51 protein-coding genes (1 of these 51 cut by a window edge) are annotated in these 56,983 nt (G+C 67.9%); 22 read left to right on the plus strand and 29 right to left on the minus strand.

The features are described from left to right. Positions 1-107 precede the first annotated feature (107 nt). Positions 108-377 carry a hypothetical protein gene (locus ACFVWG_RS30285; RefSeq protein ID WP_391546847.1) on the plus strand — a complete coding sequence of 90 codons (270 nt, stop codon included), beginning with the start codon at positions 108-110 and terminating at the stop codon, positions 375-377. 1 nt (position 378) lies between these two features. Here ACFVWG_RS30285 and ACFVWG_RS30290 read toward each other — a convergent pair whose 3' ends face one another. Next, the gene (locus tag ACFVWG_RS30290; protein ID WP_391546848.1) at positions 379-1,479 is read right to left on the minus strand and encodes a S1 family peptidase; all 1,101 of its coding nucleotides are present in this window, start codon (positions 1,477-1,479) and stop codon (positions 379-381) included. 99 nt (positions 1,480-1,578) lie between these two features. Further along, positions 1,579-2,607, minus strand: coding sequence for a hypothetical protein (locus ACFVWG_RS30295; protein ID WP_391546849.1), 1,029 nt, complete (start codon positions 2,605-2,607; stop codon positions 1,579-1,581). Between the two features lie 378 nt (positions 2,608-2,985). Here ACFVWG_RS30295 and ACFVWG_RS30300 point away from each other — a divergent pair, with 378 nt between their 5' ends. The 4 genes from ACFVWG_RS30300 to ACFVWG_RS30315 all read left to right on the plus strand — a co-directional run bounded on the left by ACFVWG_RS30300 (position 2,986) and on the right by ACFVWG_RS30315 (position 5,727). Then, positions 2,986-3,708 (plus strand): DUF2993 domain-containing protein, encoded by a 723-nt coding sequence (locus ACFVWG_RS30300; RefSeq protein ID WP_391546850.1) that lies wholly within the window; start codon positions 2,986-2,988, stop codon positions 3,706-3,708. Positions 3,709-3,840: 132 nt separating this feature from the next. Beyond that, the gene (locus ACFVWG_RS30305; RefSeq protein WP_391546851.1) at positions 3,841-4,542 is read left to right on the plus strand and encodes a PadR family transcriptional regulator; all 702 of its coding nucleotides are present in this window, start codon (positions 3,841-3,843) and stop codon (positions 4,540-4,542) included. Further along, positions 4,539-5,048, plus strand: coding sequence for a DUF1707 domain-containing protein (locus tag ACFVWG_RS30310; protein WP_391546852.1), 510 nt, complete (start codon positions 4,539-4,541; stop codon positions 5,046-5,048). Before ACFVWG_RS30305 ends, ACFVWG_RS30310 begins: the two co-directional genes overlap by 4 nt. Before the next feature lie 61 nt (positions 5,049-5,109). Next, complete coding sequence (locus ACFVWG_RS30315; RefSeq protein ID WP_391546853.1) at positions 5,110-5,727, plus strand: dihydrofolate reductase family protein; 618 nt, start codon at positions 5,110-5,112, stop codon at positions 5,725-5,727. Here the strand turns inward: ACFVWG_RS30315 and ACFVWG_RS30320 are convergent, their stop codons facing one another. The 5 genes from ACFVWG_RS30320 to ACFVWG_RS30340 all read right to left on the minus strand — a co-directional run bounded on the left by ACFVWG_RS30320 (position 5,728) and on the right by ACFVWG_RS30340 (position 9,919). Next, positions 5,728-6,777: a biotin/lipoate A/B protein ligase family protein gene (locus ACFVWG_RS30320; RefSeq protein ID WP_391547067.1), complete on the minus strand. Its 1,050-nt coding sequence runs from the start codon at positions 6,775-6,777 to the stop codon at positions 5,728-5,730. It abuts the gene before it with no gap. Between the two features lie 47 nt (positions 6,778-6,824). Next, complete coding sequence (locus tag ACFVWG_RS30325) at positions 6,825-7,406, minus strand: adenylate kinase (RefSeq protein ID WP_391546854.1); 582 nt, start codon at positions 7,404-7,406, stop codon at positions 6,825-6,827. Between the two features lie 127 nt (positions 7,407-7,533). After that, positions 7,534-7,905, minus strand: a complete 372-nt coding sequence (locus ACFVWG_RS30330; RefSeq protein WP_391546855.1) for a YciI family protein — start codon at positions 7,903-7,905, stop codon at positions 7,534-7,536. A 9-nt stretch (positions 7,906-7,914) separates the two neighbouring features. Further along, positions 7,915-8,817, minus strand: coding sequence for a hypothetical protein (locus tag ACFVWG_RS30335; RefSeq protein ID WP_391546856.1), 903 nt, complete (start codon positions 8,815-8,817; stop codon positions 7,915-7,917). A 271-nt stretch (positions 8,818-9,088) separates the two neighbouring features. Next, positions 9,089-9,919: an SAM-dependent methyltransferase gene (locus ACFVWG_RS30340; protein WP_391546857.1), complete on the minus strand. Its 831-nt coding sequence runs from the start codon at positions 9,917-9,919 to the stop codon at positions 9,089-9,091. Between the two features lie 226 nt (positions 9,920-10,145). Here ACFVWG_RS30340 and ACFVWG_RS30345 point away from each other — a divergent pair, with 226 nt between their 5' ends. Both ACFVWG_RS30345 and ACFVWG_RS30350 read left to right on the plus strand, forming a co-directional pair. After that, positions 10,146-11,576, plus strand: coding sequence for a polysaccharide lyase 6 family protein (locus ACFVWG_RS30345; RefSeq protein ID WP_391546858.1), 1,431 nt, complete (start codon positions 10,146-10,148; stop codon positions 11,574-11,576). Between the two features lie 58 nt (positions 11,577-11,634). Continuing rightward, positions 11,635-12,159, plus strand: a complete 525-nt coding sequence (locus ACFVWG_RS30350; RefSeq protein ID WP_391546859.1) for a dihydrofolate reductase family protein — start codon at positions 11,635-11,637, stop codon at positions 12,157-12,159. Here ACFVWG_RS30350 and ACFVWG_RS30355 read toward each other — a convergent pair. After that, positions 12,136-12,441: a YciI family protein gene (locus ACFVWG_RS30355; protein WP_391546860.1), complete on the minus strand. Its 306-nt coding sequence runs from the start codon at positions 12,439-12,441 to the stop codon at positions 12,136-12,138. The genes ACFVWG_RS30350 and ACFVWG_RS30355 overlap by 24 nt on opposite strands. Positions 12,442-12,502: 61 nt before the next feature. Here ACFVWG_RS30355 and ACFVWG_RS30360 point away from each other — a divergent pair, with 61 nt between their 5' ends. After that, positions 12,503-13,027 carry a GNAT family N-acetyltransferase gene (locus ACFVWG_RS30360; protein ID WP_391546861.1) on the plus strand — a complete coding sequence of 175 codons (525 nt, stop codon included), beginning with the start codon at positions 12,503-12,505 and terminating at the stop codon, positions 13,025-13,027. On the opposite strand, the gene ACFVWG_RS30365 is transcribed toward ACFVWG_RS30360, so the two are convergent. After that, the gene (locus ACFVWG_RS30365) at positions 13,024-13,950 is read right to left on the minus strand and encodes an SDR family oxidoreductase (protein ID WP_391546862.1); all 927 of its coding nucleotides are present in this window, start codon (positions 13,948-13,950) and stop codon (positions 13,024-13,026) included. The two genes, ACFVWG_RS30360 and ACFVWG_RS30365, sit on opposite strands and share 4 nt — an antisense overlap. 100 nt (positions 13,951-14,050) lie before the next feature. Between ACFVWG_RS30365 and ACFVWG_RS30370 the strand changes: the two genes are divergently transcribed. Continuing rightward, positions 14,051-14,716 carry a TetR/AcrR family transcriptional regulator gene (locus ACFVWG_RS30370; protein ID WP_391546863.1) on the plus strand — a complete coding sequence of 222 codons (666 nt, stop codon included), beginning with the start codon at positions 14,051-14,053 and terminating at the stop codon, positions 14,714-14,716. A 1,095-nt stretch (positions 14,717-15,811) separates the two neighbouring features. Here ACFVWG_RS30370 and ACFVWG_RS30375 read toward each other — a convergent pair. The 11 genes from ACFVWG_RS30375 to ACFVWG_RS30425 all read right to left on the minus strand — a co-directional run bounded on the left by ACFVWG_RS30375 (position 15,812) and on the right by ACFVWG_RS30425 (position 30,199). Beyond that, positions 15,812-16,006: a hypothetical protein gene (locus ACFVWG_RS30375; protein WP_391546864.1), complete on the minus strand. Its 195-nt coding sequence runs from the start codon at positions 16,004-16,006 to the stop codon at positions 15,812-15,814. Between the two features lie 79 nt (positions 16,007-16,085). Then, positions 16,086-16,925: an HAD family acid phosphatase gene (locus tag ACFVWG_RS30380; RefSeq protein WP_391546865.1), complete on the minus strand. Its 840-nt coding sequence runs from the start codon at positions 16,923-16,925 to the stop codon at positions 16,086-16,088. Between the two features lie 63 nt (positions 16,926-16,988). Further along, the gene (locus ACFVWG_RS30385; protein ID WP_391546866.1) at positions 16,989-17,477 is read right to left on the minus strand and encodes a GNAT family N-acetyltransferase; all 489 of its coding nucleotides are present in this window, start codon (positions 17,475-17,477) and stop codon (positions 16,989-16,991) included. A 10-nt stretch (positions 17,478-17,487) separates the two neighbouring features. Beyond that, positions 17,488-21,093, minus strand: a complete 3,606-nt coding sequence (gene metH / locus ACFVWG_RS30390; protein ID WP_391546867.1) for a methionine synthase — start codon at positions 21,091-21,093, stop codon at positions 17,488-17,490. Between the two features lie 185 nt (positions 21,094-21,278). Next, positions 21,279-22,907, minus strand: a complete 1,629-nt coding sequence (locus ACFVWG_RS30395; protein WP_391546868.1) for a phospholipase C — start codon at positions 22,905-22,907, stop codon at positions 21,279-21,281. 23 nt (positions 22,908-22,930) lie between these two features. After that, on the minus strand, positions 22,931-24,136 hold the full coding sequence (gene efeB / locus ACFVWG_RS30400) for an iron uptake transporter deferrochelatase/peroxidase subunit (protein ID WP_391546869.1): 1,206 nt from the start codon (positions 24,134-24,136) through the stop codon (positions 22,931-22,933). Then, entirely contained in the window at positions 24,133-25,254 is a 1,122-nt protein-coding gene (locus ACFVWG_RS30405) for an EfeM/EfeO family lipoprotein (RefSeq protein WP_391546870.1), read from the minus strand. The genes efeB and ACFVWG_RS30405 overlap by 4 nt, the downstream gene beginning before the upstream one ends. A 160-nt stretch (positions 25,255-25,414) precedes the next feature. Then, positions 25,415-25,948, minus strand: coding sequence for a TetR family transcriptional regulator (locus ACFVWG_RS30410; RefSeq protein ID WP_391546871.1), 534 nt, complete (start codon positions 25,946-25,948; stop codon positions 25,415-25,417). Continuing rightward, a complete protein-coding gene (locus ACFVWG_RS30415; RefSeq protein WP_391546872.1) occupies positions 25,945-27,336 on the minus strand; it encodes an MFS transporter in 1,392 nt (463 codons plus the stop codon). Before ACFVWG_RS30415 ends, ACFVWG_RS30410 begins: the two co-directional genes overlap by 4 nt. A 576-nt stretch (positions 27,337-27,912) precedes the next feature. After that, a complete protein-coding gene (locus ACFVWG_RS30420; RefSeq protein WP_391546873.1) occupies positions 27,913-29,559 on the minus strand; it encodes a trypsin-like peptidase domain-containing protein in 1,647 nt (548 codons plus the stop codon). Between the two features lie 82 nt (positions 29,560-29,641). After that, positions 29,642-30,199 (minus strand): TetR family transcriptional regulator, encoded by a 558-nt coding sequence (locus tag ACFVWG_RS30425; protein WP_391546874.1) that lies wholly within the window; start codon positions 30,197-30,199, stop codon positions 29,642-29,644. 95 nt (positions 30,200-30,294) lie between these two features. On the opposite strand from ACFVWG_RS30425, the gene ACFVWG_RS30430 reads away from it, so the two are divergent. After that, positions 30,295-31,125, plus strand: a complete 831-nt coding sequence (locus tag ACFVWG_RS30430) for an oxidoreductase (protein WP_391546875.1) — start codon at positions 30,295-30,297, stop codon at positions 31,123-31,125. On the opposite strand, the gene ACFVWG_RS30435 is transcribed toward ACFVWG_RS30430, so the two are convergent. Next, positions 31,122-32,273 carry an epoxide hydrolase family protein gene (locus ACFVWG_RS30435; protein WP_391546876.1) on the minus strand — a complete coding sequence of 384 codons (1,152 nt, stop codon included), beginning with the start codon at positions 32,271-32,273 and terminating at the stop codon, positions 31,122-31,124. The genes ACFVWG_RS30430 and ACFVWG_RS30435 overlap by 4 nt on opposite strands. Positions 32,274-32,336: 63 nt before the next feature. Between ACFVWG_RS30435 and ACFVWG_RS30440 the strand changes: the two genes are divergently transcribed. Then, positions 32,337-33,260 (plus strand): helix-turn-helix transcriptional regulator, encoded by a 924-nt coding sequence (locus tag ACFVWG_RS30440; protein ID WP_391546877.1) that lies wholly within the window; start codon positions 32,337-32,339, stop codon positions 33,258-33,260. A gap of 12 nt (positions 33,261-33,272) precedes the next feature. Here the strand turns inward: ACFVWG_RS30440 and ACFVWG_RS30445 are convergent, their stop codons facing one another. Next, positions 33,273-33,779: a DUF3558 family protein gene (locus ACFVWG_RS30445; RefSeq protein ID WP_391546878.1), complete on the minus strand. Its 507-nt coding sequence runs from the start codon at positions 33,777-33,779 to the stop codon at positions 33,273-33,275. Positions 33,780-33,853: 74 nt separating this feature from the next. Between ACFVWG_RS30445 and ACFVWG_RS30450 the strand changes: the two genes are divergently transcribed. Beyond that, positions 33,854-34,687, plus strand: coding sequence for an alpha/beta fold hydrolase (locus ACFVWG_RS30450; protein ID WP_391546879.1), 834 nt, complete (start codon positions 33,854-33,856; stop codon positions 34,685-34,687). A 227-nt stretch (positions 34,688-34,914) separates the two neighbouring features. On the opposite strand, the gene ACFVWG_RS30455 is transcribed toward ACFVWG_RS30450, so the two are convergent. Further along, the gene (locus tag ACFVWG_RS30455) at positions 34,915-35,823 is read right to left on the minus strand and encodes a ribonuclease Z (protein ID WP_391546880.1); all 909 of its coding nucleotides are present in this window, start codon (positions 35,821-35,823) and stop codon (positions 34,915-34,917) included. After that, complete coding sequence (locus ACFVWG_RS30460) at positions 35,820-36,782, minus strand: pyridoxal-phosphate dependent enzyme (RefSeq protein WP_391546881.1); 963 nt, start codon at positions 36,780-36,782, stop codon at positions 35,820-35,822. The genes ACFVWG_RS30455 and ACFVWG_RS30460 overlap by 4 nt, the downstream gene beginning before the upstream one ends. A 55-nt stretch (positions 36,783-36,837) precedes the next feature. Between ACFVWG_RS30460 and ACFVWG_RS30465 the strand changes: the two genes are divergently transcribed. Further along, entirely contained in the window at positions 36,838-37,830 is a 993-nt protein-coding gene (locus ACFVWG_RS30465; protein WP_391546882.1) for a GDSL-type esterase/lipase family protein, read from the plus strand. 688 nt (positions 37,831-38,518) lie between these two features. Here ACFVWG_RS30465 and ACFVWG_RS30470 read toward each other — a convergent pair. Beyond that, a complete protein-coding gene (locus tag ACFVWG_RS30470; RefSeq protein WP_391547068.1) occupies positions 38,519-41,506 on the minus strand; it encodes a glycine--tRNA ligase in 2,988 nt (995 codons plus the stop codon). A 216-nt stretch (positions 41,507-41,722) separates the two neighbouring features. Between ACFVWG_RS30470 and ACFVWG_RS30475 the strand changes: the two genes are divergently transcribed. Both ACFVWG_RS30475 and ACFVWG_RS30480 read left to right on the plus strand, forming a co-directional pair. Beyond that, positions 41,723-42,634: a methyltransferase gene (locus ACFVWG_RS30475; RefSeq protein WP_391546883.1), complete on the plus strand. Its 912-nt coding sequence runs from the start codon at positions 41,723-41,725 to the stop codon at positions 42,632-42,634. Beyond that, complete coding sequence (locus ACFVWG_RS30480) at positions 42,631-43,422, plus strand: alpha/beta fold hydrolase (protein WP_391546884.1); 792 nt, start codon at positions 42,631-42,633, stop codon at positions 43,420-43,422. The genes ACFVWG_RS30475 and ACFVWG_RS30480 overlap by 4 nt, the downstream gene beginning before the upstream one ends. Here ACFVWG_RS30480 and ACFVWG_RS30485 read toward each other — a convergent pair. Continuing rightward, positions 43,378-43,737: a winged helix-turn-helix transcriptional regulator gene (locus tag ACFVWG_RS30485; RefSeq protein WP_391546885.1), complete on the minus strand. Its 360-nt coding sequence runs from the start codon at positions 43,735-43,737 to the stop codon at positions 43,378-43,380. The genes ACFVWG_RS30480 and ACFVWG_RS30485 overlap by 45 nt on opposite strands. A gap of 63 nt (positions 43,738-43,800) precedes the next feature. Here ACFVWG_RS30485 and ACFVWG_RS30490 point away from each other — a divergent pair, with 63 nt between their 5' ends. Together ACFVWG_RS30490 and ACFVWG_RS30495 are read left to right on the plus strand one after the other, a co-directional pair. Next, positions 43,801-44,745, plus strand: a complete 945-nt coding sequence (locus tag ACFVWG_RS30490; RefSeq protein ID WP_391546886.1) for an NADP-dependent oxidoreductase — start codon at positions 43,801-43,803, stop codon at positions 44,743-44,745. Between the two features lie 204 nt (positions 44,746-44,949). Further along, positions 44,950-45,576: a superoxide dismutase gene (locus ACFVWG_RS30495; protein WP_391546887.1), complete on the plus strand. Its 627-nt coding sequence runs from the start codon at positions 44,950-44,952 to the stop codon at positions 45,574-45,576. A 33-nt stretch (positions 45,577-45,609) separates the two neighbouring features. Here the strand turns inward: ACFVWG_RS30495 and ACFVWG_RS30500 are convergent, their stop codons facing one another. After that, complete coding sequence (locus ACFVWG_RS30500) at positions 45,610-46,404, minus strand: alpha/beta fold hydrolase (protein WP_391546888.1); 795 nt, start codon at positions 46,402-46,404, stop codon at positions 45,610-45,612. A gap of 286 nt (positions 46,405-46,690) precedes the next feature. Here ACFVWG_RS30500 and ACFVWG_RS30505 point away from each other — a divergent pair, with 286 nt between their 5' ends. Together ACFVWG_RS30505 and ACFVWG_RS30510 are read left to right on the plus strand one after the other, a co-directional pair. After that, the gene (locus ACFVWG_RS30505; RefSeq protein ID WP_391546889.1) at positions 46,691-48,988 is read left to right on the plus strand and encodes a M4 family metallopeptidase; all 2,298 of its coding nucleotides are present in this window, start codon (positions 46,691-46,693) and stop codon (positions 48,986-48,988) included. A gap of 149 nt (positions 48,989-49,137) precedes the next feature. Further along, positions 49,138-53,217 carry a GH116 family glycosyl hydrolase gene (locus ACFVWG_RS30510; protein ID WP_391546890.1) on the plus strand — a complete coding sequence of 1,360 codons (4,080 nt, stop codon included), beginning with the start codon at positions 49,138-49,140 and terminating at the stop codon, positions 53,215-53,217. Here the strand turns inward: ACFVWG_RS30510 and ACFVWG_RS30515 are convergent. Further along, positions 53,207-53,626 carry a DUF4440 domain-containing protein gene (locus tag ACFVWG_RS30515; protein WP_391546891.1) on the minus strand — a complete coding sequence of 140 codons (420 nt, stop codon included), beginning with the start codon at positions 53,624-53,626 and terminating at the stop codon, positions 53,207-53,209. The two genes, ACFVWG_RS30510 and ACFVWG_RS30515, sit on opposite strands and share 11 nt — an antisense overlap. A gap of 58 nt (positions 53,627-53,684) precedes the next feature. On the opposite strand from ACFVWG_RS30515, the gene ACFVWG_RS30520 reads away from it, so the two are divergent. The 3 genes from ACFVWG_RS30520 (at position 53,685) to snpA (ending at position 56,618) form a co-directional block, all read left to right on the plus strand. Then, entirely contained in the window at positions 53,685-54,107 is a 423-nt protein-coding gene (locus ACFVWG_RS30520; protein ID WP_391546892.1) for a phage holin family protein, read from the plus strand. Beyond that, the gene (locus ACFVWG_RS30525) at positions 54,104-54,481 is read left to right on the plus strand and encodes a DUF3618 domain-containing protein (protein WP_391546893.1); all 378 of its coding nucleotides are present in this window, start codon (positions 54,104-54,106) and stop codon (positions 54,479-54,481) included. The genes ACFVWG_RS30520 and ACFVWG_RS30525 overlap by 4 nt, the downstream gene beginning before the upstream one ends. A gap of 1,510 nt (positions 54,482-55,991) precedes the next feature. After that, positions 55,992-56,618 (plus strand): snapalysin, encoded by a 627-nt coding sequence (gene snpA / locus ACFVWG_RS30530; RefSeq protein ID WP_391546894.1) that lies wholly within the window; start codon positions 55,992-55,994, stop codon positions 56,616-56,618. A gap of 55 nt (positions 56,619-56,673) precedes the next feature. Here snpA and ACFVWG_RS30535 read toward each other — a convergent pair whose 3' ends face one another. Continuing rightward, positions 56,674-56,983, minus strand: partial view of an RNA polymerase sigma factor gene (locus ACFVWG_RS30535; RefSeq protein WP_391546895.1) — the 3' end only. 950 nt of this gene lie beyond the right edge of the window; only the last 310 of its 1,260 coding nucleotides appear in the window; the start codon falls outside the window, past its right edge — the gene reads right to left on this strand; the stop codon is at positions 56,674-56,676.

Below are 56,983 nucleotides of genomic sequence, written 5' to 3' on the forward strand. Positions count from 1 at the left end.
TTGACCTTCGACAAGCCAAGAATCCCGCGCCAGACAGGCACTTCCGTGCGTTACACGCCGAACCCAACCCCACCGACATGAAATCCCGAGGCTAGAGGCGAGGACTGATGACGATCCGATCATTGACCGAGTTCGGCGACGTCTGCCGTCGCTCGAACGCCGACCACGACCTCTCCCACCTGTACGCCGCTGTCGTGTCGGCACGGGTGGCCGAGCGGCTCGGGCGGGCGACGCGGCCGCCGGGTGGCGGCCTGCGCACCAACGGCGACCGCCTCACCACTGCACTTGTCGCGTACACCACCGCACTCGAGGGCTACGCCCTGCCGGTGCCGCCGGTGATCCGTGACGAACTCCGGCTCCGCCGCGCCCTGCCCTGACTCAGCGGACGGGCACCGGGTCCGAGAGGTATTCGGTGTGCCCGCCTTGGTTCTCGGCGAAGACCATGCAGCGGACGTCCTCACCGGACTGCGCCTTGGTCAGCGTGAAGGTCGCGGCCTTGGCACCGTCGATCTCGTAGTACCAGTCGTCGCTGCCGGTTTTGCGGTGCACCCAGTCGTACGCGATCGCCTTGCTGGGCTTGGGGTTCAGCCACCGCGGGACAGCGCAGGTCAGCGACTGGCCGACGGCCGGCGTGCCCTTGAGCGTCAACGGACCGCTCAGCCGCGGCGCCCACACCGGGTGCGGCTGCGCAGCGAAGTGCCGCAGCGCCGGGATGTTCGTGAACTCATTGATGGCGCCCTGAACGCATTCCTTGCCGACGATCTCGCCGCCGGAGCTGACCAGACCGGCGAGGACAAGTCGACCGTGCTCGCGCGCCACCACCGGACCACCGCTGTCACCCGGGCAGACGTTCATCCGCGGCGCCTGTGCACACAGGACCGATGGGTCACCGGCAGCGCCTGACTTGTCCTCCGCCGCACACACCGACGGGCTCTGCACCTTCAGGTCGCCCTTCAGCAAGGCTTCGCTGTACGTCGTTCCCGGCCCAGGCGGCGCGGTGATCCCATGCCCGAACACCGTTAACGCGGTCCCCGGCAGCAACGCCTCCCGAGCCAGCGGCAGCGGCCGAACCCCTCGTACCGGCCGTGCCAGCTCCACGATCGTCAGGTCGTTGACCGCGACCTCCGCCTGCGGATTGTTCGGGTCGACGGTCGAACTCATCATCCGGTAGCCAGGATGCGTCGAGAACGCCTTCGCCTGCACAACGCGAGTGCCGATGTGGAACTCGACATCTCCAGGCGCGGCGTAGTCCAGACAGTGCCCCGCGGTCAGCACGCGCGTCGGCGAAACCAATACGCCGCCACACCGGTACCGCTGCAGATAAGGCTCGCCCGGCTTGTCCACGACATTGGCGATCCCCACCATCCATGGTGCGTCCGCGCTGCGCGCCGGCGTACCGCCTGTCATTGCAGAGGCCGGGCCGGCAGCCAGCGATCCAGCCGCAAGGGCAAGGACGCCGACGATGGCTATCCGCTTCATCGTTCTCCCTGGTCCGCGTGATCAGAACACTTGCCAACCTAGGGATTCGGCAGGCGGTACACATCGGACGGAAGCAGTCTTTGCGCTAAGACCAAAGACTTAGGACGCGCGTGGTTTGGGGCCACTGGAGCGGAGGCTGCCGAGGCGGGAGAGGGCGTCGAACCAGAAGCGGGCTCCGGGCAACATTGCGAGTGCCATCAGCAACCAACCGACGAGAGTGAGCAGGATGTCGCTCGGACCGGAGAGGCCGTGGCGTTCGAACCAGTTGCAGGAGGCGTCCGGGAGGGTGCAGGTGGCTGTGACGCCCCAGCCGACGGGGAGGCCGGAGGCACGGACGTCGCGGATCTGCTGGCGGAGGTCGTCGAGGCACTCGGCGGGGGTTCCGGAGCAGTTCGAGTTGACGGTGGCCTGGGCGACGACAGCGCCGCGGAGGGCCTCGTCGGTGTAGAGCGAGCGGGTCAGTTCGACAACGTTCACGTTGAAGAGGACGACGACGATCGACGCGAGGGCGAGTGAGATCCAACGGACGTGGCGCTTGTACCAACCGGAGACGCGCGCCATGTGGTCGTCGTACCACTCCTCGATGCCGGCGCGAAGCTTCGTCAGGTCCTCCCCTGCCTCGGCGAGTAGACCGAGCAGCGGTTGCTTGAGCGGGTTCGCGGCTTCGAGCGCGTTGACCTTCGTCCGGACTTCATCGAGGGTCGTGGCGCCGGAGGAGTCCGGTACGAGCACCCCGATCAGCGCCCGCGCGAACGAACGGCTGGAGACGTACGACGGGAGGCTCCGCCGGTCCTTGACGCTCAGTTTGGCGTTGCCCGCGTTCGCCGGGGCCGCGCCCTTGTTGGCCGATCGGGAGACCATCGGCTGCTCGACGATCTGCGTCACCATCGGCTGCGCCGGTTCGCCTGGCTTGACGACGGGCTCCAGCGACGTACGCCGTACCAGGTCGGGCAGGCGCAACGCGAAGTCGCTCTTGCCGTCGACCAGCGACCGGATCCCCCGCAGCAGGTACTCGCCGCGCAGTCCGATGTAGCGCGCGACCGCCTCGGTCAGCACGGAGACCAGCGCGGAGAAGGCCGCGAAGGCGAAGACGAGTCCGATGACGGTCTGCAGAATCAAGCTGTCCATGAAGATCCTCACAGCAGGCGGAGGTCAATTGACGCACAGTGATCACCCCATCCACAACAGCCCAGACCCGGTACGACGCCGGCCCGGGTCTCGGCGCCGTACCGACGGACTGTGAGTAGGTTGACCGGCGGCCGGGCGCCAAGCGCAGCCACGCCTACCGACGGCCGGATCTGGCGCCCACTACCAGTCCGTCGGTACGCAGCACCCGCTCCCCGGGCGCCGGCCTCGACAGCACTGCGGCAGTTGTTGCCTTTGGCATCGAACCGGCCGCGACCGCGGGCGCCGTACGGGAGATGATCGAACCGAATCGGAACATCCGGCGTCAGACACCCTAAGCTGTGCGGGTTCGACGGGGACACCGAAGCCGGAAGGGCTGGGATGAGTTCGAGAAAACCACGTCGCTGGTTGCGGCGGCTGGTGGTCACACTGATCGTGCTCGCGGTGCTCGCGGTCGCGGCCGACCGCGCTGCCGCGTGGGCGGCGGAGAACCGGTTGGCGTCGATGGCCGAGCAGCAAGCGGCCCGCTACGACCTGACCGCCCAGGACACCTCCGTCAAGATCGGCGGGTTCGGCTTCCTGCCGCAGGTGGCGAAGGAGGAGTTCTCGACGGTCACGATGACGATGACGAAGCCGACCTTCTCCGAGGTACCGGGTGAGAACCTCGAGGTGAAGATGACCGGCGTCCACGTCCCACGGGGCGTGATCACCGGCGACGCCGGCGCGCAGGTCACCGTCGACAACACCGACATCCGGCTGAGCCTCGCACCGGCCGAGGTCGCCAAGCTGGCCGCGCGCGGCACCGGGCTGGGCGGGCTGAAGATGGAGGCCGTGGACGGCAAGCTGCGGGCCAAGCTGTCGCTGGGCGAGTTCGCCGTCGATGTCGCTGTCACCCCGACGGCGAAGAACGGGCGGGTCGCACTGGCCGTCGACCAGATCTCCGACAACATCCCGGCGGCGGCTCGCGAGCTCCTGAAGACCCGGCTGGCCCGGGGGATCTCACTGCCGAAGCTCCCGTACGACGCCACACTCAAGGAGGTCGCGGTCGAGGGCAGCTCCGTCGTGCTGATCGCGACGGCGGCGAACTTGAAGCTGACCACCTGAGTGCAAGACTTTTTACAGACCCGTCGCACCCTTAGGGGTTCGGCGGGTTTTTTCACTCCTCAGAGGGGTTGGGTACCGATCGTTCGCGATATATCGTCGAACTATCGCAAACACTGAGGAGTGGTGGTTCGGATGACGGGATCGGCATACGCGGCCGGCTGGCCCTGGGCCGGCGCGGAGCGCAACTGTGACGAATTCTTCGAGAATCTCAAGCGTGAACTACAGACCGCACTGAACGGCCGCCGCGGTCACCGTGGGCACCAGGGCCATCAGGGGTTCGGTGGCGGCGGACCGTGGGGCGGCATGTTCGGCGGCCCGCCGTTCGGGCCGCCGTGGGCCGGCCAGGGACCGCGGTTCCGCGGGCCGAAGGCGCGGCGTGGTGACGTCCGGGCCGCGATCCTCGCCGTACTGGCTGAGCAGCCGATGAACGGCTACCAGATCATCCAGGAGATCGCCGAGCGCAGCGGCGGCGCGTGGAAGCCGAGCCCCGGCTCGATCTACCCGACCCTGCAGCAGCTCGAGGACGAGGGCCTGGTGACGGCCGACGCCGAGACCGGCCGCCGGACGTTCACGCTCACCGACGAGGGCCGCACGTACGTCGCCGAGCACGCCGAGGAGGTCGCAGCGCCTTGGGAGGCGATGACCGCGCCGACGGAGTCCGACGACAACGGGTTGAAGCCGATGCTCGGTCAGGTCGCCACGGCGATGTGGCAGGTCATGTCGACCGGGACGCCGGAGCAGCAGGCCCAGGCCAAGGACGCGGTCGCCGAACTGCGGCGGAAGCTTTACGGCATCCTCGCTGACGACCAGCCTGCGGACGACGACCGCTCATGAGCACGCCCCAGTGGCAGGGCCCCGAGTGGTACGACGTGGTCGGGCGCAACCGACCGCTGCGATCGGTGCGGACCGGTCGCGAGGACCGGGACGAGCCGACCAACCGGGCCGCGCGCCGCAAGGTGCGGATCGGGGACTCGGAGCGCGACCGGGCGGTTGAGGCACTCGGCGAGCACTTCGTCGCCGGGCGCCTGACGCAGGACGAGTTCGAGGAACGCAGTGAGACGGCGACCAGAGCCCGGTACGTCGATGAGCTCGAGCCGCTGTTCGAAGACCTCCCGGTGTCCGGCGAACTGCAGGTGGCGCGCGGTCGGCATCCGCAGCAGTTCGTCCGGCCGTCGCCGTTGCTCCTGCTGATGCCGTTCCTGATGATCGGCCTGGTCGCTACCTCGGTCGCCCTGACCGCGCCCTGGCTGTTGTGGGGCGTGTTCTGGGTAGCGATCTTCAGCGGCATGCACCGCCGCCGGCACCACCACCGACGTCCGGGCGGAACTTTTCCCGCGTGATGTCAAAGTGCTCGTGACTGCTCCGACCGAGGGGTGAAAACACCCTCGGAAGGAGCAGGTCATGAGCAAGGTGCGCGTTGCGAACTTCACGGTCAGCCTCGACGGATTCGGGTCCGGCGTGAACCAGCGGCTGGACGCGCCGTTCGGGGACCGCGCGGGCAATCTCCATGAGTGGATGGAGATCGCGATGGCGGACCGCGAGAACGGCGTGGCCAACCCGGCGGTCGACCAGCTCGATCGCTACAAGGACGGCGTCGGCGCCACGATCATGGGCCGGAACATGTTCAGCCCGCTGCGCGGCGAGTGGGCCGACGAGTCCTGGCGCGGTTACTGGGGTGACAACCCGCCGTACCACCACGCCACCTTCGTCCTCACCCACCACAAGCGCCCCGACCTGGTCATGGACGGCGGTACGACGTTCCACTTCACCGGCGAGCCGATTGAGGTGGTGCTCGAGCGGGCGCGTGAGGCGGCCGACGGCCAGGACATCGTGATCGCGGGTGGCGCGTCGACGATCCGGCAGTATCTGCGGGCCGGGCTGATCGACGAGATCGACCTGTTCATCGCGCCCGTCATCACCGGCGCTGGTGAGCGGTTCGTCGATCCAGCCCTGCAGGAGTTCACCGTCGAGTCGGTGACCGCCGTACCGAAGGGCACATTGTTCAAGCTGCGCCGCTGATTACGGGACTCGCTTGAGCCATTCGTCGGTGCCGAACTTCGTTGCCACCAACTCCTCGGCACGCGCTACGGTCTCGGCATCGATGGTGCCGCCGGCCAGACCGTAGCGATTGTTGAAGGACGCGGCCATCCGGTCGATCACGTCGCGGCGGTCGAGGCCGGTCTGACTGCGGAGCGGGTCGACGCGCTTGTTGGCACTCGTCGTGCCCTTGTCGGACAGCTTCTCGCGGCCGATCCGCAGTACCTGCAGCATCTTCGTCGCATCCATGTCGTACGCCATCGTCACGTGATGCAGTACGGCGCCGCCCGCGAATCGCTTCTGGGCGGCGCCCGCGATCTTGCCCGCGGGCGAGGTGATGTCGTTGATCGGCTGGTACGTCGCGGCGATGCCGAGGTCGTTGAGCGCGCCGATCACCCAGTCGTCGAGGAAGGCATAGGACTCGACGAACGAGAGCCCGGACACCAGGGATTCGGGGACGTAGAGCGAGTAGGTGATGGTGTTCCCCGGTTCGACGAACATCGCGCCGCCGCCGGAGATCCGCCGTACCACTGTCACGTCGTTCTTGGCCGCGCCCTCGAGATCGACCTCGTTGGCGAGCGACTGGAAGCTGCCGATGATCACCGCGTTGCGGTCCCACTCCCACACGCGCAGCGTCGGCGGCCGCTCCCCCGAGCCCACCTGCTCGGTCAGCACCTCGTCCAGCGCCATCTGCAGTGCGGGCTCCCGCGGTACGTCGTGCACGAACTGCCACGCGTGGTCGTGCCACCCGGTCGCGCCGGTCAGCGCACGCCGTACGGCGACTGCTACCGCCTCTGGCGAGAATCCGACCATCTCCACGCCGTCGCCCAGCACGCCTCGCACGCGAGCCGCGACCTGAGCCGCGGGCGTCACCACTGGCAGCCCGGCCAGAGCTCCGTTGATCCGCTCCAGCGCGTCATCGGGCTCCAGGAAGAAGTCCCCACTCACCTGCGCGCTCCGGACGTGGTCCCCCACCACCTCCAGGTCGGCGACAACCAACTTCCCACCCGGCACCTTGTACTCACCATGCATATCCGTCACAACTCACCCGCGGCGGAAGTTGTTCCAGCAGGGGCAGGTCAGCTGGCAGGGGTGAACGTGTAGGTGATCTCCAGGATCCGCTCCCGGACCTGCTCGATGTCGCCGTTGCCGTCGATCTCGTGCACGAGCCCGCGCCCGCCGTACAGGGTGACGAGCGGGATGGTCTGCTCGGCGTACACCTCGAGTCGGGTCCGGATGACGTCCTCGGAGTCGTCGGACCGGCCCTGGATCTGCGCCCGGCGCAGCAGCCGCTGCACGAGCGACTCCCGGTCGACGCGGAGCACGATGACCGCAGTCAGGTCGCGACCCTGCGCAGCAAGCAGATCGTCGAGTACGGCGGCCTGGTCGAGAGTCCGCGGATACCCGTCGAGCAGGAAGCCGGAGCGGGCGTCCTCCTCGGCCAACCGCTCGCGGATCATCGCATTGGTCACCTCGTCCGGGACGTAGGCCCCGGAGTCGACGTACTGCTGCACGGTCCGGCCGAGCTCGCTCCCGGCCGCCAGATGCGCGCGGAAGATATCGCCGGTGGAGATCGCCGGAACGGCGACCTGCTCGGCCAGCATCCCGGCGTGGGTGCCCTTGCCGGCACCGGGCGGGCCCATCAAGACGACAGTCGTCACTGTGCCGCCTCCTGACTCTCGGTAAGTTGGACCACTTTAGGGGAGTCAGGCGCGTTGCGGTACGGCGTACGTCACGTCCGCCCGGGTGCCGGAACGGGAATAAGCGGCACGCCCTCGGTTCACTGGCTCACATTGTTGACCTGAGCTCGATCGTGTCCCCCGGGCTCGCGAACAGCTCGGCGATGGCCTCGGCGCGCTCCTGGGAAGCGACATCGAGCAGGAAGAACCCGGCCAGGTGCTCCTTCGCCTCGGCGTACGGGCCGTCGGTGGTGACCCGGCGACCGCCCTCCAGCCGGTAGATCCTGGCGTCCGCCGCCGGGCCGAGCGCCTGCCCGGAGATCAGTTCGCCCGATGCGGACAGCTCGGTCAGCCGCTCCTCGAACTCCTTGTTCATCGCCTCCCGCTCGGCGACCGGGGTCGCCCGGCCCTCCTCGGTGAAGTCGAAGGTCGGGTGGCCCCACGGTTGCGGGTTGGAGTGGATCAGGATCAGGTACTTCACGGCATCCTCCTAGGTTGCTTTGCCCGCGACGTCGGAGTCGCCGATCAGCCCTCGACATTCTGGGCGAAGTATTTTCGCGAGCCCGGGTACCTCGGCCGCGCGGCGCGCCACCCCGGCCAGCAGATCGGCCACCTGAACCCGTGGATCCTGCCGCGAATCGACCTGCCGGAGCCCGGCCAACGGCGGCGGAGCCGGTACGACGGCCGCCGCGAGGTACCGGGCCAGCCGGGCGACGCGGTGACGGGTCAAAGCACTCTGCTCGTCGTGGACGATCGCGACCGATCGCTCCCCCGCACTCCAGTACAACGCCGTCTCGGCGAGCGCCGGGACCAACGGCTCCAGCGGCGGCGGGATCGCCGGATCGTCCTCGATCAGCCGGAGCAGCGTCTCCTCGACCCGGCTCCGCGGCAACTCGATCGGCAACTCGCTCGGTAACAAGGCGAAGAACCGGTCGATGGCGTCGTGATCGAGCATCCGCAACCGCTTCGTCCGGGCCAGCACCAGGAACGAGTCGAGGAGCTCGGTCCGCGACCGCAGTACCTCGACACTCGCTCCGCCCTCCAGCCTCTTTAGTTGGGCCCGACCGAGCCGGGTCCCATCGCCGTACGAGGGCTCGCCGGTGAACAGCTCGAGCACCCGGGTCGCGACGTACAGCCTCTTGTCGATCACATGCACGTGCGCCCGCCCGTCGAGCGCGGCCAGGAACCGCCCGAGCGCCGGCCGCTGCTCGGGTCGCAACAAACGGTTCGACTTGTACTCGCTGGTGGTCCGCGAGCCGACGCTCGTCATCACCTCCGCCGCCTCCGCGACGCTGAGGTCAACGGACGCATGCGTGATGACCGGCGCGGCCGGGTCGAGCAGATTACTCCCGGAGAACCCGGATTCGTCACAAGCGATCTCAAGCTCAGGCATCCGACAGGCTCCAAGGCTGAATGGCTGCACACCGACAGGGCCCGTCGCACCCGACAGGCGTGATCACGCGGAAACCGCAGATCAGGAGGCGGCAGCACCCTCAGCAGACATGTCCCCCATCATCAACCGCCACGCCCCACCAACACCACCCAATTCCAACGTCCGAACGATCGGAGGGCCCGTCTCCGGTTCTTCGGACGTTACGAGGGGCACAGCGCTAACGTCCGAACGATCGGAGGGCCCGTCTCCGGTTCTTCGGACGTTAGGTGGGTCAGGGTTTGCGGGCCAGGGCGCCGATGATGAGGCGGGCGGCGCCGGTGGGGCTGAGGGTGGTCTGTTCGCCGGCGGGCCACCAGTGGGCCAGGTCGGTGATGCCGGGGTCGAGGATCTCGAGGCCGGTCAGGGCCTCGGTGATCTCCTCGGTGGTGCGGAAGCGCAGGCGCGGGAAGTACTCGCGGAACTTGCCCTCGATCGAAGTGGCGAAGCTGGCCAGCCGGCTGCCGTCGTTGGGGTTCATCGGGTGCGTGATCGCCACGAAGGAACCGGACGGCAGCGGGGCGAGGTAGGCGTTGAGGAGCTGCTGCAGCTGGTCGTTGTCGGCGAGCGTGTGCAGGACCAGCCCGAAGATCAGCCCGACCGGTTTCTCGAAGTCGAGGGCGTCGACCACGGTCGGGTGCTCGAGCACCATCGCCGGGTCGAGGATGTCGACGGCGGCGAAGAACGCGCTGCGGTCGTCGGCCAGCAGGGCCTGACCGTGCGAGATCGCGGTCACGTCGTTGTCGGTGTAGACCGTCCGGGCCTGCGGATTCGCGGCCAGTACGACGTCGTGCAGGTTGCGCTCCGACGGCAGTCCCGAGCCCAGATCGAGGAACTGGCCGACCTTGGCCTCGGTCATCCGGCCGATCGCGGTCGCGATCCAGCGCCGGTTCTCCGTGGCCAGCTGCGGAATCTCCGGCGCCACCTTGAGCAGCTCGGCGAAGACGTGCCGGTCGATCTCGAAGTTGTTCTTGCCGCCGAGCATCAGGTCGTAGATGCGCGCGTCGGACGGGCGGTGCAGATCGAGCTCAGGCCCGATCCGGCGCGCGACGTTACCCTCCGGCATCGCCCCGACCACCTCACTCCACATCCGAAAAGCAAGCTTTCGCAGAGGCTACCGCGCACCCGGTCCGCACTCCCCAACGGGGCGCGTTGCGGAACTCCGCCCCCGAATCTTCCGCCCGGCGGGAGATTCGGGCAACCCCGACGGTAAGCGCTTGCCAGCACCCGGAGAGCGACCGCAGACTGAGCGCCACCTTCCGGTCCACCGCCCCGATTCCCCGGAGAACCTCATGCCACCACTCGGCCGCCGCACCTTCCTGACCGCCGCCCTCGCGACCTCAGCCACGCTCGCCGGCACCAGCTCGGCCCGCGCCAGTACCCGGGCCATCCAGGTCCGGACCGTCGACGAACTCCGCCGTGCCGTCGCGGCCGCCCAGCCCGGCGACGAGATCGTGCTCGCCAACGGCACCTACAACGTCACCGGCAGCCAAGGCATCCCCATCTCGGGCCGCCACGGTACGGCGTCCGCCCCGATCACCGTGCGGGCCGCGACGACCGGCGGCGCGACGCTGACCGGGGATCGCGGGTTCGTGCTGGCCGACTCGACGTACGTCGTACTGAGCGGCTTCAAGCTGCGGCAGCGGACCACCTTCGACATCCCGACGACCTGCAAGAACATCCGGATCAGCCGCAACGACATCCAGGTCGCCGACCTCGAAGGCGTGAGCTACGTGCTCGCCCGCGGCGACAACACGGTGATCGAGCGCAACCACTTCCACCACAAGTCGACGCTCGGCGTCTTCCTCGCCGTCGAGGGCCCCGGCTCGGCCGGGATGGCCCGTGGCGTCCAGATCGTCCGGAACTACTTCTCCGACCACACCTTCGGCGGCGACAACGGCGGCGAACCGATCCGGCTCGGGCTCAGCGGCCGCTCGCTGAGCGACGCCGGCGCGATCGTCGAGGAGAACCTGTTCGAGCGCGCGAACGGCGACCCGGAGGCGATCTCGGTCAAGTCGACGGGGAACTTCATCCGGTACAACACCGTGCGCTCCAGCCTCGGCGGCATCGTCCTGCGGCACGGCAACAAGTCCCGGGTCGAAGGCAACTTCCTCCTTGCCGGGAGCAACGGAATCCGGATCTACGGCAACGATCATCTGATCGTGAACAACTATGCCGAGCGGATCAGCGGCTCCGGCATCGTGCTCGGCAGTGGCAGCGTCCGCGACCACAAACCAGAGGACTCGGCGGAGAGCCGCAAGGGCAACGACGCACCGGACCGCGTGACGATCGCGCTCAACACCGTGCTCTCCTCCGGTACGGCGATCAGCGGCGAATCGCAGCGCACCCTGCCCCCGCTGGGCTGCACGATCGCCGACAACCTGCTCGTCGGCGACTCCGGCCAACTGGTCTCGATGCCCTTCCAGCAAGGCATCACCTGGTCGGGGAACCTGCTCTGGGGCGCGGCCGGCAACGGCAACATCCCCTCCTCCGGCTTCACCCGCAAGGACCCCAAGCTCGATGCCGGGTCCGACGGCGTACGGCGTCTTGGTGCTGGAAGCCCGGCCATCGACGCCGCGAGCCGTACCTACCCGACGGTGCCCCAGGACCTCGACGGTCACGCCCGCTCCGGTCGCGCTGATGTCGGCGCGGACGAATACAGCACCGCCACTCCGGTACGTCGTCCGCTGCTGCCGGCCGACGTCGGCCCCGCCTCGCGATGAGTTTCCTCCCGCTCACTCGTCTTAACTGATCCAAGCAACGAGTGAGCGGGAGATCGCGATGGCAAAACTGCTGTATTCGGTGACGATGTCGGCCGACGGCTTCATCACCGGACCGAACGGCGACATGCAATGGATGCGGCCCTACCTCTCAGCGATCCCAGAGGTCGATGAGCTGATCCCTCAGATCGGGTCGATCCTGGTCGGCCGCCGTTCGCACGACGGCGACGATCCGCACAAGGGCGACGAGGGCGAGGGCAAGGCGTTCGGCGGCGGCTGGGACGGACCGCACTTCGTGGTCACCCACCGCCCGCCGCAGCTGCCCGAGCCAGGCGTGACGTACGTCGATCAGTTGCCTAAGGCAATCGCCGCAGCGAAGGAGGCGGCCGGGGACAGGTACGTGAACATCATCGGCGCCGACATCGCCCGGCAATGCCTCGCGGCCGGTGAGGTCGACGAGGTGCTGCTGATCGTCGCGCCGGTCTTCCTCGGCGACGGCACCCGAGTGTTCGAGGAGCCCGGCGGCCGGACGATCCGGCTCCGACCACACCCGGGCAGCAACCTACGGTTCGACGTACTGCGATAAGGCTCCGCGCATCACCGCGCGGATCTCGACGTACCGGCCGTCGGTGCACGCGTCCGGTAGCAGCCGAGCCAACTCGACGGCACGATCCTGGTTCTCGACGTCGATCAGGTAGTACGCGTCGATGCGCCCGGGACCGGCCCGATCGGGCACAGTCACGGTGAGCTGTTGGTGCGCCAGCAGCTCACCGCCGATCAGTTCGCCGGCCTCGCGGGCGGTCTGCTCGAAGGTGGATCTGCGCAGGTCGGCGCAGGTTTCACCGTGCAGGATCAACAGGAATCTCATCAGCACGCTCCTCTCATTAATTCAGACGGAGCCGCCGGTCGTGGTTTGACATGATGACGGAATGTTCGTGCAGACCGAGCGGCTGACCCTGCGCCGCTTCACTCCCGCCGACGCGACCGCGTTCACGGCGTACCGATCGGATCCGGACGTGGCCCGCTATCAGGGATGGGAGGTGCCGATCCCCGACCCGCTCGCCACGGTGACCAGATATGGCGAGGGAGACCCGGATGCGCCCGGCTGGTTCCAGTACGCCGCCGACCTGGACGGCGTGCTGATCGGGGACCTCGGGGTCAACCTGCACGAGAACCTGATGCAGGTCGACCTCGGCTTCACCCTCGCTCCGGCGTACCAGGGCAAGGGCTACGCGACCGAGGCGGTGCGGGGTCTGCTCGATCACCTGTTCACCGTGAAGAACCTGCACAAAGTGTCGGCCGAGTGCGATGCCCGCAACACGCCCTCCGCGCGACTACTCGAACGCGTCGGCTTCCAGCGCGAGGGCCTGCGCCGATCGCACAGCTGGATCAAGGGCGAGTGGACCGACGACCTCCTGTACGGCGTCCTGCGCAGCGACTACGTACGCGCTTAAGCCACCACTGACGCGAGGGCCACACCGGTGAGGTCCTCAGCGGCGGACCACAAGCGCGCGGCATCGGACTCGTTGCGGGCTCGCTTGGGCTGGCTGGTGAGTTTGGTGGGGCCGACCAGGCCGAAGATGCCGGAGGGACCGTAGTAGGCGCCGTGCTGGGCCTCGGAACTGGTGGCGGCGTAGAGGAGAGGTTCGGTGCCTTCGGCAACCTCCTGGGAGGGGAGGATGCGGCTGAGGAGGCGGTTGACCAGGGGCTGCGAGACGGGGCCCTCCAAGGAGGCGCCGGCCGTCAGCAGGTTGGTGTTGGTGAAGCCGGGATGGGCGGCGACGCTACGGAGGTTCCAGCCGCGGTCGGTGGCCAGTTTCGCGAGGTGGTTGCTGAGCATCAGGTCGGCCAGCTTGGACTGGGCGTATGCCCGCTCGGCGCTGTAGCTCCGCTCCCAGTTGAGGTCGTCGAAGTTGATCCGGCCGAAGTTCGCCGTACCGCTGCTCATCGTGACGACGCGCGATGCGGGAGCGGCCAGCAGAAGCGGCAGCAACCGCACGGTCAGCGCGAACGGGCCGAGGAAGTTGGAGCCGAACTGCAGCTCGAAACCGTCGGCAGTCGCGATGCGGGTCGGTGGGTGCATCACGCCGGCGTTGTTGATCAGGAGATCCAGGTGCGGTTCGTCGGCGGCCAGGCCCTCGGCGAACTCCTGGACCGAGGCCAGGTCGGCCAGGTCGAGGCGGCGGATCTCGAGCTGCGCGCCGGGCACCTCGGCCAGGATCTCGGCGCGGGCGGCTTCGCCCTTGGCGACGGTGCGGACCGCCATCACGACGCGGGCACCGGCCGCGGCCAGGCGCTTGGTGGCTTCCTTGCCGGTACCGCTGTTGGCACCGGTGACGACGGCGAGCTTGCCGGTCTGGTCGGGAACGACGTACATGAGGGGCCTCCGCGATAAAAGACTGCCGGTCTGTTACGTTCCCGACATTATCAGACCGCTGGTTCGATAACAACAGACCGACGGTCTGTAGACTGTGAGCGTGACCACCTTCCTGCGCGCCCGCAACGAGGAGCAGCGCGCGGTCCGGCGTCAGGCGATCCTGGCCACGGCCGCGGAGATGCTGACCGAGATGCCGGTCAACGACGTCAGCCTGAACGAGCTGAGCCGCCGCGTCGGCCTGGCCAAGTCGAACGTGCTCAAGTACTTCGAGTCCCGCGAGGCTGTCCTGCTGGAGCTGTCCGGGAGCGAACTGGCGGCCTGGGTGGACGATCTGGCCGCCGGGGTCGCGAAGATGCCGGCGGACGCGCCGCTGGCCGAGCGCGCCGGGCTACTGGTGGACGTGATGGTCAGCAGCTTCAGTGCCCGGCCGGTGCTCTGCGACCTGATCAGTACGCAGGCGTCGGTGCTGGAGCGCAACATCTCGGCCGAGACGGCGCTCGCCTTCAAGCGCGGGGCGGGGGTCGGTTACGAGCGGATGATCGAGGCCGTCATGATCGCGCTGCCGGAGATCGGCCGCGAGGGCGCGATGCGCTTCATTCCCCCGGCCAGCCTGCTGGCCGGAGCGATCTGGACCCACGCCCATCCCACCCCGGCCCTGCTCGCCGCGTTCGACGCGGACCCCGCCCTCGCGCCGCTACGGATGGAGTTCGAACCGGCCCTGCGCGACCAGCTCACCACCCTCCTCACCGGCGTCCTCCCCCGCTAACGTCCGAAAGCCCGGAGACGGGCCCTCCGGTCTTTCGGACGTTGTGAATCCGCCGTGGCTAACGTCCGAAAACCCGGAGACGGGCCCTCCGGACCTTCGGACGTTGTGAATCCGCCGTGGCTAACGTCCGAAGAACCGGAGACGGGCCCTCCGATCCTTCGGACGTTGGAGATTTCAGGTTTCTCCTGCTCGATGTGTGGGTGACGCCGGCACTGCCGGGGGTGCGGCCGCTCCGGCGTCTGAGTTGGATCCGCCGGTTGCGTACACACCGACTGTTACTACGCCTGCCAGCCGCCCCTTTTCAGCGCCTCCGTCACGCTGCAGCACGCCCGCTCCGTCCGCGTACCAACAGTCGGTCTGTACAGCCCGACCGCCGAAGCGCCCTATTTTCGCCGCACCCCAAGCCCGTCCACCCCAAGCAACTGCGAACCCGCCGGCGTCGTCCCCGGACCGCAACCACGACCCGCCAGCCAGCCACACGCGAGGCAGCAACGGTTACCCGCGGGGCTTCTTTTCCGACCGCAACCACAGCCCGTCAGCCCTAGGCAACGAAGAGCGCGGTCACCGACCGCACCATCCCCCTCAGCCACCGCATCGCCCAGCCACCCCGTCTTTTGATCGGCCGCAACCAGCCTCACCCACAACGCGACGTACCCGGCCGAGTCGCCCACCTGGCCCGCCGCGCCACCTCGACCGCCTCCGGCGGTCGACTGAAAGCTTCGCGCGCGCCCAGCAGACGGCTGAGAGGGATGGCGCGGTCGGCGATCGAGGTGCACGTTGCCTGGGACTGACGGGCTGTGGCTGAGGTACGTGACGCCCGGAGCTTAGGCTATCGGCGAGTTTTTCGGGTCCAGGCGACGAAAAACTCACCCATAACGCGGCCGACCGCCCTAGGCGAGGCACCTTGTGCACCCCTCAACCCACGCAACGCCCGCCGAAATGGCTGAACCGTGCTCAAGGTCCGACGGCGGGATCACCTTGTGCACCCCTCAACCACGCAACGCCCGCCGAAGTGGCTGGGCCGTGCTCAAGGTCGGATGTCGGGATCACTCAATGAGGGGAGAACCAGCAACTTGCGCGGAGATCCCCTCAATTTCACGGGGCGAAGACCGGAGTGAGGTCGACGAAGATCCGGTAGTCGGTGATCAGGCCGGCGTCGTCGATGTCCCAGATGCTGATGGCGGGCACCGTGACGTCCTTGCCATCGAGGCCGGTGTACGTCACATCGGTCTCGGCGATCGTGGTCGCCTCGATGGTCCCGATCCTGCAAGGCAACGACACCCGCTCCATCCGTGCAGAGTCATCTGAAGTCGATCTTCGCCAAGGTCGGTGTTCGCAGCCGCCGCGAACTGGTCGGGCGGATCAGTACTCAGGGCAGGTAGTAGTTCGGGTTCGGCAGCTTGAAGGTGCGATCGGCGTACCCGCCCTTGAGGTCGGAGTACTGGTCGCCGAAGTTCGCGACGATGTCGTAGCCGAGCGACTCGATGTGCGCGCGAGTGGCCGACTTGTAGTGGATCGTCGTACAGGCACCGTTCGGGTCGGCGGCACACGCCGTCTTCAGGTACGCCGGGTAGTCCGCGAGCGCGGGCTTGGTGAACAGGCCGTCCTCGCCGTTCGGCAGGCTGGTCGGCTTCGGGTAGCCGGCGTCGACGCCGATCCCGTCAGCCGTCAGGTTGCCGAGCGTCGCCTGCTCCTGCGCGGCGCCCCGACCGGTCAGGAAGAAGATCGCGTAGCCCTCGCGCTCAGCCGTCTTCGCCAGATCCACCATGCCCGGTACGGCGGGGAATTTCTGCCCCAGCACGAAGTCCGCGTTGGTGGTCGGGTTGTACGCCCAGTTGCTCGCGATCTCGTAGTTCCACGTGGCCAGCGAGGTGTCGTCGACGTCGAGCAGGATCGCCTTGGTCTGGCGCGAGTGGTGCGGCGCCGCGAGCGCGCGCTTCCCGGCCTGGGCAACCGAGGTCGCCTCGCGCGCATAGTTGCTGTTGGCATCGAATGTGCCGGTGCCGAGCGGATCACCGTAGTAGTTCCGCAGTTGCTGCCGCAGGACGTCGATGTTGGTGACATCGCGTTCCTTGTGCGGCGTCGATGTCTGAATGGCCGGCTGCTTCGTCGCCACCCCTGCCGAGTAGGCGACCCCACCGACCACCGACGTCAGCGCGAGCGCCGCGATACCGGTGACAACCGACCGCCGCGAGATGCGGATACCCATGATGACCTCTCCCAGAACGAGTGTTGCTTGCTCCAGCAACCTAAACCCGTCGGAGCCGAGAAGTCAGCTGACAGATGTCACTGCTTTGACGTATCGGTGACACGGCACCGGCAGAGTGCCACGCTCGACTGACGCTGGGTAGTCGAAGCGCCCTGTGTCGGCCCAGCCGCAGCGTTCGTAGAAGCGGCGGGCCCGGGCGTTGCCAGTGACGACAGCCAGCCAGGCTTCGTCGTGACCGTTGGCTGCCACCTGCCGCTCAGCCTCGGACAGCAGTACGCCGGCCACTCCAGACCCGCGGTGGTCTCGTGACACGTAGACCTGCTCGACCTCGTCGTCGACGACCATCACGAACCCCGCGATGTCGTCGTCCACGACCGCGACGGTGGCATCGTCGATGCGGTCCGCGGCGCGGGTCCAGAAGGACTCCTTGGTGCGGATGGCGACGAGGTCCTCGGGAACATGGCCGTGGTGACCGTCGGCCCAGCCGAGGTGCCAGATCGACGCGATGGCATCGGAGTCGGCAACAACGGCTGGGCGCACGATCACAGTCATGCCGGTCAGACTAAGCCGGTTCGTAGGCCAAGTTCGGGCGGAGCCAGCGCTCGATCTCCTCCACCGTTTCCCCGCGGCGGGCGGCGTAGTCGGTGATCTGGTCCTTGCCCAGGCGGCCGACGCTGAAGTAGCGCGCAGCCGGGTTCTGGAAGATCAGACCGGAGACGGCGGCCGCCGGCGTCATCGCGAACGACTCGGTCAGGGCCAGGCCGAGCTTGTCCGCCTCGAGCAGGTCGAACAGCTCCTGCTTCTCGCTGTGGTCCGGGCTGGCCGGGTAGCCGAGGGCCGGCCGGATCCCGCGGAACCGCTCCGCGTGCAGATCTTCCAGCAACGGCTCGGCATCCGGCTCGAACCAGGCCTTCCGCGCGTCCAGGTGGATCCACTCGGCGAACGCCTCGGCGAGCCGGTCGGCCAGTGCCTTCACCATGATCGCGCGGTAGTCGTCGTTCTTCGCCTCGTACACCGCGGCGAGCTTCTCGGCACCGTGGATCGCCACCCCGAAGCCACCGAGGTAGTCGTCCGCAGGCGCCACATAGTCAGCCAGGCACCGGTTGTGCCGTCCGGCCGGCTTCTCGGTCTGCTGCCGCAGCATCGGGAACGAGATGTCCGTCCCGTCCAGCAGGATGTCGTCGCCCTCGCTGTGCGCCGGCCAGAAACCGTAGGCGCCTTCGGCCTGGAAGGAGCCGTCGGCAATGATCTCGTCGAGCAGCGTCTGCGCGTCGTCGAAGAGCTCGCGCGCCACCGGCTGCTCCAGGATCGCCGGGTACTTCCCCTTCAATTCCCAAGCCAGGAAGAGGAACTGCCAGTCGACCATCGCGCGCAGCGTCTCGATGCTCGGCGACACCCGGCGCAATCCGGTGAACGTCGGTACCGGCGGCGTACCGTGCTCAACCGGCTCGAAGTTCGCCCGCGCCTGCTCGACCGTCAGCAGTGGTGCGCGCTGCTTGTTGGCGTGCTGCTCGCGCAGCCGCTCCTGGTCGGCAGCGTTGCTGATGGCAAGCGCTTCGGCCCGGTCGTCGTCCAGCAGATCCGACACCACGCCGACGACGCGGGACGCATCCAACACATGCACGGTGGTTTTCTCGTACGCCGGTGCGATGCGAACCGCAGTGTGTTGCTTCGACGTGGTCGCGCCACCGATCAACAGCGGCAGCTTGAGCCCGCGGCGCTGCATCTCACTCGCGACCGCAACCATCTCGTCCAGCGACGGCGTGATCAGACCAGACAGCCCGACCGCATCGGCGCCCTCGGCAATAGCCGTGTCGAGGATCTTTGCCGCCGGCACCATCACGCCGAGGTCGATCACCTCGTAGTTGTTGCAGCCCAGCACCACGCCGACGATGTTCTTGCCGATGTCGTGGACGTCGCCCTTGACCGTCGCCAGCACGACCTTGCCCTGGCCGCGGACGGCCTCGGCGCGGCCCTCCTGCCGGGCGAGCTCCTTCTCGGCTTCCATGTAGGGCTCGAGGTAGGCGACCGAGCGCTTCATCACGCGCGCGCTCTTCACCACCTGCGGAAGGAACATCTTGCCGGCGCCGAACAGGTCGCCGACCACCTTCATGCCGTCCATCAGCGGGCCCTCGATCACCTCGAGCGGCCGCGGCAGCTTCTGCCGGCACTCCTCGGTGTCGGCCTCGATGAAGTCGACGATCCCGTGCACGAGCGCGTGCGACAGCCGTGACTCGACCGTGCCCTCACGCCAGGTCAGGTCGACCTCGCGCTTGGTGCCCTTGCCCTTCACGTTCTCGGCGAACGAGACCAGCCGGTCGGTGGCGTCCTCGCGGCGGTTGAAGATGACGTCCTCGACCAGCTCCAGTAGGTCCTTCGGGATGTTCTCGTAGACCGCCAGCTGACCGGCGTTCACGATGCCCATGTCCAGACCGACCTTGCCCGCGTGGTACAGGAACGACGAGTGCATCGCTTCGCGGACGATGTCGTTGCCCCGGAACGAGAACGACAGGTTCGAGATGCCGCCACTGATGTGGACGCCGGGACAGCGTTCCTTGATCAGCGGCAAGGCCTCGATGAAGTTCAGCGCATAGCCGTTGTGCTCCGACATGCCGGTCGCGACGGCCAGCACGTTCGGGTCGAAGATGATGTCCTCGGCCGGGAAACCGATCCCGGTCAGCAGGTCGTAGGCACGGCCGCAGATCGACACCTTGCGCTCGACGGTGTCGGCCTGGCCCTGCTCGTCGAACGCCATCACGACGGCCCCGGCGCCGTACGACATGATCTTCGCGGCCCGCTCGAGAAACTCTTCCTCGCCTTCCTTCAGGCTGATCGAGTTCACGACGCCCTTGCCCTGCACGCATTTCAGGCCGGCCTCGAGCACGGTCCACTTCGAGCTGTCGATCATGATCGGGATCCGGGCCACCTCGGGCTCGGTCGCGATCAGGTTCAGGAACGTGGTCATCGCCTGCTCGGAATCCAGCAGGTCGGCGTCCATGTTGACGTCCAGCAGGTTCGCGCCACCGCGCACCTGCTCCAGCGCCACGTCGACCGCGGCCTGGTGGTTGTCGCCCTCGATCAGCCGGCGGAACCGCGCCGAGCCGGTCACGTTGGTCCGCTCACCGATCATCACGAAGCCGGTGTCCGCGCTGATCTTGAACGGCTCCAGCCCGGAGAACCGAGTGGTGTGATCAGTCGGTACGACGGGACGCGGCGGCAGGCCCTTGACCGCGGTCGCGATCCGGTTGATGTGGGCGGGCGTCGTACCGCAGCAACCGCCGACGATGTTGACCAGGCCCGACTCGGCGAACTCCTGCAACAGCCCAGCGGTCTGGTCCGGGGTCTCGTCGTACCCACCGAAGGCATTCGGGAGACCCGCGTTCGGGTGGGCGGCGACGAAGGTGTCGGAGAAGCGGGCCAGGTCGGCCACGTGCGGACGGGCCTCGGCCGCGCCCAGCGCGCAGTTGACGCCCACGACCAGCGGCTTGGCGTGCTCGATCGAACTCCAGAACGCCTCGACGGTCTGACCGGACAGCGTCCGGCCGCTCAGGTCGACGATGGTCACCGAGATCCACAGCGGCAGATGCGGCGCGACCTCGTGCGCGGCGGCGATCGCGGCCTTGCAGTTCAAGGTGTCGAAGATGGTCTCGATCAGCAGCAGGTCGACGCCGCCCTCGTCGAGCGCGGCGATCTGCTCGGCGTACGTCGCCTTGACCTGCTCGAACGTCACCGCCCGGTACGACGGGTCTTCGACCTTCGGGGACAGCGACAGGGTCACGTTCAGCGGACCGATCGACCCGGCGACGAACCGGTCACCGAACTCGTCGGCCGCCTGCCGGGCGAGCTGGGCGCCGCGCACGTTCATTTCGTGGACGTACGCCTCCAGGCCGTAGTCGGCCTGGGCGATGCTCGTTGCGGTGAAGGTGTTCGTGGTGGTGATGTCGGCGCCGGCCGCGAGGTACTGCCGGTGGACGTCGAGAATCAGGTCCGGACGGGTCAGGATCAGCAGGTCGGGGTCGCCGGTGAGGTCGTGGGTGTGGTTCAGGAACCGGTCACCCGTGTAGTCCGCCGGCGACAGCTTGGCACCCTGCAGCATCGTGCCCCAGGCCCCGTCGAGCACCGCTACCCGCTCCGACAGGAGCTCCCGCAGTTGCGTTTCCGCCGACATCCGTCGAGCCACCTCCAGATTTGCTCCGGAGGCGCCCTTGCCACAGTGCCCCCACTGCTGAGGCCCAGTCGAGCGTGGCGGACCGTAACGGTCCGTTGCAGCGCCTCTCGAGCTGGTCACATCATGTTAGTGGGGGCACCGCCGATTTCCAGCCTCAATGCCCACTATTTGAGATGGCTGTTCAGTTAGTGAACGACGGCTCCGGTCTTCGGGTCCAGGATCAACTGCTGCTTGCTGGGCCGCTGCCAGAAGTCGAACAGGCCGTTCAGGCTGTGCGCCCGCTGATCGAACGAGTGATCGCCGATCCGGCCGGTCCGCCAGTTGTCCTCGATGAACTTCAGCACCGAGGTCTGATCGGTCAGCGAGTGGTCGACGTGGTTGCTCTTCGCGTACGGCGAGACCACCAGCAGCGGCAGCCGCGGACCGTACCCGCACCGGTCGGCGTACCCACCAGCGACCGGGGCGTGACCACAGAGCTTCGCGTCGTCGAGCGCGGCGTCCTTGGAACCGTTCACGACCGGCGACTTCACGTGGTCGTACCAGCCGTCGGAGTCGTCATAGGCGAGTACGACGGCAGTCGACGACCACTCCTTCGACTTCTGCAACTGGTTGATCTCCTTGACCACGAACGCCTGCTCGTCCAGCGGGTCCGAGTAACCGGCGTGCCCGTCCTGGTACTCACCGGCCTTCAGGAAGCTGACCGCCGGCAGGTTGTTCGCCGCCAGGGCTGCGTCGAAGTCCGAGGTGTCGTACTGGTGGTTGGCCTGATCGGTGCGGCCGATCGCGGCCACCGAGCTCGGCGGCAGGTGCTGCGGGTTCGCCGTCGACTTGTAGTACATGAACGGCTCGTGGTGCGGGCTGTAGTCCGTCGACGAGAGACCGCCGATGTTCGGGTGCGTCGCACCACAGACGGCCTTGCCGTTCGCCGTACCGGTCGGCTTGAAGCCACCCTGGAACCAGCCCCAGGTGACCTTCTGCTTGTTCAGCAGGTCGCCGATGTTCTGTCCGTGCATGACGGCCAGGTTGTTCGTCGCCGTACCGTTCTTGTTCGAGCAGTCGTCGTAGAACGGGTCCGGGTCGTTCGTCATCGTCCCGATCCCGTTCGCGTCCGGCGACTGAACGGCGTACGCGTCCGTGGTCGGCTTGCCGGTCTTCGGGTCGAATGCCTGGACGCCGTGGGTCTGCCCGGAGATCAGGTTGACCGCACCCGGCGTGGACGGGCCATAGACCGTGTCGAACGAGTTGTCGCTGAGCGCGTAGTGCTGCGCGTAGTTCCACATCGCGGTGACGGTGTTGCCGTCGTAGTAGTCCATCACCAGACCCGGCTCACCGAACAGCACCGGCTGACCGGTGCACTTGTCGGTCTCGGTGTTCTCGACGAACTTGTCCATCTTGCCGCCGTTGACGGCCTTCTGCTCCGGCCCGTACGCGTGGTTCTGGTCGCAGGTCAGCGCCTGCGACGGCGCCAGCCGCTTGGGGTTGTAGGCGTTCGGGTTCGCGAGCAGCAGCTTCTTGCTCAGCCCGTTGACCTTGGGCGTGTGCCGGCTCGCGACGAACTTCGTCCCGTTCTCGTTGGTCGCGTACGGGTAGGTGCCGAAGTAGTGGTCGAACGAGATGTTCTCGCCGAAGATCACCACCACGTGCTTGATCGGCGTACTCGTCGGGACCGGCCGGTTCCAGGCGGCGGCTTCGGCCACTGAGTAGGTTGCGGCGGAGTTGCTCAGCTGATGGGTGTCGCCGGAGCATCCGGCGGCAAGCACCAAGCCCGACGCGGCCACGGCCGCCGTGGCCGCCACCCGAAGTCTTGTGCGCATTGCCATTTCTCCTCTTGAGTGAATCATCCGAGCAACGACCGCCCGAGGTGGTCGTTGCTGTCCCGTACACCGGGAAGCACAAAGAAGTAGCCGCCACCGACCGGCCGGATGTAGTCGACGAGGGGCTCGTCGATCAGCCGGGTCTGCACGGCCTCGAACTGCCGGACGACGTCCTGCTGATAGCAGCAGAACAGCAGTCCCAGATCCAGGTCACCGACCGCGTCGGTGCCCTTGTCGTAGTTGTAGCCACGGCGCAGGAACTGACTCGCCGCGGTCTGCTCGGTCCGCGGGTTGGCCATCCGGATGTGGCTGGTCAGCGGAATCGCCCCGCCGGTCGGATCGGCCGGATAGTTCGGAGTGTCGAACTCGGCGGTGCCGTCCAGCGGTGCGCCCGAGTCGCGGCGCCGGCCGAACATGTTCTCCTGCTCACCGATCGACACCCGGTCCCAGAACTCGACCAGCATCCGGATCTGCCGCAGTACCTGATAACTGCCGCCCTCGGTCCACGCAGGCTCGCCGCCACCCTGACCGACCCAGACGAGTTTGTCGTGATCATCCAGCACAGGCTTGACGGTGCCGTCCTTGAAACCCATCAGGTTGCGCGGCGTACCGGACGGCCGCGGCGGACTCAGGAAACCGTCGAGACGCCAGCGCAGTTGCATCGCGCCGCGCGTATGCCGGGCGATGTCCCGGAGCGCGTGCAGCACGGTGTCGGTCTCGGTCGCGCACAACTGCAGGCTCAGATCCCCGTGACACAGGCTCGCATCAAGGCTGTCATTGGGGAACTCCGTCATCGGCTTCAGCTTGGCCGGCTTGCGATCCTTCAGTCCATACCGATCGTCGAACAACGACGACCCGACACCGACTGTGACAGTCAGGTCATCCCCGGGCATGTCAGGCCCCAGTACGCCGGAATCGGCCGGCGGCGCGGTGATCCCCAGCGGCGGCAGTGCGCCGCCTGTGGTGAGCAGACGGGCCCGATCGGTCAGGGTCTTGAACAGGTCGGTCAGCTCAGCCTTGTTCGCCGCGATCACGTCGAACGACGCGAAGATCGCCTGCTTCTGCTGATCCGTCGTGATGCCCGCCTGGTGAATGCCGTGGAACGGCACCGACGGCGTGGTCGCCGCCTCGGCCGTGACTTCGCTGGCCGTGATCGCACCAGCCACGGCGGCCGCGCCGGCCCCGGCCAGCGCGCCGCGGAGGAAGGATCGGCGGCCGACGTCGCTCACGAGCTTCTCCGTACTTCGCAGATCGCCGCCACCGGGGCGAGTTTCTCGAGCAGTTCGCCGACCGCGCCGTTGAGCTGCCGGCGGGTGGTCCGATCCAGTTTGTCGACCGGAGTGGCCTTGTGCGCTGTGAGCAGGGTGCGGGTCCGCGCTTCCCACTTCTGTACGTCGGCCAGCTCCGGGTACCGCGGTTTCAGGACCGGGTCCAGGATCGCCAGCACCTTCGCCGTACCGTCCAAGTTGGCCAGCGCGGTCGCGAGCGACGTACCGCTGCCTTGGTCGTTCTCGCCGGTCAGCTCGAACTGGAGCGCGTTCTCCATGATCTCGTGGGCGCGCAGGCCGAGGTCGTTCGGATCGACCTGCTCGTTGGGCAGATCCTTCTGCAGGCCGTGAACGTCGACGACGAGCTGGGCCGCGATCGGCTTCAGCGAGGCCGCGGACGCTTTGTGCCACAGGCCCTTCTCCAGCGGGTGGAATCCACCAGATCCGTCGATCTTGTCCGCGAAGTCACCGAACGCGTCGTACGCCGCACCGAGCGAGTTGTAGGTCAGGTGGGCCGCCAGCCAGTCGTTGCGGGCGGCAACGAGATTGCCGGTGTCGATGTCGGACCGCAGCTTCTCGGTCTTGACGATCAGGTCGGCGACTCCGGACGCCACCGCGGCCTCGTACTGCTTCACCAGCGGGAGCATCTCGTTCTTGGTCACGGCTGTTGCGGCCGGTCCGCCCGGCGCGTCACCTGTGATCGTCACGGCCGGACCGGTGATCACGCTGGTGTCCTCGATCAGGCAGCGGATCGCGTACTTGCCGGCGCCGAGCTGGACGTCCATCGGCGCCATCGTGTTCGGGCCGAGGCCCTCCACCTCGCCGTACACCTTGTTGCTGCCGAGCTCGACCAGATCGACCTCGGCTGACGCATCGCCGGTGTTGTGCAGGATCAGCTGCTGCCGCCCGGTCTGCGCGCCGCTCCAGCCCTGGCCGCACTGGCTGCGTGAGACGGTGATCTCCTGCGACGAACTGGTCGCGGCCGCAGTGTCTTCCCACGGCCGCCAGACCGCCACGGCCACGCCCGCACCGACGACGGCCAGTACGACGACCGCGGGGAACGGACGGGGAATCGGCACGACAGGTCGCTCCAGTGCGTTGGCATTTGTATTCGCCGCCGATATTAACCCCGGGATCGGGGACGGTGGGTGCTGTTCGGCCTGTCGTCACGCACTGTTCGCCCGAGCAGGGGCCTGACGTCCGAAGGTTCCGCGCGCGTGGTCGGCGTGTTTTCGGACGCTAGTTGATCAGGGCCTGGATCGCCGGGGAGTACAGCTCGACGATCCGCTCGGCGTCGGCGGTGGCGGCCGGGCCGGTGCGCTCGATCGCCATCGCGGCGCTGAGGCCGAGCAGTTGCGCGGTGATCAGCTCCGCCCGGAGGTCGGCGTCCGGACCGGTCAGGCGGTCGGTGAAGGCGCGGGTCACCTGGTCGCGGAAGTGCTCGCGGATCAGGGCGCGTTCATCGCCGCCACCGGCCGCGAAGACCACGCGGAGCAGCAGGTCCAGGCCGTTGTCCCGGCGATAGGTGACCAGGGTCCGGACGATGTGGGCGCCGAGTTCGGCATCCGGTGCATCGAGCAACAATTCGGCCGCCTCACTGAAGTCCGCGACGCGTTCGAAGAGCGCTTCCTTGCTGCCGAAGTGCTTCACGATCAGGGCGGCGCTCACGTTCGCCTCGCCCGCGATCCCGCGCAACGTGACCGCGGCGTACGGCTGCAGCGCGAAAGCACGCCGGGCGGCCCGGAGGATCGCCGTACGGCCTGGGTCGATCATGACGCTGCCGCCGACCTGCGGGCCGGGATCAAGCTGCGTGGGATCAGGAAGGCGAGCCCAGCCGCGACCGCCGCGGCCACGCCGGCGATCGCGAACACGATCAGGTACGCCGACAGGGCCGGAGCGACCCGTCCGCCGTCCGTCACGGTCACGGTGGTGAGTACGGTCGCGACGATCGTGCTGCAGATCGCCGTACCGACTGTGCGCATCAGGGTGTTGAGGCCGTTGGCCGCCGCCGTCTCGGTCACGGGCACAGCATGCATGATCAAGGCCGGGAGTGCCGAATACGCGATCGCCGTACCGGCTGCCACCACGGTCGCGCCGATCACGATTCCGGCGATCGAATGGCTGGTGAACAGGCGAACGACGTACCCGACGGCCATCAGGACCGAAGCGATCGCGAGGCTGAAGCGCGGACCGCGGGAGGCCGAAATTCGGCCGGATACCGGGGAAAGCAGCACCATCGCGACGCCGCCCGGCAACAGGCAGAGGCCGCTGACCACGATCGATGCCCCGAGCCCGTATCCGGTCCAGGTCGGCTCCTGCACGAGTTGCGCGGTCGACAACGAGTTCGCGTAGAAGGCGAAGCCGATCAGCAGTGCGCTGAGGTTGGTGAACAGCACCGCGGGGCGCGCCGAGACCCGGAGGTCGACGAGCGGGCTGACGGTTTTGAGTTCGTACCAGACCCACAGCGGCACGACGGCTACCGCTGCGACGGAGAGCGCGATCGTCGGGCCGGCGCCCCACTCGCGGGCCTTCGAGACTGCAAGCAGCAGGCAGACGAGGAACGCCGCGAGGCCTAGTGCACCCAGTACGTCGAAGCGACCGCTGGTCCGCACGACCGACTCGGGGACGACCAGGACGACGAGGATGATGTCGAGCACGCCGAGGCCGACACAGATCCAGAACATCGCGTGCCAGTTGAAGTACTCGACCACGAGCGTCGCGGCCGGAATGCCGAACGCGGCGCCGACACCAAGGGTCGAGCTCATCAACGCGATCGCGGGGATGACCCTTCGCGCCGGTAGCTCGTCGCGCAGGATGCTGATTCCCAGCGGTACGACGGCAATCGCGGCCCCCTGGAACGCGCGACCGACGATCAACACGGGCAGCGCGGAACTCATCGCGCAGAACAGCGACCCGATCACCATCGAGCCGAGCGCGATCAACAGCACCAGGCGCTTCCCGTACATGTCACCCGCCCGGCCGAGCAGCGGCGTGAACACCGCACCGGTCAGCAGGGTCACCGTCAGCAACCAACTGACGTCAGCGGCTGGACTCCCGGTGATCCCCGGCATCAGTGGCAGCAACGGCACCACGATCGTCTGACTGACCGAAACCAGTACGCCACAAGACCCCAGAACCCCCAGTACCGCCCGCGCCCTCACCCCACCAGAGTAAACGCCCGTTCACCACCCCGCTCCCACCTTGAGCACGCACCAACCACTTCCAAGCGCCCCCACCGGTCGAACCGTGCCCAAAGTCACCCCTGGGCGACCGCCCCTCAAAGCTCAGGCCGCCACTCCTCGTGCACGCCCCGCACCTTGTGCACCCACCAACCACCTCCGCGCGCCCCCCATGGTCGAGCCGTGCTCAAAGTGGCGCGGACGGCTCACCTTGTGCACCCACCAACCATTTCAGCGGCCCATTCATGGTTGAACCGTGCTCAAAGTCCACCAGCCGCCCAACCCGCCGACCCACACCTTGGGCACGAGATCGCACCTTGAGCACCCACCAACCACATCCGCGCGCCCCACATGGTTGAACGGTGCTCAAAGTGGCGCGAGCAGCTCACTTTGTGCACCCATCAACCGTTTCGGAGGGGCGATCGTGGTTGAGGGGTGCTCAAGGTGGGTGGGGACATGAAACGGGCCCGGGGCGCCTGGGGGAGGAGGTGGCGCGCCGGGCCCGGTGGGGTCCGCTGGAGCGAGGGGGTGACGCTCTCAGCGGACCCGGTTTCAGGATCAGCGGACGGGGCCGGTGATCAGTTCGATGGTGGCTTTGTGTGACTGGCCCTGCTGGTCGGTCCAGACGACCTCGACCTTGTCGCCGGGGTGGTGCTGGTCGAGCAGCTGGGACAGCGTGTCGGGGTCGGTGACCGGCTTGCCGTCGAAGGAGGTGATGACGTCGCCTGCGGTGATGCCGGCCTCGTCGGCCTTGCCCTGCGGGATCACGTCCTGGATCGCGGCGCCCTGGACGCCGGCGTTCGGGAGGATGGAGACGCCCAGCAGCGGGTCGGCCCCGATGTGGATGTCCGCGGTCTCCTGGCCGGACTCGATCTGCTTGGCGATGTCCATCGCCTCGTTGATCGGGATCGCGTAGCCCTGCGGGCCGGCGCTCTGACCTTGTCCCTGACCGCCCTGGCCTTGGCCCTGACCGCCGTACGGGTCCTGCGGGAAGCCCTGGCCGTCACCGTAGCCGGGCGGGAGACCGTCGCCGTCAGCGGCGAGGTGCAGGTTGGAGTTGGAGCCACCGGCCGCCGTCTGACCCGGGTACTGACCGCCGCCGCTGCCGCCGTTGTTGCCGGCGGTGTCCATCCCGACCACTTCACCGTTGGCGTTCGCGAGCGGTCCACCGGACTGGCCGGCCTGGATGTTCGCGTCGGTCTGCAGGAGGTTCGTCAGGTTCTCCGGGTCCTGGCCGTTCTGGTCGGTCGCGGTGATCGCCTGGTCCACCGCGGTGATCTTGCCGGCCGCGTAGGTCGGCGTACCGCCCTTGCCGCCCGCGTTGCCGATACCGACCACCTGGTCGCCGACCTTCACGTTGTCGGAGTCGCCGATCTTCGCGGTCTGCAGCCCGGACGCGTCCTTCAGCTTCAGTACGGCGATGTCGTGGTTCTCGTCGTACCCGACGACGGTGGCCACGTACGTCTTGCCGTTGCCCACGTCGGTCACGCTGATCGACGTCGCACCCTCGATGACGTGGTGGTTGGTCAGGATCACGCCGTCCGAGGTGAGCACGATGCCGGTACCGGCGGCCTTGGCGTTCTCCAGCCCGAGCACGGTGTTGATGTTCACCAGACCGGGCGACACCTTCGACGCGACCGCGGCCGGGTCGAACTGCGACTGCGACAACTGCGAGCCCTGCGGGTTGCCCACGTGCTGATCGATGCCCCAGGCAACCGATCCGGCGACCAGGAGGGCCGCGATGCTCATCGCACCGGCTGCGAGCAGCCGGCGCTTCTTGCGCTTCGGCGGCTGAGCCGGCCCGGAACCGATGACCTGGCCAGGGACCGGCGGGTAGCCACCACCACCGTGCCAGCCGCCGTACGGGGCCGGGACCTGAGCCTGCTGCGGGTGCTGCATCGGCTGCGGGTAGTACGGTCCCTGCTGCGGCGCCTGACCCTGAACAGGTGCCCCCGGCAACTGCCAGCCCGGGTTCTGCCAACCCTGGTTGTGCACCGGCTGGTTCGGGTCCGGCTGGTTCTGGACCGGCTGGTTCGGCAGCGGCTCGTTCTGGACCGGCTGCTGGTACTGCGGTCCGGGCGGCAGCGGGATCGCCTGCTTGGGTCCCTCCTGTGCCTGCGGCCCGTTCCACTCGGGGCTCGGGCCCTGGCCTGGCTGGGGTCCCTCTGCCTGCTTGTCGTCCTGCTGTCCTGCACCGTCACTCATCGCCGTTGCCCTCCTCAGCCCAGTTCCTTCTGGTACGAGTAGAGCTCGCGGATCTGAGAACAGTCTCGGGTCAACCAATGAATCAGCTGAGAATCTTCTCCACCGCGCTCACCACGGCCCGGCGCCGCACCGCCCGGCTCGGCGCCGCGGCGCCGTACTCAGGTGTCATCGACGACCAATTGGTCGCAATCGCCTGGATCAGCGACAACAGGCTGACCGACGAAAACTGCTTCGGGACGGTACGCCGACGCTGCGCGCGATCGAGCTCGTCGAGCCGGGTCTGGTTCACCGCGATGATCGCCTCGAGTGGTTGCCCGTCCGGTCGCTCCAACCGGTACCAGCTCGTCAGCCGGAGCCGCGCCGGGTTGTCCTCGAAGTAGTCGAACAGCCGACCGGCATACGCAGGCAGATCCGCGGTATCGAAGCCGACCACCGCCAGATACTCCTCGACGGACGCACTGAACACCGCGTCGAACAGCCCGTCCTTGTTGCCGAAATACGCGTAGAGCATGGCCTTGTTGCATCCGGCCACTTCGGCGATCCGCTGCACCCGGGCCCCGGCGATCCCGCGCTCGGCGAACTCCTCCGTGGCCGCGGCCAGGATCTTGCTCCGGGTCCGATCGGCGTTCCGCTGTTGCATACCCGCCAGCATACAACCAACCGGTTGGTTGCTTTCTGGGGAGCGACAAGGTTAGCTTGAGATGTATCCAACCGTTTGGTTAGTTAGGACCGACAATGAGCAAGGTGTGGTTGATCACCGGTAGTTCCCGCGGCCTCGGACGCGCACTGGCTGAGGCCGTACTGTCCGCCGGCGACCGAGTCGTCGCCACCGCGCGGACGCCGGAACAGCTCGCCGACCTGGTCACGAAGTACGGCGATCAGGTGCGGGCAGTGGCGTTGGACGTCACGAACGCGGAGGCCGCGCGGGCCGCCGTACAGACTGCTGTGGACGAGTTCGGCGCACTCGATGTGGTGGCGAACAACGCCGGGTACGCAAACAGTGCGCCGATCGAAGAGACACCGGACGACGACTTCCGCGCCCAGGTGGAGACCAACCTCTTCGGCGTAGTGAACGTGACCAAGGCCGCGCTACCGGTCTTCCGGGAGCAGCGGCACGGCCACTTCCTGCAGTTCTCGTCGATCGGCGGCCGGGTCGGCGGGACGCCGGGGATGGGCGCCTACCAGACCGCGAAGTTCGCCGTCGAAGGGTTCTCCGAGGTGCTGATCAACGAGGTCAAACCCTTCGGCGTCAAGGTGACCATCGTCGAGCCCGGCGCCTTCCGCACCGACTGGGGTGGCTCCTCGATGACCATCTCCCCCACTCACGCCGACTACGACGAAACCGTGGGCGCCATGAACCGCTACCGCGTCGAGGCGGACGGCAAACAGGCCGGCGACCCCACGAAGGCCGCCCAGGCAATCCTCCAGGTGGTCGCGCTGGACGAGCCGCCGCTGCGGTTGCTGCTCGGCACGGACGCACTCACCCGCGCCGAGCAGGGTTCCCGCGAGCGGGCCGAGGAGACAGCCGCCTGGGCACACCTGTCCACCTCGACCGATTTCGACTAACGCAGGTCGCTGAAGAACTCGCGGACGTCGGTCACCAGCAGCTCGGGCTCCTCGAGCGCCGCGAAGTGACCGCCACGGTCGATGTCGTTCCACCGGGTGACCGTGTTCTCCTGCTCGACATACCGGCGGATCGGTACGTCGTGCGCGAAGGCCAGGACAGCGGTCGGGACGCCGGTGTTCTCGCGCGCCGAGCCCCACGGCTGTCCTTGCACATAACCGACGTACGCCGCGGAACTCGCCGTACCGGTCAGCCAGTAGAGCATGACGTTCGTGAGCAGCCGGTCCTTGCCGATGATCTCGTCGGGCAGCGTGTCGGCCGGATGGGTCCAGGCACGGAACTTGTCCAGGATCCAGGCCAGCTGCCCGGCCGGCGAATCGACCAGGCCGTAGCCGAGCGTCTGCGGCCGGGTCGACTGGATCGCGATGTAGCCGAACTCCTCCTGCATGAATCTTCCGATCCGCGCGACCCGGTCCTGCTCCAGCTCGGTCAGGCTGCGCAGCTCGTCCTCGGCCAGCGGCAACCGCGGGATCGGGCCCGGCCCGCCATTGGTGTGCACGCCGACCACCCGATCCCGCGCCGCCCGCGCGACCCCGGGTGACACCGAGCCGCCGATGTCGCCACCCTGGACGCCGTACTTCTCGTAACCCAGCCGGTTCATCAGCTCGGCCCAGACCCGGCCGATCCGGTCAGCCGTCCAGCCACCCTCGGAGACCGGGCCCGAGAACCCGAACCCGGGCAGCGACGGGATCACCACATGGAAGGCATCCGCCGCGTCACCGCCGTGCGCGACCGGGTCGGTCAGCGGTCCGATCACGTCGAGGAACTCGACCACCGACCCCGGCCACCCGTGCGTCAGCAGCAACGGCAGCGCATCCGGCTCGGCCGAGGTCACGTGCAGGAAGTGGATCTGCTGGCCCTCGATCTCGGTCGTGTACTGCGGGTACGCGTTCAGCTCGGCCTCCGCGGCCCGCCAGTCGTACTTCGTCCGCCAGTAGTCGACCAGCTCGGCCAGATAGGCCACCGGTACGCCGGTGTCCCAGCCGTCACCGGGCAGCGGAGCGGGGAGCCGGGTGGCGGCCAGCTTCGCCGCCAGATCGTCGAGTTCGGTCTGCGGGATTTCGATGCGGAAGGGCTTGATCGTCGTCATGTCCTGTACTCTTCCAGCCAGTTAGGACAGCTTCTGTCCTAGGGAACCGGAAGAATTCCGACCATGCTGGAAACCTCCGCACGACTCCTCAAACTGCTCTCACTCCTCCAGTCACCGAGAGACTGGAGCGGTACGGCGCTGGCCGCCGAGCTCGGTGTCGGCCCCCGAACGATCCGCCGTGACGTCGACAAGCTGCGCAACCTCGGCTACCCGGTGGACGCCGTACCGGGTGTGGCCGGCTATCGCCTGGGCGCCGGGGCCTCGCTGCCACCGCTGCTCCTGGACGACGACGAGGCCATCGCCGTCGCAGTCGGCCTCCGAGCCGCAGCCGGAGGCACGGTAGCCGGCATCGAGGAGTCGTCGGTCCGCGCGCTGACCAAGCTCGAGCAGGTCCTGCCCTCGCGACTCCGGCACCGGGTGAAGCTGCTCCAGGCCGTCGCGGTCACCCCGTCCGGAGCACCCGCCGTACAGCCGGACGTACTGCTGGCGGTCGCCGAGGCCTGCCGCGATCACCAGCGGATGCGGTTCGACTATCGCAACCACGACGGCACGGCCGCCCGCCGTACGACGGAGCCGCATCGACTGGTCAACACCGGGCGCCGCTGGTATCTGATCGCGTGGGACCTAGACCGCACCGACTGGCGGACGTTCCGCCTGGACCGCCTCGTCCCGATCGTCCCCACCGGTCCGCGCTTCACACCGCGCGAAGTCCCCGAGCAGAAGGCCGAGCGCGCCGCCTACCGCTACCAGGCACGCTTCCTCATCCACGCTCCCGCCGAAGTCGTCGCCGACCAGCTAGGCCCCAACGTCGCCACCGTCACCGCACTCACCGCCACCACGACAACGGTCGAGGCCGGCTCCAACTCCCTCGACGAACTAGCCCTGTACGTCGGCCTCCTCGGCCACCGCTTCGAGATCCAGTCCCCGCCTGAACTCGTCGCCCACGTCCGCGACTTGACCGCTCGGTTGACCGCCGCAGTGTCCTAAAGCGGCAGTGTCCTAGAGCATCTGCTGTTCGCGAAGCTTCCGGATCGTGCCGGCCGTGACGGCCTTCGCCTGAGTACACGCGGCGCTCGCCGACGCCGGTGCCGGATAACCCACCGCCACCTCGACGACCGTCCTCCGCGCTACGGAGAAGAAGGTGCCACACGTCGGGTTCCGTTTGCTCTTGCTCACAACGACGTTGACGCCGTCGATCACGACGCCCGCGTCGACCGGCTCGGAGAAGATCTGGTGAAAGTCGGTCACGGCGCTCGGGCTCCACCCGATCAACACCATGATCGAGAAGTTGTCGGCCGAGCTCCAGACACAGTTGCTGGTGGTCTCACCCCGGTAGTCGCTCGACTGTTCGAGGTGATGCGTCTCCAGCACCTCCGGGCTGACCAGCCGACAAGGCTCAGCCTCCTGCGCCGAGGGAGGAGGCGTTGGCACGGCCTGCGGCAGCACCGTCGTACCGCAGGCACTCAAAGCACCCACGACAGCCAGCAGACCGACGGCTCGGATCATGACGGCAACGTACCGAGAGGGTCTCGGGACCGGTCCCCGGTGACGTGGGCGGGCATCGGCGGTAGCGTGCGGTCATGTCGCTGACCGGGGTCGAGGATCGGTACGTCGAGACAGTGCTGGGCCGGATCCGGTTGCGGATCGGGGGTTCCGGGGAAGCGATGCTGTTCTGGCCGAGCCTGCTGATGGACGGCACCTTGTGGGCCGGGCAGGCGGCGCATTTCATGGATCGCTATCAGGTGGTACTGGTGGATCCGCCGGGGCACGGAGGTAGTTCGGATCTGGCGGGACCGTTCAGCTTCGAGCAGTGTGCGGAGGTCGTCCGCGCGATCATCGATGCCCTGGGCATCGACAAGGTCCATGTCATCGGCAACAGTTGGGGCGGGATGATCGGCGGCACGTTCGCCGCGATGCATCCGGACCGGATCGGCCTTGCTGTGTTGATGAATGCGACCGCGTCACCGTCCAACACTCGCCAGAAACTCGAGTACGGCGTACTGACCGGTGCCGCTCGTTTGCTCGGCGGGATTCGTGGGCCGCTGGTCGGTCCGGTGGTCGATGCATTCCTCGGTCCGACGGCCAAGCATGAGAAGCCCGAAGTCGTTGCCACGGTCAAGCAATTGGCTCAACAGGTGAACGTGAAGTCGGGCATGCACGCCGTCACCAGCGTCGTCCCGCGACGCCCAGACCAGCGCACCCTCTTCGGCCAGATCCGCACCCCGGTCCTCGTCGTGGCCGGCGCCGAGGACGCCACCTTCCCGGTCGCCGAGACCGAAGCCATGGCCGACTCCATCCCCGGCGCGCGCTTCGTCGTACTGGAACAGTCCGCCCACCTGGCCGCCCTCGAATCCCCCACCGAGGTCAACACCCTCATCGACGACTTCCTCGCCGACAACCCTTCCCCCACCTAACGTCCGAACGACCGGAGAGCCCGCCTCCGCTTCTTCGGACGCTACGACAAGCGCCGCGCTAACGTCCGAACGACCGGAGAGCCCGCCTCCGGTACTTCGGACGTTACGACAAGCACTGCGCCAACGTCCGAACGACCGGAGAGCCCGCCTCCGCTTCTTCGGACGTTACGACAAGCACTGCGCTAACGTCCGAACGACCGGAGAGCCCGCCTCCGCTTCTTCGGACGTTAGCGGCGGGTGGGGACGGGGGTGCGGGAGAGGTCGGAGGCTACGACGATCTCGCCGGAGAACTCGGCGGCGGCTTCTTCGTGGAAGCGTTCGGGTTCCAGGTAGCGCTGGGAGAAGTGGGTGAGGACGAGTTTGCGGACGCCGGATTCCTCGGCGACTCTGGCGGCCTGACGGGCGGTGAGGTGGCCGAAGCGGCGGGCGAGGTCGGCTTCGGCCGACAGGTAGGTCGACTCGATGACGAGCAGGTCGGCCTGGTCGGCAAGGGCGAGCACGTTCGCGCAGAGGCGGGTGTCCATGATGAACGCGAAACGCTGGCCGCGCCGGGGTTCGCTGACCTGATCGAGGTCCACCGTCCGGCCGTCGACCACGATCGAGCCGGCGTGTTGAAGTCGGGCGATGTCGGGTCCCGCGACGCCAAAAGCCTTGAGCTGGTCGGGCAGCATGCGACGTCCGTCGGGCTCGATCAGCTGGTACCCGAACGACTCGAGCGAGTGCTCCAACCGCCGCGCCCACAACTGACCGAACGGGCCGACGGCCAGCAGACCGTCCTCCTCGACCGGCTCCTCCAGCAACTCCGCCCGCTCGTAGAACGAAGCGGCGTACCGGAGGCGGTTGAAGTACTCCTGCCCGGACGCCGGGTAGTGCGCCCGAACAGCATGCGGTACGTCGTCCAGTGAGAGTCGCTGGACGATTCCCGGTACGCCGAGACAGTGGTCGCCGTGGAAATGGGTGATGCAGAGTCGCGTGATCGCGCCGGCCGCGACCCCGGCGTACAGCATCTGTCGTTGGGTTCCCTCCCCCGGATCGAACAGGAACCCGTCCTCGTCCCAGCGCAGGAAGTATCCGTTCTGGGTGCGTTCCCGCGACGGCACCTGACTTCCGGTACCGAGGATGACCAGCTCCCTCAACGCAGCACCTCGGCCAGCGTCTTCGCCGAGATGTTGGCCCCGCACGAGACCACCGCCACCCGACCCGCGGTCAGCGTCCGGGCCGCCGCGAACGCCATCGCAGCGGAACCCTCGATCAGATGGTGCTCGGTGTCGATGACCGCCCGCAGCGCGTCGCGAATCGCCGGCTCGTCGACCAGGATCCACTCGTCGACCAGCTCCCGGCACAGGTCGAAGGTGATCGACCCCGGTTCGACACTGCCCGCCGTACCGTCGGACAACGTCGGCGCGGCATCGACCGGGATGATCTTGCCCGCGCGCACCGACTCGGCCATCGCGGCATCGGCGGTCGGCGAAACGCCGTACACCTTGATGCCGGGGAGTTGCTGCTTGAGCACCGCGGCGACTCCGCTGATCAAACCGCCGCCGCCGACCGCAACCACGACGCCATCGAGGTGCTCACCCTTTAGCTGCTTGACCAGCTCAACGCCGATCGTGCCTTGGCCGGCGATGACATCCGCGTCGTTGTACGGCGAGACGTAGGTCAGGCCGTGTTCGTCCGCATAGGCGCGTGCCTTGAGCTCCTGGGCGCCGGTGTCGTTGCCCTCGGCCCGCAGTTCGGCGCCGAGCCTTTGCAGCGCGGCGACCTTGCTGCTCGACGCGTTCTCCGGGAGGTAGACGATCGCGCGCCCACCCAGGAGTGCGAGCGCGTTGGCGACCCCGAGACCGTGGTTGCCGGAGGACGCCGTGACCACGCCGGCTTCCCGTTCGTCGTCCGTCAGCGTGAGGATCTTCGCCAGCGCACCGCGCGCCTTGAACGAACCGGTCCGCTGAAGGTGTTCGCACTTGGCCAGCACCTCGACACCGAGGTCCGCGCTGAAGCCATGGAACGGCAGGAGCGGTGTCGGCGGCAGGTACTCGTGCAGCGACGGCGCGATCCCCCGCGAACGATCGGCGATCTCGGCAGCGCTGACCGGCATTGTGCCTCCTCATAAGCTGTGCGTCTCGACTGCAGGCTATCCGGAGGGCGGGCGCGTGACGGAGTCTTTATGGAGCGGGTACCAGTACGCCGAGACCACCTCCGACGGCTGGACGACGTACTGGCGTCTGGACCCGCGCGGCCAAGACCCCACCCTGACGGAGTGGACCGGCGACCCCGCCCGCCCCGGCCAACGCCTGTGGGAACGCGCAGCAACGCCAGCCGGAGTCCACGGCCGCTGGAGTACGGCGGCGACCTCGCTCCGGCTCGAACTGCGCGCGGCCCGAGGCATCGCGAAGCGGGTCGCCCCACTCGACGTACTGGTGGACGGCTCGCTGCACCGCCGGTGTGAGGTCGCTGAGGGTGAGCAGGAGCTGGTCGTTTCATTGCCCGGCGCCCCGGCAACCGTGGAGGTCTGGCTGCCGCAACTCGGGCGGGTCGCGCTGCGCGGTCTCGCCTTCGACGCTCCGGCCGAACCGCTCGCGGTCACCGGCCCGCGCTGGACCACCTACGGCAGCTCCATCACGCAAGCCGGCGGTGCCGCCGGCCCCTCCGAAACCTGGCCCGCCCTGGTCGCCCGCCACCACGGCTGGCACCTGACCTGCCTAGGCCTCTCCGGCGAATGCCACCTCGACCCAGTCGTCGCCCGAACCATACGAGCCACCCCAGCCCGCCTCATCTCCCTCTGCCTCGGCGTCAACATCTACGGCGGCGCCACCTACAGCGGCCGCACCCTCCCAAGCCAAGTCGAGTCCTTCGTCACCACAATCCGCGACGGCCATCCCTCCACCCCCATCGTCGTCATCACCCCCTTGGTGGTCCCCGACCGCGAAGGCGAACGCAACGCAGTCGGGTTGACTTTGGACGACGTCCGAGACTGCGTGGAACGCGGCGCCCGCGTCGATCCCGCCGTACAAGTCATCGACGGCCGCACCATCCTCACCTCCGCTGAAGCCCGCGAGTTGTACACCGACGGCCTACACCCAGGCCCCGACGGCTACCGCGTCATAGCCAACCGCCTGATCCCCCACCTAACCCTCCCGACCTAACCGCACGCGGTTGACCCCACCCGTGCACCCGATCCCCACCCACGCGCGACCCGCTCAGCGGCCAGATCGACGGCCTTTCTCCAGGTCGCCCCCATCACCATCTGATGGGTTAACCCGTGCCGTTGTGGGTTCTGCACCCGCATGAGGGTGCAAAACCCACAAGCTGCTGGGGGAACCCATCAGATGCCGCGCGGTCCGGCTCCCCCCGCGGCCGACCGCGTACACGGTGGTTGCTCGTCGCTGAGGTGCGTTAGCCGGTAGTTTTTCGGGTCCAGGCGACGAAAAGTTACCGACTAACGTGCATGGGGTGGGCCACCTCCGCGCGGGACGGTGAGGTAGCGAGTTGATCGTCGTCGAAGACGAAGGCCATGGCGGACCGTCGATGGTCGAGGCCTGGTGTCACGCCAACACCCGCCACGCCGATCGGCTGGAGCACGAACACCGCACGTGAGCCTTGCGGCGCTTCACCACCTGATGCCGCGGAGCCGTGATCGACAGACGTGCATTTGAACGGATACCCCCTCAAGTCGACGGTTCTCCCCTCAAATTTTCAGGGGAGAACCGTCAAACTGCGGGGATATCCCCTGAAATGGCCGCGGGGCGGGGCGGGGCGGGGCCGGGGCGGATCGCGTGGTTGCGGGGTGGGCGAGGACCACCCGCGCCCGGTGGAGGGCGCGGGTGGGGGTGGTTACTCGGTGGGGGTTAGGGAGGTGCCTAGGGCTTGCCAGTCGAGGACTGGGGCGGCGAGGGTGCCGATGGTGGCCAGGAGGCCTAGGCGGGCTGCTTTGACCTCGGGGTCTTCGGCCATCACCAGGATCTCTTCGAAGAAGTTGGTGACGGGGTCGACGAGGATCGAGGCGGCGGGGACGAAGTCGCCGAGGGCGGTGGGCGCTTGGCCTACCTTCTGGACGGCTTCGTGCAGGACGACCTCGGCGGGCTCGGTCAGTTTGGAGGCGTCGTACGACGCTTCCGTGCCCTCGGGGACGATGCGGCGCACTCGCTGCAGGACGGCGACCAGTTGGGCGAAGTCGGCGCTGCCGACGAGGTCCTTGAGGCTGGCCAGGGTTTCGTCGGCGACTGCCGGGGCAGTGGCCAGCGGGAGGACGGCGGCTACCTGGAGGTGGTCGTCGCCGCGGTCGATGAGCTGCTGCTCGTAGCGACGGACGGTGAACTCGACGACCTCTTCCAGTGAAGAAGCCGGTACGGCGATGCCCTGGGCGCCGATCTCCGCCGCGGCGGCCTGGAGGCCGGTCGACAGGGTGATCGCGCGCAGCGACGGGTGCTCGCGCAGGATCGCGACCACACCACCCGCTGCACGACGCAGCGCGAACGGATCCGAGCTACCGGTGGGCTTCGCGCCGATGCCGAACAGACCGGCCAGCAGGTCGAAGCGGTCCGCGAGGGCCAGCAGCGCACCCGGAGTCGTGGACGGGACCGGGTCTCCGGCCGAGCGCGGGAGCTCCATGTCGAAGAGCGCCTGCGCGACTGCCTCGGTCTCGCCGGCACGGCGCGCGTACTCGCGAGCCATCGTCCCGGCGAGCGAAGTCAGCTCGACCACCATCTGCGAACCGAGGTCGAACTTCGCCAGCTCAGCCGCCCGGGTCAGCGTCGCCAAGTCGTCGCCCGAGACACCAGCCACCGGGGCCAGCGCGAGTGCGATCCGGCCGATGCGACCGGCGCGGTCGGCCATCGAGCCCAGCTTCTCCTCGAAGGCGAGCTTGTCGAGCTCGGCCTTCATGTCGGCCAGCGGCGTCTCGAGGTCGGCCCGCCAGAAGAAGGCGGCGTCCTCGTAGCGAGCGCGCAGTACGCCCTCGTTGCCGTTGCGGACGGTCGCCTCGTTGACCGAACCGTTCGCGACGGCCACGAAGTGCGGCAGGAGTTCGCCGTCGGCGCCGCGGACCGGCAGGTAGCGCTGGTGCTTGCGCATCACCGTGGTGAGGATCTGCGGCGGCAGCTCCAGGTAGTCGGCCGAGAAGTTGCCCAGGATCGGCGTCGGCTCCTCGACCAGGTTGACGATCTGGTCGAGCAGCGCGGACTCGGCCGCGAAGTCGATGCTCCCGGTGACCTCGGCGGCGAGCCGCTCGGAGGTCTCGACGATCAGCTGGCGGCGGCGAGCCGGGTCGGCCTCGATGCCGTGGATCCGGAGCAGGTCCAGGTAGCCCTCGGCGGACGCGATCTCCACCTTCGGCTGGGCCGCGGTCCGGTGCACGCGCGTGGTGCGGCCGGCGGTCAGCGACGACACGGAGACCGGCACGATCTCGTCACCGAGCAGGGCCACCAGCCAGCGGACCGGCCGGGTGAAGGACAGCTTGGCGTCGTTCCAGCGCATGTTCTTGTCCGAGCGCAGTCCGGCGACGATCTCGCTCAGGACGCCGCTCAGCACCTCGGCCGCGCCGCGACCCGGGTCCGGCTTGGTGACGGCGACGTACTCGACGCCGTCGACGTCCAGGGTGTGCAGCTCGCTGACCTCGACGCCCTGACCGCGGGCGAACCCGGCAGCGGCCTTGGTCACGTTGCCGTCGGCGTCGTACGCGGCGACCTTCTTCGGGCCGCGGTTGATACGCTCGGCGTCCGGCTCACCGGCCTGCACCTCGGCGACGAAGGCGACGACGCGGCGCGGGGTCGCGTAGACCGTGATGGCGCCGTGGCCGAGCCGGGTCGCGCCCAGCTTCTCGGTCAGCGCGGCCTTGACGGCCGCGGCGGTCTTGGTGACCTCCGACGGCGGCATCTCCTCGGTACCGATCTCGAAGGTCAGCTGGCGAGTGCCACTGGCCACCGGGAACGTCGTCGGCACGGGAGCGGCCGGCGGCAGCTCGGCGAGGCCGAGCGGGTGCTCCAGCTCGGTACGACGCTCTGCCCAGAGCTGGGCCACCTCGCGGGCCAGCGTGCGCATCCGGGAGAACGCCTTGGCGCGCTCCGTCGTGCTGACCGCACCGCGGGCGTCGAGGACGTTGAAGGTGTGCGAGCAGCGCAGCACCTGGATGTGCGCGGGCACCGGCAGCCGCAGGTCGAGCAGGCGGCGGGCCTCGTTCGCGTACTCCTCGAAGAGCCGCTTCTGCGACTCCACGTCGGCGTCGTCCAGGTAGTACCGGCTCATCTCGTACTCGGCCTGGCCGAAGGCCTCGCCGTACGAGATGCCGGGCGCGTAGGCGATGTCCTTGAAGTGCGAGACACCCTGCAGCGCCATCATGATCCGCTCGATGCCGTAGGTGATCTCCACCGACACCGGGTCCAGCGTCATCCCGCCGGCCTGCTGGAAGTAGGTGAACTGAGTGATCTCCAGCCCGTCCAGCCACACCTCCCAGCCGAGCCCCCAGGACCCCGTCGCCGGGTTCGCCCAGTTGTCCTCGACGAACCGGACGTCGTGCGCGTGGATGTCGACCCCGAGCGCGGTCAGGCTGTCCAGGAACAGCTCCTGCGGGTTGCCCGGGTCCGGCTTGAGCACCACCTGGAACTGGGTGTGCGTCTGCAGCCGGTTCGGGTTCTCGCCGTACCGGGCGTCGTCGGGCCGGACACTCGGCTCGACATAGGCGACCCGCCACGGCTCGGGACCGAGCACGCGCAGGATCGTCGCCGGGTTCAGCGTCCCGGCACCGACCTCGGTGTTGAACGGCTGCACGATCATGCAGCCCCGGTCGGTCCAGTACTTCGTCAGCGCGATCAGCGCGTCCTGCATGGTGAGCACAGCAAACCTCAAGCCGTCTTCGGGGATTCCTGGGCGAAAGTCTATTCGGTTTCCACCATCTAGAATGACCGGGTGACCTCGCCTCTGCATGCAGCGGTAGTCCGCTAGTTCCGTCGTCCGCTCCCCGGCGCCGATCAGGCCTCCGGGTGAGCCGTGCTGCCCTATTCAGCTTCGATGGCAGGGACGACTCTCTTGACACTCATCACCGTGGACGACTCCGTCTCCGCGGACCGGGCGCTGCGCCTGATCCGCGGCGGCAGCACCCTCCGCTGGGAGGGCGATTTCCAGAATGCGAGACAACTGCTCGCCGCGCTCGGTCGCCGGACCCGGCGGGTCCAGCAGCTCAATTCGTTGCTGATAGCAACAAGCGACTACGAGATCCGGTTGCGGCGGGCACCGGATGTACGGCATGCCTGCCGGCAGGCGTACGGTCCACCGACCGGCGACCGCCTGATCCCGTTACGCGAACTGCTCGGTGTGATCGGCGCGCATCAGTTGCGGGAACGCGGCATCTATCTACCTGCACTGAATGCCCGAATCCACCCACACTATGGAGTGTTCGCCCCCACAAGATCGGAGTACGTCGACCTGATCGCCGCCGAGCCGGTACCGCCAACGACGAAGGTGGCGTTCGACATCGGAACGGGCACCGGAGTGCTCGCAGCCGTGCTGGTACGACGGGGCATCCAGAAGGTGGTTGCCACAGACAACAATCCGCGCGCGGTCGCCTGCGCACAGGAGAACCTGCAGGGAACAGTGGAGGTGCTTGAGACCGACCTGTACCCACCCGGGCAGGCTGACCTGATTGTTTGTAATCCGCCGTGGGTCTCAAAACGGCCCAGGACGCTGCTTGATACGGCCGTGTTCGACGAGGACAGCCGGATGTTGCGGGGGCTTCTGTACGGCGTTCGCGAGCATCTCAATCCGGGTGGGGAGGCCTGGTTGATCATGGGGCTCAGGTCTCGGGACGAGCTGCTCACGATGTTCCGGGAGGCGGGATTGCGGGTGGTGGGGCGGTCGAGCGCCGTACCGACGCATCGGCGGGCTCGGGCGGATGAAACGACCGATTTGTGGCGGTTGTGTCCATCCGACGCGGCGCCGTTCGTGGAGGAGGCATGAACAACACAGAGCTTTACTACGAGGTACGTGGCAGTGGACCGCTCGTTGTGCTGGTCGGGGCGCCGATGGGGGCGGACTCGTTCGCACCGTTGGCCGAGCTACTCGCAGACGGGTACAGCGTGCTGACGACGGACCCGCGCGGCATCAACCGCAGCAAGTTCACAGACGGCGGTACGTCGACGCCGGAGCAGCGGGCGGATGACCTGGCCTGGCTGATCCGGGAGGTCGACCGCGGGCCGGCGGTCGCGTTCGGGTCGAGCGGCGGGGCGGTGAGCGTGCTGGCGCTGGCGCAGAACCATCCCGACACGGTCCACAAGGTGATCGCGCACGAGCCGCCGCTGGATCGACTCGTCCCGGACGGGGACGAGCTGCTCGCGAAGTCGGAGAAGCTGATGGCCGACTATCTGAACGGCGACCCGGTCGGAGCCTGGGAGCAGTTCTTCGCGCTGGCGAACATCCAACTACCGCCCGGCATGGCGCAGGCGATGTTCGGCGGCGACAGGGATCCGCAGCAACTGGCCGACGAGCGGTTCTGGTTCGAGCACGAGATGCGCGAGTCGATCAGTTGGCAGCCCGACATCGCCAAACTCACGAAGGTGGTCGTCGGTATCGGCGAAGACTCGAAGGGCCAGCTCTGCGATCGCACCTCGACCGCACTGGCCGACCTGCTCGGCATCGAGCCGACGAGATTCCCCGGCGGTCACACCGGGTTCGCGGACGACCCGAAGGCCTTCGAACCCGCGCTACGCCGTCAACTTGTCGAGATTGACTTCCACCCAGGTGCGTAGTGCGGAAAGCGGCACGGAGACGCTGTGGCCGAGGTCGGTCAGGGAGTACTCCACGTGCAGCGGCACCGCGGGGTAGATCTCGCGGTGCAGGAAGCCGTTCTCCTCCAGGCGCCGCAGGGTCGCCGTCAGCACCTTCGGGCTGATGCCCTGCAGTTGCCGTTGCAGCACACCGAACCGCAGTGGGCCGTCCTCTAGCGCACCGATCGCGAGGGCGGCCCACTTGTTCGCGAGCAGGTCGAGGACCTCGCGGCACGGGCACTGTGCCGCGTACACATCGTGGTGGTCGTGCTTTCCGGTGGCGCATAAGGTGCTCATACTTCCCAAAAGATAGCAGCTGCCCTTGCGGGAAACTAGGGCCCTATCGATACCTTCTCGGGCATGAGAGCTATCACCCAGAAAGAGTTCGGTGGCCCGGAGGTCCTGCAGCTGGTCGAGATCGACCGGCCCGAACCCCTGCCGACCGAGGTACTGGTCCGCGTCCACGCGGCCGGTGTGAACCCTGTCGACGCCAAGACCCGGGCCGGCGGCGGGGTCGCCGGCGTCCTCGGCGAGCTGCCGTTCATCCTCGGATGGGACGTGTCGGGCGTCGTCGAGGCGGTCGGCCACGGCGTGCACACGCTCGCCGTCGGCGACGAGGTCTACGGGATGCCCTGGTTCCCGCGGGCAGCCTCGGCCTACGCGGAGTACGTGACCGCCCCGTCCCGGCACTTCGCCCGCAAGCCTGCCGGCCTCACCCACGAGGAGGCCGCCGCACTCCCCTTGGCCGGACTGACGGCGTACCAGATCCTGACCGCACTGGCCGACGTACAGACCGGCCAGCGCGTGCTGATCCACGCCGCCGCGGGCGGGGTCGGCCACCTGGCCGTCCAGTTCGCCAAGGCGCTCGGCGCCCACGTCATCGGTACGGCGAGCGCCGCCAAGCACGAGTGGTTGCGCGAGCTCGGCGCCGACGAGGTGATCGACTACACGACCACCGCCGTCGAGAAGGCGACCGACGAGATCGACGTCGTGATCGACCTGATCGGCAGCAAGACGACCCTCGACCAGTCGATCCAGGTCCTCAAGCCCGGCGGCCTGCTGGTCGCCGTACCGTCCGGAACCTCCCCCGAGCTGCTCGAGTCGGCGAAACAGGCCGGTGTCCGGGTGAGCGGCTACCTGGTCGAGCCGGACGGGCACGCGCTCGGCGAGATCGCCGAACTGGTCGAGAGCGCCGCGGTCCGGGTCGAGGTCGAGCAGGTCTTTCCGTGGACCGAGGTCGCCGAGGCGCACCATCAGCAGGAGTCCGGCCGCACCCGCGGCAAGCTCGTGCTGACGGTCGACTGAGTCGTGAACTGAGACGCACCGTCGGTCCCTGTGGGGCCATATGTGAAGCTGGGGGTGTCCGGTGATTGATGCGGTTCGCATCGGGCACCGGTCGGAGGTGCTGCCGGGACCCGTCCCTCCGCGTGGCGCCTTGACCTCAACCGTGGTTGAAGTTTCAAGCTGGACAGGCACACGGCCCCGCAGGCCCCCGACGAAGGAGCAGAGTTGACCACGTATTCGCTTCCCGATCTTTCCTACGACTACGGCGCACTGGCCCCGAGCATCGCCGGTGAGATCATGGAGCTGCACCACTCCAAGCACCACGCGACCTACGTGAAGGGTCTGAACGACACCCTCGACAAGCTGGCCGAGGCCCGCGACAAGGGTGACTTCGGCGCGATCGTCGGCCTCGAGAAGACGCTCGCCTTCAACCTCGGCGGTCACGTCAACCACTCGATCTTCTGGAAGAACCTCTCCCCGGACGGCGGCGACAAGCCGGACGGCGAGCTGGGCGCGGCGATCGACGAGTCGTTCGGCTCGTTCGACGGCTTCCAGGCGCACTTCACCGCGGCCGCCACCACGATCCAGGGCTCCGGATGGGCGATCCTGGGCTGGGACGCGCTGGGCGGTCAGCTGCTGGTGCACCAGCTGTACGACCAGCAGGGCAACCTGCCGGCCGGGCAGACCCCGATCGCGATGATCGACATGTGGGAGCACGCCTTCTACCTGCAGTACAAGAACGTGAAGCCGGACTACGTCAAGGCCTGGTGGAACGTCGTCAACTGGGCCGACGCCCAGGCGCGTTTCGACGCCGCCCGCGCCGGCGCCGGCGCTCTGATCACTGGCGCCTGACAACCACCGAAGCCCTGGTGAACCGCGAACGGTTCACCGGGGCTTCGTGCTGTATTCGGTGATCACCGGCGCGATCGCCTTGGCCGCCATCATGTGCGTCTGACCTGGCACTTCATGCAGCTCCGCACCCGGTACGGCGGTTGCCACGGCCGCGACCGAGTTCTTCATCCACGCCGGGCTCTTGCCGCCGAAAACCGCCAGCACCGGTACGTCGATCGCCGCCCACTGTGTCGTATCGAGCGGCCGGCCCTGCCCGTTGTGCGTGACGAAGCGAGCGTCGTACGGGAGGGTGTGCGCCACTGCCTTCAGCTGCTTCCAGGCAGGCATCAGCCGCATCATCGTCACCATCGGCCCGGGCAGTCCGACGCCCTTGGTCATGAAGTACTTCACCGCATCGGCCGGATCCCGCGCCTCAAGGTCCGTGACGAAGGTGGCAGGCATCGGCTTGCGGGTGTCGTCCACCACGAACGGCGGCTCGAACGCGATCAGCTTCTCGATCGGCAGCCCGGCATTCGCGGCCGCCAGCGCGAGCGCCGCGCCGGACGACGTGCCATAGACGTACGCCGATCCGCCGGCGACCTCGATCACCGCGGCCAGATCCTCGATCTCGCGCTCGACCGCGTACTCCGCCGTGTCACCGGAGTCACCGCGACCGCGACGGTCGTAGTTGTAGACCGTGAAGTGATCCGCGAGCAGTTCGGCGAGCTCGGGCATCGGACCTTGGGCACGGCTGCAGAGCGCGCCGTCGACCAGTACGAGCGCCGGGCCCCCTGATCCCCGCCGGTCGTAGGCGATCGTCGTACCGTCCTTGGAAACCGTGGTGTGCATGGCACTGCTCCTTCGCTGAAGTGGTCTCGGCAGTGCGTCGAACATCCTCCCGCCAGATCGACACAGAGTGCGGAAATTACCCGGGGCGAGGAGGAAAACCCGTGTAGTCCGGAGGCTGATGTGACTTGGGTCACAGCCGGTCGCAATGCGCAGTCATCGGATGACAGGGTGCGGTCAACAAGCGTCCGCCCCGCTTGTCATGAGTTGGGGCCGTGACGTTCCGGCCAGGAACGAGCTTGGGGGCTCGTCCACGTTCCTGGCGCCAGACGGAACTGGGAGGATCTCTGTGAAATCCCGTACCTGGCTCGCCGGCCTTGCCGCCGGCGCAGTCGCTTTGACGTTGGCAGCGCCCAACGCCATCAACGCCTCGGCCGCGACCCCGGCCCCGAAGCCGTCGGTCCGCCAGCTCGACACCCCTGCGGGTGGCGGCGCCGGCATCGTCGCCAAGCGCGACGCCCTCGGCCGCGCCCACTCGCTGCGCCCGACCACGCCGCTCAAGGCACCCAAGTCGGTGAGCTCCAAGGCGGCCAAGGCTGCCACCAGCCGGCCCGACTCGGCCGCTGTCGCCAAGGCCCAGGTCGACGCGGTCGCGCCGTACTTCGGCGCCCGCCCGGCCGACCTGGTCGCGACCGGTACCTCGATGTCGGAGTACGGCTCGCAGACCCGCTTCCAGCAGACCATCGACGGCGTCCAGGTGTACGGCGGCGAGATCGTCACCAACCTGGACAAGGCCGGCTCGCTGGAGTCCGCCAACGGTGAGGTCGCCCTCGCCACCTACGGCGCGTTCCCGGCCGCCGACAAGGCCGACGCCGCCAAGGCCACCGCGCTGCAGTCGGCGCTGGCCGCTGTCGCCAAGCAGGGCAAGCTCGACGCGTCGAAACTCAAGGCTGAGCTGACCGGCCCGCGCTGGTTCGACATGGGCCTGGTGACCCGCCAGCCCGGCTCGGTCGCCATCCCGGTCTACCTGTACGAGGTGACCGGACCGAACGACGTCCGCTGGCAGGCCATGGTGCACGCCTCCGGCCAGGCGCTGCTCGCCTGGGACCTGAGCGAGAAGATCAACCGCGTCGTCTGCGACGCGAACCACGCCGTCATCTCCAACGGTGGCGAGGACGTCCGCTGCGGCACGGTGTTCGCGCCGTCCCGCGTCGAGGGCGGCCCGACCTCCGACGTCCAGGACGTCAACCAGGTCTTCGACTTCTTCGGTGACACCTCCGACACCTACCAGTCGCTCGGTACCGACCTGACCAGCCTGATCGGCGTCGACTACGGCGACGGCAAGGGCAAGGCGATCCGCGGCACCGTCCGGATCTGCGTCGACGGCGGCTGCCCCTACGCCAACGCGTTCTGGAACGGCGAGCAGATGGCCTTCGGCGAAGGCGTCAGCACCGACGACGTGACCGGCCACGAGCTGACCCACGGCGTCACCCAGCACACCTCGGGCCTGGCCTACCTGTGGGAGGCCGGCGCGATCAACGAGTCGCTGTCCGACATCATGGGCGAGTTCGTCGACCTGACCAACGGCTCGGCCGACGACACCGCCGAGAACCGCTGGCAGATCGGTGAGGGCTCCAGCCTCGGCGTGATCCGCAGCATGTCCGACCCGACCAAGTTCGGTGACCCGGACAAGCTGAGCAGCCCGAACTGGTTCGACGACACGTTCTTCCAGGACAACGGTGGCGTGCACTTCAACTCCGGCGTCGGCAACAAGACGGCGTACCTGATCGCCGACGGCGGTGCCTTCAACGGCCAGAAGATGCTCGGTATCGGCCTGGCCCGCTCCGAGGTGCTGTGGCACGAGACCCAGAAGGTGCTCACCACCGGCGCCGACTACGGTGACCTCGCCGAAGGCCTGCGCGCGACCTGCGACAAGCTGGCCAAGAAAAAGAAGTCCGGCATGACCAAGAAGGACTGCGCCCAGGTCGAGCTCGCCATCAAGGCGACCGAGCTGGACGCCGAGCCGGCCGGCGGGCTGCCCGCCCAGGCTCCGGTCTGCGACACCGCCGGCGCGAAGGTCAAGAACCTGCTGAAGACCTCCTTCACGGAGTACCCCGACGGCAAGGTCGTCCGCGACCAGGGCTGGGTGCTGGGCAAGGCCGAGGGCGTCGACGGTTCGCTCGTCGACACGTCGTACAGCAAGGACGGTGACGACTCCATGTTCGGCATGGTGACGGCCCCGGACCAGGCGATCGGCATCCAGACCGCCAACGGCACCAAGATCAAGAACCAGAAGACGTACCTGCGCTTCCAGCACGCGTACAACTTCTACAACGTGTTCATCATCTACGCGATCCGCACGGGTGTTGCCACCTTGGAGTACTCCGACAACGGTGGCGCGACCTGGCAGGACACCGCCGGCCTGACCGGCTGGACGAACGGCCCGTCCGTCGACCCGAACTTCGACGACGAGCCGGCCACCTGGCACGGCAACTCCGGAGGCTGGGAGACCAGTCGGCTCGACCTGACTCAGTTCCAGGGCAAGCAGGTCAAGTTCCGCTGGACCCTGCACGGCAAGGACAACGTCGACCTGGTTCCGGCCAACTGGTGGCTCGACAACGCGAGCATCTACACCTGCTCCAAGTAACACTCTCGCGGTATCCGAAGGCCCGGTGGATGCACCCACCGGGCCTTCGGCCTGTCCACCCTTTCGATGCACGGGAAATCCATTTCTCCCACGGAACTCGACGGCTAGGGTGCTGCCCAAGAGCTGCCCACCGCCCCGGGAGATCACTCATGGAAGACCAGTCCGCCTGTTCCAACCCTGCCTGTGGCGGAACGTGCCCCAAGGCCGGGATCGCTCGACGTACCTTCCTCTCGATCAGCGCGGCCGGTCTCGGTGCGCTCGCCGTACCGGGTGCACTCCGAGCCGCCGCGGCGCCGGTGCCGCGAGCTCCGATGAGTGCGGCCGAGGCTGCGGCGTTGGCCGATCGTGGGGTGCCGACGGAGTACTCCGGTGCGGCGCTGGCCAAGATCGGGATGCCGGTCGGTGGTGGGTGCGCGGGTCAGGTTTACCTGTCCGGTGACGGGCGGATGTGGGGCTGGGATGTCTCGAATGCGATGACCTATCCGCTCGGCGGCGCTGATTTCTCGGGGTCGCACTACGTCGCACCGCTGTCTGCCGACGCCCCCGGCGCGACTCGCTTCCGGCAGGGGTTCGCGCTGCGTACCGGCACAACAGCCCGGTACGTCGATGCTCGCGGCTTCGGCGATGTCCGGTTCACCGGGCAGTATCCGATCGGCCGGGTGTCCTACCAGAGCACCGAAAGCCCGGTCCAGGTCACTCTCGACGCGTTCTCGCCGTTCATCCCGTTGGAGACTCTCGACTCGACGCTGCCGGCCACGGTGTTCGCGTTCACGCTGCGCAACACATCAGCCTCGGCGGTGGACGCGACCCTGCTCGGGTACTCCGAGAACCCGGTCTGTCTGGACAGCCGACGGAACCAGCCGACCACGCAGCGCGCGACCGCGTTCGGGTCCGGGATCGAGTGGTCCGCGGCCGACCCGGCCGAGTCACTGCGAGCGGACGTCCTCTTCGAGGACTGGGAGCGCGAGACGTACGACGGCTGGACGGCGACCGGCACCGCCTTCGGCTCCGGACCCGTCGTGACGACCGCCGTACCGGAGTACATGAAGCGCTTCGGTGATCTACGGGCGCACGGGACGCGGTTCGTCACGTCGCACAACTACCGCGCCAACCCGAACGACATCGACGGCGCCGATGCTCATCAAGGCACGCTGACCAGCAGGTCGTTCGTGATCGATCGCCGGTACGTCGCGGTCTCGGTCGGCGGCGGCACCCGGCCGCAGGTCCAGATAGTTGCTGATGGCACCGTTCTCGCGAGCGTGGGCGGCAGCGACACCGAGCCGATGAGCGTGCGGTTGCTGGACGTCACGGCGTACCAGGGACGTACCGCGCAGGTGCGGATCGTGGACGACGTCGCCGGCCCGTGGGCCCATCTGAACGTGGACCGCATCGTCTTCAGCGACCGCGCCGACGTGAGCTTCGAGACCTGGGACAGCGACACGTACGGCGGCTGGACGACGACCGGCGACGCCTTCGGGAGCGGACCGGTGAAGCCGGCCCAGACCCCGGCTCTGATGCAGCGGTTCGGCGATCTGAACGTCTACGGATCGCGGTTCGTCACGTCGTACAACTTCCGGCTCAGCGGCGATCCGGACAACCGGACCGGCACGCTGACCAGCCCATCGTTCGAGATCTCCCGCCGGTACGTCGCGGTCGCGATCGGCGGCGGTAACCGGGCGAGCGTGAATGTGGTTGTCGATGGCAACATTGTGGCCACGGCAACGGGGACCAACAGCGAACCCCTGGTAGGGCAACTGCTTGACGTCGGCAACTACGAAGGCCGGACCGCCCGGATCCAGGTGGTCGACAACGCGACCGGTGCCTGGGCGCACATCAGCGTCGGCAGCATCACGTTCACCGACCGCGCCGACGTGGTCTTCGAGGACTGGGAGCGAACCGACTACTCGGGCTGGACAGTCACCGGTACGGCGTTCGGAGCCGGACCGGTCGCGGTCACGGAGACGCCGGAGGGTTTCCGGCGGCCGTTCGGTAACCGCACCGAGCTGAACGTGTCGGGGAGTCGGCTCGTGACGTCGTACAACTTCCGCGACGGGTCGTTGGACGGCTCGCAAGGCACGTTGACGAGCCGCGTGTTCACCATCGACCGGCGCTACATCACTGTCTGGGCAGGCGGCGGCAGCAATCCGGCGACGACCGCGGTCAACCTGCTGATCGACGGCGCGGTGGTCGCGACCGCCAGCGGCGCGGACATCGAACCGCTGGACGCGATCTGCTGGTCGGTCGGCCGCTGGGCCGGGAAGTCCGCGCAGATCCAGATCGTCGACCGCTCGAGCGGCGGCTGGGGGCACGTCAACGTCGACCGGATCATCTTCAGCGACCGGCCGATCCGCCAGCAACCCGTTGCCGACCGCACCGATGGGGGCAGTTTCGCGTTGGCCTCGCTCGACCCGGGTGCCGTCGTCCGGCGGTCGATCGCGGCCTGGTCGACACCGGCCGAGCTGTTCGATGCGGCGGACGGTCCGGCCGAGATGGACAACACCGGCACGCAGGTCGGCACGGTCGCGGTCAGTGTCCGGCTGGCGCCGGGCGAATCACGGACCGTGCACTTCGTGCAGAGCTGGTTCTTCCCGACTCCCGAGCGCCGCCTCTTCGGCGACCTCGTCGACGGCCAGACCTTCCTGCGGCACTACGCGACGCGCTTCGCCTCCGCCCGGCAGGTCGCGGAGTACGTCGGTACCCATCTCGACCGTCTGGAGTCGGGCACGCGCGACTGGGTCCGGACCTGGTACGACGATTCGACCTTGCCACACTGGTTCCTCGAGCGGACCTTCGCGACCGCGTCGACGATCGCCACCGGCACCAGCAACCGCTTCAGCAACGGCCGCTTCTACGCCTGGGAAGGCGTGTACTGCTGCGTCGGCACGTGCCAGCACGTCTGGAACTACGCACAGGCGATCGGCCGGCTCTTCCCCGACCTCGAACGCGACACCCGCGAACGCGTCGACCTCGGCATCTCCTTCCGCCCCAACGGCGAGCTACTGAACCGCGGCGAGGTCAGCGGCGACCCGTCGTTCGCCGACGGGCACTGCGGCACGATCCTGCGAATCTACCGGGAACATCAGATGAGCCCCGACACGGCGTTCCTGAGCCGGGTCTGGGCCAAGGTGAAGACCTCGGTCGAGTACCTGATCTCCGCCCGCGACGGCGCCGATCAGGACGGCATCATCCGCGGCAGCCAGCTGAACACCTTGGACGCCGAGTGGTGGGGCGAGATTCCGTGGCTGAGCGGCCTGTACGTCGCCGCCCTGCGCGCGGCTGCCGCGATGGCCACCGAGATGGGTGACACGGCCGCGGCCACGCGGTTCACGACGATCGCCGACCGCGGATCGTCGTACCTGAACGGGCCCTTGTGGAACGGGACGTACGGGTACTACGTGCACAAGGTCGATCCCGCGCACCCCGCGACCAACACGAACCGCGGCGTGTACATCGACCAGATGTACGGGCAGACCTACGCCGCCCAGCTCGGGCTGCCCCGGGTGTTCGCGGCGGACAAGGCGCGGATCGCGTTGGGGAGTCTGTATCGGAACAACTTCCAGCCGAACCCCGCGGCGTACCGGCCGCCAGGCATTCCCGCGGGCCGCGTTTACACGGCCGCCAACGAGCCGGGCACGATCATGGTGACCTGGCCGAACGGCGGCTCGACCGAGTCCGGCGGGCACCCGTACTTCAACGAGGTGTGGACCGGCCAGGAGTGGCAGTTCGTCGCCCATCTCTTCGCGGAGGGGATGACGGCCGAGGGGCTCGCGGTGTCACGGGCGATCTACGACCGGCATCGGGGCGAGAAACGCAATCCCTACAACGAGATCGAGGCCAGCGACCACTACGCGCGAGCGATGATGAGCTTCGGCGCGTACCTGGCGGCGTGCGGGTACGAGTACCACGGACCGCGCGGCCATCTCGGGTTCGCACCGCGGCTGACTCCGGAGGAGTTCGCGTGCGCGTTCACGGCCGCAGAGGGCTGGGGCCGCTACCACCAGACCCGTACGGCGACCTCACAGGTGGCGACGGTCTCGGTTCGGCACGGCCGAGTACGCCTGTCCACACTCGCCTTCGAGACCGCACGCCCAGCCACCGCGGTAGCAGTGACACACGCCGGTACGACGTTGCCGGCCACGCTCGCGGTGACCGGGACCCGTGCCGTGGTCACGCTCAGCACGCCGGTCGTCGTGACCGACCAGGACCTGGTGATCACCCTCACGGCATAGGGACGCCTTCGCGCTCGTCGTCCCAGGCGGCGGCGCTGATCCGCCACCCGGCCGCGGTCCGGACGAACTGAATCGTCTTCATTCCGCGGCCGGTGAAGGGCTTGCCGTCCTGACTGCCTTCCTTGGCATAGGCGCCGTACCAGTGCGCGATGTCGCCGAAGACGTCGAGGCGGCCCTCGAGCGGCCACTCGTGGAAGTCGCTGAGCGTGCCTCCGGTGAGGAGCGCACGGCGGGGCGCGATGAACTCGTCGACCGTGTACGCCAGCGGCTCGCTGCCGCAGGTGCGGACGATGACGGCCTGCGGGATGAACAGCTCCGGCAGGGCGTCCAGGCGCTCCTCGCAGTCCGGGCCGGAGACGAACGCGTCGAAGAACCGGCGGATGAGCTCGTTCAGGGCGGTCTGGTCCATGTTCACAACCTAACCGGATGGGTACCGGGCGTGACATCCGATCACGGGAGGCCGAGAAATGAGCACGCGTTCAGGCGTCGTACGGGAAGAGCCTGTTGGTGCGCTGGTGAGTGACCTGACCAGCGACATGAGCCGACTGGTTCGGGACGAGTTACAGCTGGCCAAGGCCGAACTGAAGGACAAGGGCAAGGAAGCCGGGGTCGGAATCGGACTGTTCGGTGGGGCCGGGACGGTCGCGCTCTACGGACTCGGTGCATTGATCGCGGCGGCCATCTGCGGGCTCGCCGTCGTCCTGCCTGCCTGGCTGGCGGCGCTGATCGTCGCCGTGGTGCTGTTCGCAGTGGCCGCGGTTGCCGCGCTGCTCGGTAAGCGTCATGTCAGTCACGCCACTCCGCCCATTCCGCAACGCGCCGTTGAGGGGGTCCACGAGGACCTCGAAGCACTCAAGGGCCACCATCCGGAAGGGACTCTCACGTCATGAAGCACCGCGAAGACCTCACCGAGACCGAGGCGCTGCGCCTCGAACTCGAGCAGACCCGCGCTCACCTCGCGGAGACTGTCCAGGCACTCTCCGAGCGGGTGAACGTCCCGCGCCGCCTCAAGGAGTCGGCCGCGGAGGCAGGCAGTCGCATGAAAGCCAACGCAGGGATGGCCGGCAGCCGTGTGAAAGCCAACGCAGGGATGGCCGGCAGCCGTATGAAGGACTCCGCCGGGATGGCCGGTCTGCGGGTGAAGGACACCGCCGGCCAGGTGCCCGCGATGACCAGGGAACACCCGAGGGCGACCGCCGCGGTCGGTGGCGCCTTGGTCCTCGGCGCCGGCGCTGCTGCCTGGCTGGCCACCCGCCACAAGTAGCCCCGGACACTTCAGGGGTTATCCCCGCATCTTGCCCCTTCTCCCTCCGAATTTTGACGGGAGAAGGGGCACTTTCACGGGTTATCCCCTCAAGTTGCTGGTTCTCCCCTCATTGAGTGACCCCGCCACCTGACCCTGAGCACGGCTCAACCACTCCGACCGGCGTCGCGTGGTCGAGGGGTGCACAAAGTGACCCCGCCACCCGACCTTGAGCACGGCTCAACCACTCCGACCGGCGTCACGTGGCTGAGGGGTGCACAAAGTGACCCCGCCACCCGACCTTGAGCACGGCCCAACCACTCCGGCGGGCGTCACGTGGTTGAGGGTGCACAAAGTGACCCCGCCACCCGACCTTGAGCACGGCCCAACCACTCCGGCGTCGCGTGGTTGAGGGGTGCTCAAGGTGGCTTACGGGGTTGGGGGTGGCGGTCCGGCGATCGTGGGTTCGCGGGGTGGGAGTGCGTGCGGTTGACGGGTGCGGTCGTCGGTGAGTTTTCGTCGCCTGGACCCGAAAACTCACCGATAGCGCAAGGTCCGGGCGTCACGTACCTCAGCCACAGCCCGGAAGCCCAGGCAACGTGCACCTCGGTCGCCGACCTCGCCATCCCCCTCAGCCATCTGCTTGGCGCGCGCGAAGCTTTCAGCCGACCGCCGGAGGCGGCCGGGGCCGCGCGGCGGGCCAGGTCAGTGACTCGGCCGGGTACGTCGGGTTGTGGCTGAGGTTGGTTGCGGCCGATCAAAAGACGGGGTGGCTGGGCGATGCGGTGGCTGAGGGGGATGGTGCGGTCGGTGACCGCGCTCTCCGTTGCCTAGGGCTGACGGGCTTTGGTTGCGGTCGGAAAGAAGCCTCGCGGGTAACCGTTGCTTCTGGCCGGCCGGCTGGCCGGCGGGTTGATGCGGGGGGAGGGCGTGGGGTAGCCGGCGGCGGACCGCCAGCACCGTCTAACTCTGCGCGGCTCGGACACTTCACGCTCAGCATCATCCGCACGAGTCGCCGCACGAGAGGTTGGACGGTGGCACAGGTCCGATACCCGGAGGGCGCCGGGATACAACCCGGGGGTGCGCACACCCCGCCGGGGACCTTGAACAAGCTATGCCTTGTCCACTGTCCCCATTTCCTGTCCACACCCCCAGCAACCGCAACCAGGTCACCAACTGCCGACGCTGGAACGGCACCCAGCCAGCCCACCCGCACGCCGGTCAACTGACCCACCACACGGGGAAGAGAGACCGGTACGCCGCACCACCCACGAATGAGTCAGAAGAGCCCGAATTTTGAGAGGGGGAGAAGGGGCACTTTCAGGGGTTATCCCCTCAAGTTATCCCCTTGCTGTGCACCCTGCGGGAAACGGGTTTTCCGCGGGGTGACGGCATAATGTGAGGGTTATCCCCTGCGTTGTGAGCGAGGGGATGCAGACAGCGAACAGGTTTGGCATTCTCCGTTGAGGTAGCGACAGGTAGTCCCCCGGTCGCTATTCGTATCCGCCGCCCATCGGAGTGAGGCCCGCCCATGTCATACCGTCATGCCCTGACAACCCTCGCCGTACTCGCCACCGCGATCGCCGCCCCGGTCGCCTCCGCGTCCGCCGCGCCCGCGCCGGAGAAGACCGCGACGACGATCTCGTCGTACACCGGATCGCAGGCCGACCAGGCCGCGTCCAAGGCCTTCTACGACGCGGTGTGGACATCCGTGCGCGCCCAGCAGGCCAAGGCCGCCAAGTCCGGCCAGAAGCTCGCTGCGGTCACCGTCCGGTACCGCGCGAACCAGGCACCGAGCTTCCAGGCCCAGATCAACCGCAGCACGCAGATCTGGAACTCCTCGGTGACCGACGTCCAGCTCGTCCAGGTCGGTAGCACCTCGGCGTACGACTTCTACTACCGCGAGGGCAATGACTCTCGCGGCTCGTATGCTTCGACCAACGGCCACGGCAGCGGCTACATCTTCCTCGACTACGCCCAGGCTCAGCAGTACGACCCGACCCGGATCACGGCCCACGAGACCGGCCACGTGCTCGGTCTGCCGGACCACTACTCGGGCCCGTGCTCGGAGCTGATGTCGGGTGGTGGCCCCGGCCCGTCCTGCACCAACCCGTACCCGAACTCCACTGAGCGCAGCCGCGTCAACCAGCTCTGGTAACTGCTCGCCGTACTCGGTCCGGGAGCCTCCGCTGCAAGGGGCTCCCGGACCGCTTTCAGCAGGCGGCGGCGCGTTCGAGGAGGAGGGTGCGTTCGCGTTCGTTGCGGGTGAGGCTGGCGGCGCGCTCGAACTCCTTGCGGGCTTCGTCGAGGCGGCCGAGTTTGAAGAGCAGGTCGCCGCGAACGCTGGGCAGCAGGTGGTAGTCCTTCAGGGACGGCTCGTCGGCGAGGGCGTCGACTGCTTCCAGACCCTGTTCAGGACCGAACGCCATGGAGATCGCGACCGCCCGGTTGAGCTCGATCACCGGTGATGGCACCAGTTGCGCCAGTACGGCGTACAGGCTGGCGATCTGGGCCCAGTCGGTG

The sequence above is a fragment of the Kribbella sp. NPDC058245 genome (genome assembly GCF_042882005.1).
Lineage (GTDB): Bacteria > Actinomycetota > Actinomycetes > Propionibacteriales > Kribbellaceae > Kribbella.

Bases quoted from the DNA above. Each gene is read 5' to 3' on its own strand.
- ACFVWG_RS30285 (WP_391546847.1), top strand. From the start codon at position 108: ATGACGATCCGATCATTGACCGAGTTCGGCGACGTCTGCCGTCGCTCG.
- ACFVWG_RS30290 (WP_391546848.1), bottom strand. From the start codon at position 1,479: ATGAAGCGGATAGCCATCGTCGGCGTCCTTGCCCTTGCGGCTGGATCG.
- ACFVWG_RS30295 (WP_391546849.1), bottom strand. From the start codon at position 2,607: ATGGACAGCTTGATTCTGCAGACCGTCATCGGACTCGTCTTCGCCTTC.
- ACFVWG_RS30300 (WP_391546850.1), top strand. From the start codon at position 2,986: ATGAGTTCGAGAAAACCACGTCGCTGGTTGCGGCGGCTGGTGGTCACA.
- ACFVWG_RS30305 (WP_391546851.1), top strand. From the start codon at position 3,841: ATGACGGGATCGGCATACGCGGCCGGCTGGCCCTGGGCCGGCGCGGAG.
- ACFVWG_RS30310 (WP_391546852.1), top strand. From the start codon at position 4,539: ATGAGCACGCCCCAGTGGCAGGGCCCCGAGTGGTACGACGTGGTCGGG.
- ACFVWG_RS30315 (WP_391546853.1), top strand. From the start codon at position 5,110: ATGAGCAAGGTGCGCGTTGCGAACTTCACGGTCAGCCTCGACGGATTC.
- ACFVWG_RS30320 (WP_391547067.1), bottom strand. From the start codon at position 6,777: ATGCATGGTGAGTACAAGGTGCCGGGTGGGAAGTTGGTTGTCGCCGAC.
- ACFVWG_RS30335 (WP_391546856.1), bottom strand. From the start codon at position 8,817: ATGCCTGAGCTTGAGATCGCTTGTGACGAATCCGGGTTCTCCGGGAGT.
- ACFVWG_RS30340 (WP_391546857.1), bottom strand. From the start codon at position 9,919: ATGCCGGAGGGTAACGTCGCGCGCCGGATCGGGCCTGAGCTCGATCTG.
- ACFVWG_RS30345 (WP_391546858.1), top strand. From the start codon at position 10,146: ATGCCACCACTCGGCCGCCGCACCTTCCTGACCGCCGCCCTCGCGACC.
- ACFVWG_RS30350 (WP_391546859.1), top strand. From the start codon at position 11,635: ATGGCAAAACTGCTGTATTCGGTGACGATGTCGGCCGACGGCTTCATC.
- ACFVWG_RS30355 (WP_391546860.1), bottom strand. From the start codon at position 12,441: ATGAGATTCCTGTTGATCCTGCACGGTGAAACCTGCGCCGACCTGCGC.
- ACFVWG_RS30360 (WP_391546861.1), top strand. From the start codon at position 12,503: ATGTTCGTGCAGACCGAGCGGCTGACCCTGCGCCGCTTCACTCCCGCC.
- ACFVWG_RS30365 (WP_391546862.1), bottom strand. From the start codon at position 13,950: ATGTACGTCGTTCCCGACCAGACCGGCAAGCTCGCCGTCGTCACCGGT.
- ACFVWG_RS30375 (WP_391546864.1), bottom strand. From the start codon at position 16,006: ATGGAGCGGGTGTCGTTGCCTTGCAGGATCGGGACCATCGAGGCGACC.
- ACFVWG_RS30380 (WP_391546865.1), bottom strand. From the start codon at position 16,925: ATGGGTATCCGCATCTCGCGGCGGTCGGTTGTCACCGGTATCGCGGCG.
- ACFVWG_RS30385 (WP_391546866.1), bottom strand. From the start codon at position 17,477: ATGACTGTGATCGTGCGCCCAGCCGTTGTTGCCGACTCCGATGCCATC.
- metH (WP_391546867.1), bottom strand. From the start codon at position 21,093: ATGTCGGCGGAAACGCAACTGCGGGAGCTCCTGTCGGAGCGGGTAGCG.
- ACFVWG_RS30395 (WP_391546868.1), bottom strand. From the start codon at position 22,907: ATGCGCACAAGACTTCGGGTGGCGGCCACGGCGGCCGTGGCCGCGTCG.
- ACFVWG_RS30410 (WP_391546871.1), bottom strand. From the start codon at position 25,948: ATGATCGACCCAGGCCGTACGGCGATCCTCCGGGCCGCCCGGCGTGCT.
- ACFVWG_RS30420 (WP_391546873.1), bottom strand. From the start codon at position 29,559: ATGAGTGACGGTGCAGGACAGCAGGACGACAAGCAGGCAGAGGGACCC.
- ACFVWG_RS30425 (WP_391546874.1), bottom strand. From the start codon at position 30,199: ATGCAACAGCGGAACGCCGATCGGACCCGGAGCAAGATCCTGGCCGCG.
- ACFVWG_RS30430 (WP_391546875.1), top strand. From the start codon at position 30,295: ATGAGCAAGGTGTGGTTGATCACCGGTAGTTCCCGCGGCCTCGGACGC.
- ACFVWG_RS30435 (WP_391546876.1), bottom strand. From the start codon at position 32,273: ATGACGACGATCAAGCCCTTCCGCATCGAAATCCCGCAGACCGAACTC.
- ACFVWG_RS30440 (WP_391546877.1), top strand. From the start codon at position 32,337: ATGCTGGAAACCTCCGCACGACTCCTCAAACTGCTCTCACTCCTCCAG.
- ACFVWG_RS30445 (WP_391546878.1), bottom strand. From the start codon at position 33,779: ATGATCCGAGCCGTCGGTCTGCTGGCTGTCGTGGGTGCTTTGAGTGCC.
- ACFVWG_RS30450 (WP_391546879.1), top strand. From the start codon at position 33,854: ATGTCGCTGACCGGGGTCGAGGATCGGTACGTCGAGACAGTGCTGGGC.
- ACFVWG_RS30460 (WP_391546881.1), bottom strand. From the start codon at position 36,782: ATGCCGGTCAGCGCTGCCGAGATCGCCGATCGTTCGCGGGGGATCGCG.
- ACFVWG_RS30470 (WP_391547068.1), bottom strand. From the start codon at position 41,506: ATGCAGGACGCGCTGATCGCGCTGACGAAGTACTGGACCGACCGGGGC.
- ACFVWG_RS30480 (WP_391546884.1), top strand. From the start codon at position 42,631: ATGAACAACACAGAGCTTTACTACGAGGTACGTGGCAGTGGACCGCTC.
- ACFVWG_RS30485 (WP_391546885.1), bottom strand. From the start codon at position 43,737: ATGAGCACCTTATGCGCCACCGGAAAGCACGACCACCACGATGTGTAC.
- ACFVWG_RS30490 (WP_391546886.1), top strand. From the start codon at position 43,801: ATGAGAGCTATCACCCAGAAAGAGTTCGGTGGCCCGGAGGTCCTGCAG.
- ACFVWG_RS30500 (WP_391546888.1), bottom strand. From the start codon at position 46,404: ATGCACACCACGGTTTCCAAGGACGGTACGACGATCGCCTACGACCGG.
- ACFVWG_RS30510 (WP_391546890.1), top strand. From the start codon at position 49,138: ATGGAAGACCAGTCCGCCTGTTCCAACCCTGCCTGTGGCGGAACGTGC.
- ACFVWG_RS30515 (WP_391546891.1), bottom strand. From the start codon at position 53,626: ATGGACCAGACCGCCCTGAACGAGCTCATCCGCCGGTTCTTCGACGCG.
- ACFVWG_RS30520 (WP_391546892.1), top strand. From the start codon at position 53,685: ATGAGCACGCGTTCAGGCGTCGTACGGGAAGAGCCTGTTGGTGCGCTG.
- ACFVWG_RS30525 (WP_391546893.1), top strand. From the start codon at position 54,104: ATGAAGCACCGCGAAGACCTCACCGAGACCGAGGCGCTGCGCCTCGAA.
- snpA (WP_391546894.1), top strand. From the start codon at position 55,992: ATGTCATACCGTCATGCCCTGACAACCCTCGCCGTACTCGCCACCGCG.